Origin of the sequence: Streptomyces calvus, from assembly GCF_006782915.1 — a bacterium.
GTDB lineage: Bacteria > Actinomycetota > Actinomycetes > Streptomycetales > Streptomycetaceae > Streptomyces > Streptomyces calvus.
Genome location: NZ_VCNP01000053.1, coordinates 1 through 49,644 on the forward strand (window position 1 = coordinate 1; position 49,644 = coordinate 49,644).

Annotated in this window: 46 protein-coding genes and 1 tRNA gene; 30 read left to right on the forward strand and 17 right to left on the reverse strand. The window is 72.9% G+C overall.

Annotated elements, in window-relative coordinates; translation table 11 throughout:
* The 4 genes from ybaK to FGW31_RS25970 form a co-directional block, all read right to left on the reverse strand.
* Positions 1 to 492: Cys-tRNA(Pro) deacylase (gene ybaK / locus FGW31_RS25955; RefSeq protein WP_142195945.1), on the reverse strand; the 492-nt coding region annotated here is incomplete at its 3' end.
* A gap of 28 nt (positions 493 to 520) precedes the next feature.
* Positions 521 to 1,261, reverse strand: a complete 741-nt coding sequence (locus tag FGW31_RS25960; protein ID WP_142195946.1) for an LON peptidase substrate-binding domain-containing protein — start codon at positions 1,259 to 1,261, stop codon at positions 521 to 523.
* A gap of 11 nt (positions 1,262 to 1,272) precedes the next feature.
* On the reverse strand, positions 1,273 to 2,358 hold the full coding sequence (locus FGW31_RS25965; protein WP_142195947.1) for a hypothetical protein: 1,086 nt from the start codon (positions 2,356 to 2,358) through the stop codon (positions 1,273 to 1,275).
* Between the two features lie 219 nt (positions 2,359 to 2,577).
* Positions 2,578 to 4,152 (reverse strand): oxidoreductase, encoded by a 1,575-nt coding sequence (locus tag FGW31_RS25970; RefSeq protein WP_142195948.1) that lies wholly within the window; start codon positions 4,150 to 4,152, stop codon positions 2,578 to 2,580.
* 194 nt (positions 4,153 to 4,346) lie between these two features.
* Here FGW31_RS25970 and hisD point away from each other — a divergent pair, with 194 nt between their 5' ends.
* From hisD to hisF, 8 genes are read left to right on the forward strand one after another with little or no spacing between them, the layout of a single operon-like run.
* Complete coding sequence (hisD, locus tag FGW31_RS25975; RefSeq protein ID WP_142195949.1) at positions 4,347 to 5,672, forward strand: histidinol dehydrogenase; 1,326 nt, start codon at positions 4,347 to 4,349, stop codon at positions 5,670 to 5,672.
* A complete protein-coding gene (locus tag FGW31_RS25980) occupies positions 5,669 to 6,784 on the forward strand; it encodes a histidinol-phosphate transaminase (RefSeq protein WP_142195950.1) in 1,116 nt (371 codons plus the stop codon). Before hisD ends, FGW31_RS25980 begins: the two co-directional genes overlap by 4 nt.
* On the forward strand, positions 6,781 to 7,383 hold the full coding sequence (gene hisB, locus FGW31_RS25985; protein WP_142195951.1) for an imidazoleglycerol-phosphate dehydratase HisB: 603 nt from the start codon (positions 6,781 to 6,783) through the stop codon (positions 7,381 to 7,383). The genes FGW31_RS25980 and hisB overlap by 4 nt, the downstream gene beginning before the upstream one ends.
* Before the next feature lie 2 nt (positions 7,384 to 7,385).
* Positions 7,386 to 7,544: a hypothetical protein gene (locus tag FGW31_RS35120; RefSeq protein WP_167530123.1), complete on the forward strand. Its 159-nt coding sequence runs from the start codon at positions 7,386 to 7,388 to the stop codon at positions 7,542 to 7,544.
* Between the two features lie 4 nt (positions 7,545 to 7,548).
* Positions 7,549 to 8,190, forward strand: a complete 642-nt coding sequence (gene hisH, locus FGW31_RS25990; protein ID WP_142195952.1) for an imidazole glycerol phosphate synthase subunit HisH — start codon at positions 7,549 to 7,551, stop codon at positions 8,188 to 8,190.
* Positions 8,191 to 8,194: 4 nt separating this feature from the next.
* Positions 8,195 to 8,920 carry a bifunctional 1-(5-phosphoribosyl)-5-((5-phosphoribosylamino)methylideneamino)imidazole-4-carboxamide isomerase/phosphoribosylanthranilate isomerase PriA gene (gene priA / locus FGW31_RS25995; RefSeq protein ID WP_142195953.1) on the forward strand — a complete coding sequence of 242 codons (726 nt, stop codon included), beginning with the start codon at positions 8,195 to 8,197 and terminating at the stop codon, positions 8,918 to 8,920.
* A complete protein-coding gene (locus FGW31_RS26000) occupies positions 8,917 to 9,321 on the forward strand; it encodes a Rid family hydrolase (protein ID WP_142195954.1) in 405 nt (134 codons plus the stop codon). Before priA ends, FGW31_RS26000 begins: the two co-directional genes overlap by 4 nt.
* Positions 9,318 to 10,073 carry an imidazole glycerol phosphate synthase subunit HisF gene (hisF, locus tag FGW31_RS26005; protein WP_142195955.1) on the forward strand — a complete coding sequence of 252 codons (756 nt, stop codon included), beginning with the start codon at positions 9,318 to 9,320 and terminating at the stop codon, positions 10,071 to 10,073. Before FGW31_RS26000 ends, hisF begins: the two co-directional genes overlap by 4 nt.
* A 3-nt stretch (positions 10,074 to 10,076) precedes the next feature.
* On the opposite strand, the gene FGW31_RS26010 is transcribed toward hisF, so the two are convergent.
* Both FGW31_RS26010 and FGW31_RS26015 read right to left on the reverse strand, forming a co-directional pair.
* Positions 10,077 to 10,475 (reverse strand): VOC family protein, encoded by a 399-nt coding sequence (locus FGW31_RS26010; protein WP_142195956.1) that lies wholly within the window; start codon positions 10,473 to 10,475, stop codon positions 10,077 to 10,079.
* Positions 10,476 to 10,498: 23 nt separating this feature from the next.
* Positions 10,499 to 11,134: a TIGR03085 family metal-binding protein gene (locus FGW31_RS26015; RefSeq protein ID WP_142195957.1), complete on the reverse strand. Its 636-nt coding sequence runs from the start codon at positions 11,132 to 11,134 to the stop codon at positions 10,499 to 10,501.
* Positions 11,135 to 11,270: 136 nt separating this feature from the next.
* On the opposite strand from FGW31_RS26015, the gene hisI reads away from it, so the two are divergent.
* From hisI to lgt, 11 genes are all read left to right on the forward strand, one after another.
* The gene (gene hisI / locus FGW31_RS26020; protein ID WP_142195958.1) at positions 11,271 to 11,690 is read left to right on the forward strand and encodes a phosphoribosyl-AMP cyclohydrolase; all 420 of its coding nucleotides are present in this window, start codon (positions 11,271 to 11,273) and stop codon (positions 11,688 to 11,690) included.
* An 11-nt stretch (positions 11,691 to 11,701) separates the two neighbouring features.
* Positions 11,702 to 13,195, forward strand: a complete 1,494-nt coding sequence (locus FGW31_RS26025) for an anthranilate synthase component I (protein ID WP_142195959.1) — start codon at positions 11,702 to 11,704, stop codon at positions 13,193 to 13,195.
* A gap of 41 nt (positions 13,196 to 13,236) precedes the next feature.
* Positions 13,237 to 13,878: a TIGR02234 family membrane protein gene (locus FGW31_RS26030; RefSeq protein ID WP_142195960.1), complete on the forward strand. Its 642-nt coding sequence runs from the start codon at positions 13,237 to 13,239 to the stop codon at positions 13,876 to 13,878.
* A gap of 154 nt (positions 13,879 to 14,032) precedes the next feature.
* On the forward strand, positions 14,033 to 14,284 hold the full coding sequence (locus tag FGW31_RS26035) for an HGxxPAAW family protein (RefSeq protein ID WP_142195961.1): 252 nt from the start codon (positions 14,033 to 14,035) through the stop codon (positions 14,282 to 14,284).
* A 79-nt stretch (positions 14,285 to 14,363) separates the two neighbouring features.
* On the forward strand, positions 14,364 to 14,798 hold the full coding sequence (locus FGW31_RS26040; RefSeq protein WP_142195962.1) for a DUF2752 domain-containing protein: 435 nt from the start codon (positions 14,364 to 14,366) through the stop codon (positions 14,796 to 14,798).
* 120 nt (positions 14,799 to 14,918) lie between these two features.
* Positions 14,919 to 15,728: an indole-3-glycerol phosphate synthase TrpC gene (gene trpC / locus FGW31_RS26045; RefSeq protein WP_142195963.1), complete on the forward strand. Its 810-nt coding sequence runs from the start codon at positions 14,919 to 14,921 to the stop codon at positions 15,726 to 15,728.
* A 21-nt stretch (positions 15,729 to 15,749) separates the two neighbouring features.
* On the forward strand, positions 15,750 to 15,980 hold the full coding sequence (gene trpM, locus FGW31_RS36260; protein WP_142195964.1) for a tryptophan biosynthesis modulator TrpM: 231 nt from the start codon (positions 15,750 to 15,752) through the stop codon (positions 15,978 to 15,980).
* A 64-nt stretch (positions 15,981 to 16,044) separates the two neighbouring features.
* Positions 16,045 to 17,331 carry a tryptophan synthase subunit beta gene (gene trpB / locus FGW31_RS26055; protein WP_142195965.1) on the forward strand — a complete coding sequence of 429 codons (1,287 nt, stop codon included), beginning with the start codon at positions 16,045 to 16,047 and terminating at the stop codon, positions 17,329 to 17,331.
* On the forward strand, positions 17,328 to 18,143 hold the full coding sequence (gene trpA, locus FGW31_RS26060; RefSeq protein ID WP_142195966.1) for a tryptophan synthase subunit alpha: 816 nt from the start codon (positions 17,328 to 17,330) through the stop codon (positions 18,141 to 18,143). Before trpB ends, trpA begins: the two co-directional genes overlap by 4 nt.
* Before the next feature lie 97 nt (positions 18,144 to 18,240).
* Complete coding sequence (locus FGW31_RS26065; protein WP_161175858.1) at positions 18,241 to 19,017, forward strand: DsbA family protein; 777 nt, start codon at positions 18,241 to 18,243, stop codon at positions 19,015 to 19,017.
* Between the two features lie 98 nt (positions 19,018 to 19,115).
* Positions 19,116 to 20,153, forward strand: a complete 1,038-nt coding sequence (lgt, locus tag FGW31_RS26070) for a prolipoprotein diacylglyceryl transferase (RefSeq protein ID WP_142195968.1) — start codon at positions 19,116 to 19,118, stop codon at positions 20,151 to 20,153.
* Between the two features lie 112 nt (positions 20,154 to 20,265).
* On the opposite strand, the gene FGW31_RS26075 is transcribed toward lgt, so the two are convergent.
* The 6 genes from FGW31_RS26075 to FGW31_RS26100 are packed head-to-tail and all read right to left on the reverse strand — an operon-like array spanning position 20,266 to position 27,303.
* On the reverse strand, positions 20,266 to 21,096 hold the full coding sequence (locus tag FGW31_RS26075; RefSeq protein WP_142195969.1) for an HpcH/HpaI aldolase/citrate lyase family protein: 831 nt from the start codon (positions 21,094 to 21,096) through the stop codon (positions 20,266 to 20,268).
* On the reverse strand, positions 21,093 to 22,298 hold the full coding sequence (locus FGW31_RS26080) for a CaiB/BaiF CoA transferase family protein (protein WP_142195970.1): 1,206 nt from the start codon (positions 22,296 to 22,298) through the stop codon (positions 21,093 to 21,095). The genes FGW31_RS26075 and FGW31_RS26080 overlap by 4 nt, the downstream gene beginning before the upstream one ends.
* Positions 22,295 to 23,662 (reverse strand): ADP-ribosylglycohydrolase family protein, encoded by a 1,368-nt coding sequence (locus FGW31_RS26085; RefSeq protein WP_142195971.1) that lies wholly within the window; start codon positions 23,660 to 23,662, stop codon positions 22,295 to 22,297. Before FGW31_RS26085 ends, FGW31_RS26080 begins: the two co-directional genes overlap by 4 nt.
* On the reverse strand, positions 23,650 to 24,831 hold the full coding sequence (locus FGW31_RS26090; RefSeq protein ID WP_142195972.1) for an ADP-ribosylglycohydrolase family protein: 1,182 nt from the start codon (positions 24,829 to 24,831) through the stop codon (positions 23,650 to 23,652). The genes FGW31_RS26085 and FGW31_RS26090 overlap by 13 nt, the downstream gene beginning before the upstream one ends.
* Before the next feature lie 7 nt (positions 24,832 to 24,838).
* A complete protein-coding gene (locus FGW31_RS26095) occupies positions 24,839 to 26,227 on the reverse strand; it encodes an ADP-ribosylglycohydrolase family protein (protein ID WP_233452579.1) in 1,389 nt (462 codons plus the stop codon).
* Positions 26,224 to 27,303 carry an ADP-ribosylglycohydrolase family protein gene (locus FGW31_RS26100; RefSeq protein ID WP_142195973.1) on the reverse strand — a complete coding sequence of 360 codons (1,080 nt, stop codon included), beginning with the start codon at positions 27,301 to 27,303 and terminating at the stop codon, positions 26,224 to 26,226. The genes FGW31_RS26095 and FGW31_RS26100 overlap by 4 nt, the downstream gene beginning before the upstream one ends.
* 259 nt (positions 27,304 to 27,562) lie before the next feature.
* On the opposite strand from FGW31_RS26100, the gene FGW31_RS26105 reads away from it, so the two are divergent.
* The 3 genes from FGW31_RS26105 (at position 27,563) to FGW31_RS26115 (ending at position 34,723) form a co-directional block, all read left to right on the forward strand.
* Positions 27,563 to 28,294, forward strand: coding sequence for a VIT1/CCC1 transporter family protein (locus tag FGW31_RS26105; protein WP_142195974.1), 732 nt, complete (start codon positions 27,563 to 27,565; stop codon positions 28,292 to 28,294).
* 371 nt (positions 28,295 to 28,665) lie between these two features.
* Complete coding sequence (gene gltB / locus FGW31_RS26110) at positions 28,666 to 33,267, forward strand: glutamate synthase large subunit (protein ID WP_142195989.1); 4,602 nt, start codon at positions 28,666 to 28,668, stop codon at positions 33,265 to 33,267.
* Complete coding sequence (locus FGW31_RS26115; protein WP_142195975.1) at positions 33,260 to 34,723, forward strand: glutamate synthase subunit beta; 1,464 nt, start codon at positions 33,260 to 33,262, stop codon at positions 34,721 to 34,723. The genes gltB and FGW31_RS26115 overlap by 8 nt, the downstream gene beginning before the upstream one ends.
* Positions 34,724 to 34,855: 132 nt before the next feature.
* On the opposite strand, the gene FGW31_RS26120 is transcribed toward FGW31_RS26115, so the two are convergent.
* Positions 34,856 to 35,755 (reverse strand): chitosanase, encoded by a 900-nt coding sequence (locus FGW31_RS26120; RefSeq protein ID WP_142195976.1) that lies wholly within the window; start codon positions 35,753 to 35,755, stop codon positions 34,856 to 34,858.
* Complete coding sequence (locus tag FGW31_RS26125; protein WP_142195977.1) at positions 35,752 to 36,678, reverse strand: rhomboid family intramembrane serine protease; 927 nt, start codon at positions 36,676 to 36,678, stop codon at positions 35,752 to 35,754. Before FGW31_RS26125 ends, FGW31_RS26120 begins: the two co-directional genes overlap by 4 nt.
* Positions 36,679 to 36,823: 145 nt before the next feature.
* Between FGW31_RS26125 and FGW31_RS26130 the strand changes: the two genes are divergently transcribed.
* Positions 36,824 to 37,543 carry a vWA domain-containing protein gene (locus FGW31_RS26130; RefSeq protein ID WP_142195978.1) on the forward strand — a complete coding sequence of 240 codons (720 nt, stop codon included), beginning with the start codon at positions 36,824 to 36,826 and terminating at the stop codon, positions 37,541 to 37,543.
* 20 nt (positions 37,544 to 37,563) lie between these two features.
* Here FGW31_RS26130 and FGW31_RS26135 read toward each other — a convergent pair whose 3' ends face one another.
* A complete protein-coding gene (locus FGW31_RS26135) occupies positions 37,564 to 38,460 on the reverse strand; it encodes a hypothetical protein (RefSeq protein ID WP_142195979.1) in 897 nt (298 codons plus the stop codon).
* 102 nt (positions 38,461 to 38,562) lie between these two features.
* Between FGW31_RS26135 and FGW31_RS26140 the strand changes: the two genes are divergently transcribed.
* The 5 genes from FGW31_RS26140 (at position 38,563) to FGW31_RS26160 (ending at position 45,194) form a co-directional block, all read left to right on the forward strand.
* Positions 38,563 to 38,904, forward strand: coding sequence for a chorismate mutase (locus FGW31_RS26140; RefSeq protein WP_142195980.1), 342 nt, complete (start codon positions 38,563 to 38,565; stop codon positions 38,902 to 38,904).
* A 147-nt stretch (positions 38,905 to 39,051) separates the two neighbouring features.
* On the forward strand, positions 39,052 to 39,597 hold the full coding sequence (locus FGW31_RS26145; protein WP_142195981.1) for a response regulator: 546 nt from the start codon (positions 39,052 to 39,054) through the stop codon (positions 39,595 to 39,597).
* 48 nt (positions 39,598 to 39,645) lie between these two features.
* Positions 39,646 to 42,240, forward strand: a complete 2,595-nt coding sequence (gene pepN / locus FGW31_RS26150) for an aminopeptidase N (protein WP_142195982.1) — start codon at positions 39,646 to 39,648, stop codon at positions 42,238 to 42,240.
* Between the two features lie 177 nt (positions 42,241 to 42,417).
* Positions 42,418 to 43,803 (forward strand): pyridoxal phosphate-dependent decarboxylase family protein, encoded by a 1,386-nt coding sequence (locus FGW31_RS26155; RefSeq protein ID WP_142195983.1) that lies wholly within the window; start codon positions 42,418 to 42,420, stop codon positions 43,801 to 43,803.
* On the forward strand, positions 43,800 to 45,194 hold the full coding sequence (locus FGW31_RS26160; protein WP_142195984.1) for a lysine N(6)-hydroxylase/L-ornithine N(5)-oxygenase family protein: 1,395 nt from the start codon (positions 43,800 to 43,802) through the stop codon (positions 45,192 to 45,194). Before FGW31_RS26155 ends, FGW31_RS26160 begins: the two co-directional genes overlap by 4 nt.
* 22 nt (positions 45,195 to 45,216) lie before the next feature.
* Here the strand turns inward: FGW31_RS26160 and FGW31_RS26165 are convergent, their stop codons facing one another.
* Positions 45,217 to 47,022, reverse strand: coding sequence for a bifunctional metallophosphatase/5'-nucleotidase (locus FGW31_RS26165; protein ID WP_142195985.1), 1,806 nt, complete (start codon positions 47,020 to 47,022; stop codon positions 45,217 to 45,219).
* 230 nt (positions 47,023 to 47,252) lie between these two features.
* Between FGW31_RS26165 and pyk the strand changes: the two genes are divergently transcribed.
* Positions 47,253 to 48,704 carry a pyruvate kinase gene (gene pyk / locus FGW31_RS26170; protein WP_142195986.1) on the forward strand — a complete coding sequence of 484 codons (1,452 nt, stop codon included), beginning with the start codon at positions 47,253 to 47,255 and terminating at the stop codon, positions 48,702 to 48,704.
* 87 nt (positions 48,705 to 48,791) lie between these two features.
* Here pyk and FGW31_RS26175 read toward each other — a convergent pair.
* Positions 48,792 to 48,864: transfer RNA gene (locus FGW31_RS26175), tRNA-Leu, on the reverse strand.
* A 105-nt stretch (positions 48,865 to 48,969) separates the two neighbouring features.
* Here FGW31_RS26175 and FGW31_RS26180 point away from each other — a divergent pair.
* On the forward strand, positions 48,970 to 49,626 hold the full coding sequence (locus FGW31_RS26180) for an ANTAR domain-containing response regulator (RefSeq protein WP_142195987.1): 657 nt from the start codon (positions 48,970 to 48,972) through the stop codon (positions 49,624 to 49,626).
* Positions 49,627 to 49,644: the final 18 nt, after the last annotated feature.

Here is a 49,644-nt window from a genome sequence, read left to right on the forward strand (position 1 = left end):
ACCGATCGGGGCCAGGACCGCCGAGGTCAGGTCGCTCAGGTCGGCGGGCGAGAGCTCGACCTCCAGGCCGCGGCGGCCGGCCGAGACACAGATCGTCTCGTGCCGCCCGGCCGAGTCGTCCAGGACCGTCGGCAGCTTCTTGCGCTGGCCGAGCGGCGAGATGCCGCCGCGGACATAGCCCGTGGTGCGCTCCGCCAGCGCCGGGTCGGCCATCGCGGCGCGCTTGCCGCCGACCGCCGCCGCGAGGGCCTTCAGGTCCAGCTGGCCCGCCACCGGGACCACCGCCACGGTCAGCGCGCCGTCGACGTCCGCCACCAGCGTCTTGAAGACCCGGTCAGGCGAGACGCCCATCGCCTCGGCCGCCTCCTCGCCGTACGACGGGTGGGAGGGGTCGTGGTCGTAGGAGTGGACGGTGAACGGCACTCCGGCCGCCGTCAGCGCCACCGTCGCCGGAGTTCCTCCCGGCTGCTGCTTCTTCGTCTTCTTCGCCATCCCGGCCTGTACCCCAGACAGTCGTGCGTCAGTTGAGACTCGTCGGGCCGCGCGTCAGCTCCGACGCCGGCAACGACGGCAGGTTACGGATGATGGCCGTCTCCGCGCGAAGGAGTTTCAGCTCGTCGCGGAGCCGGGACGCGGTGTCCGGCGCCTGGAGGAGACGCTGCTTCGTCGGCGTGTCCAGCATCATCGCGGCGGCGACCAGGTAGGAGACGACACCCGGCTCGTCCGGCAGTTCCGCGCCGGTCGCCAGCGACCGCTCGCGCGCTCCCGCCAGCCGCTTCTGGTACTGGCGGAAAGCCCGCAGCACCCCTTCGGCCAGCGCCCCCGCCTCCTCGCCGGGATCCTCCTCCAGCGGCTCCGCCTCGGCCGTCAGATACGGCCCCGAGGAGTCGACCGACAGCAGCCGCACCCGGGTCGTGCCGGTCGCCAGCACCTCGAAGGTGCCGTCGGCCCGCTCGCGGATCGTGGCCGCGTCGGCCACGCAGGCCACCTTGTGGAAGGCGCGCAGCGGGTCGGTGCCGAAGCCGGCCGCCGGTCCCCGCTCGGGCACGGCCGTCGGGTCGGGCATGCCGGGAGCGCTCGGCGCCACCTCGTGGCCGTCGCGGATCGCGACGACGGCGAACCGGCGCGGCTCGTCCTCCGGCGTCTTCAACAGCTCGCGCATCATGGCGCGATAGCGCTCCTCGAAGACGCTGAGCGGGAGCACGAGCCCCGGGAACAACACCGTGTTCAGGGGGAAGAGCGGAAGCCGGACGGTGGTCACGACGCAAAAGCCTAATGGTCGCCGCAGCCTACTCGCCCGCCCTGCCCACCTCGCGGACGGCCGGGAACCGGGACGAAGGGGCCCGCGGCGGCCCCGGAAGCACCCGCCGCGACCGCCGCGCGCACGGCCTGACGCACCTCGAGGAACCTGCCGAGCGGGTCCTCCGCGTCCAGGTCCCAGGGGAAGGACGTGGCGTACGGACCGGTCAGCCGCAACTGCTCCAGGGCGTCCGGCCAGCGTTCCAGGCGGACCAGGACGTAGGTCAGCAGGTTGCGCAGCCCGGCCGGCCAGGTGTGGCCGGTGGGCAGCAGCGCCGACAGCGCCACGGCACGGTCGGCCGCCGCCTCGATGCGCTCGCGCGGCACCTCGGGACCGCAGCCGTCGGTCAGATAGCCGAAGGCCGCCCGCAGCGGCAGCGCCTGGGTGAGCGAACCCGCCGGTGCGTCCTGGGCGGCCAGGTCCGCGAAGTCGAAGCACTCGCGGTGCGAGCCGTGCCAGGAGGCCGCCAGATAGCGCAGGGCCGCCACATGGCAGCCGTGGTGGTGCGGGGCGCGGCGCACCGCGGCCTCCCACAGCTCCTCGAAGTACGTGTGCCCGGCGCGTGCGCCGCGGGCGTGGTCCAGGGCGAGCCGCCAGGGCACCGGGTCGCGGCCGTCCGCGCGCGCGGCGGCCGTGATCAGCGGGCTCACCTCGCGCAGCAGCTCGGCCCGGGCCGGTGAGTCCCAGACCCGGTACACCGCCCGCTGGGCGTCCACCAGCAGCGCGTCGGGGTCGCGCGGGGCGCAGGCGAGCCAGGCGTCCAGCCACTCCGGGCGCGAGCGCGCGAAGGCGGCCAGCCGCCGCACGTACCGGTCGCGGTGCTCCCACGCGCCGGTGCGCCGGGTGGCGGCGAGCAGGTCGGCGGCGGCCGTGTGATCACCGTCCGCGGCGCCGACCAGCGCCGGTCCCAGCACGTCGTCGGGCGCGTCGAGGAGCACCTCGTCGTCGGCGGGCAGCTCGACGGGGACGTGCCGGACGTGCGAGGCGGTGCCCGTCGCCTTGCCTCGGACCCGGGGGGTACGGGTGAACCCGTGCAGCAGAGCCATGGTGTCGACCATTGAAAGTCCGCAGGTCACAGCGGCGCCAGAGGTCGCACGGAAGTCGCGGAAGGTTGTACGGGCGCGGGTCAAGGGACGGTAAAAGCGGACGGTTCCTCACGGTGCGCGGGTCCCTCTGGGCACGGTGGGCTCCGGCCGCCTCGACGGTCACTCATGGCAGGTCACCGCCCTGTGCCCACCCGCCTGCCCGCCCTCTGTCACGCGCCGCGCAGGGCCTGGCTAAGTGCGCCGCAGGGTCCGGGTCGCGCCCGCCGCCACCGTCGTCGCCAGGATCCATCCCAGCAGGATGAACGCCGCCGACAGCCACTGCCAGCCGCCGCGCAGCTGCCAGAAGCCCACCTGGCCCAGGTCGATCACCGGCAGCAGCAGGTCCAGGGCGAACAGCGGCGGATTCCACGCGGGATGCTCGTCGCTCTTGAGCGGCGGGAGGTCCGCGTGCGCGAAGGCCAGCGAGCCCAGCGCCCACAGCACCGCCATCCACACCGCGGCCCGGCCCGGCCGGTACCCGTAGGCGACCGTCCAGTCCTGGGCGTACCCCCACAGCTTGGCCGCAGGCGGCAGGCTCTCGCGGCGCCGGCGCTGCTTGGCGAGCAGCACCTCGCGGGCGTCCTCGTCCTCCCCGCCCTCGCGCAGCACGGCGGCCAGCCGCTCGTACGGCTCCGGGTTGTACTCGGCGCTGGCCGCGTCCACCCACCGCAGCCGCAGCGCCAGCGGGAACGGGCCGCGCGGCACGAGGTTCTCGTAGGTGAAGCCGCCCATGTGCAGCCGGCCCGGGCCCGGCCAGCTGTCCGCCCGGTCCATCAGGTTGACCACCCGCGCCCCCGACAGCACCACGCGGCCGCGGGCCGGCCGCTCCCCGAGGAAGCGCAGCTCCGGCGTCTGCACCCGGCGCAGCGACAGTTCCTGCTCGTCGGTGAAGGTGAACGAGGCCCCCTCGAAGTCGACCGCGTCCCCGAACCTCCCGTCGTCCAGCCGCACCCCGCCCTGGCACTCGAACCGCTGGATCCGCGTCCCGCGCGCCGGGGTCATCCCGCTGCGCGCCTGCGCGCCGAGGCCCGCCGGGGTCAGGTACAGCGAGCGCTCCACGGTCAACTGCGGGGCGTTCAGCGCGAGCCGGGTGTACGGGTTGACGAGCCGGGCGCCGCGCAGGCTCAGCGAGACGCCTATCTGGGCGCTGCGCAGGCTCAGTTCGCCGTGCGACTCCAGCATCTCCGCCTGTAAGTCCTGGCCGACGGTCAGCCCGTCGGCGGCTATCGAACGGCCGCTGCGGTCCCGGTGCACGATCGCCTGGTTCAGCAGCAGGTCCGTGCCGATCTTCGCGTCGGTGAGCCGTATGCCGCCGTGGAACCGGCAGCGCGGCAGGTGCAGATCGCCCTCGGTGGTCACCCGGGCCGCCTCCAGGCGCGGCACCGAGCAGTCCACCAGCCGCACGGTCGTGAAGCGGGCCTCCGGCAGCAGCACGTCCCGCTCGAAGCGGCAGCCGCGCATCTCCACGTACGGCTCCACCGTGCCGCCGGCGAGGTCCAGGGCGCCGCTGACGTGCACCCCGACCAGTTTCAGCGAGGAGACCCGGCCGGCCAGGGCCGGCGGGCCGTCCAGCAGGAGCCAGCACACGACGCGCGCCCTCACCGTCCGCTCCGGGCCCCACGGATGTCCTCCGTGCGGATCGTCGACGAGGGTGTCCCCGCTGCTCAGGTCGTACACGCTGCCGTTGCGGAAGGCCTGCCACATTCCGGCCTCCGCGGCGGTCAGCTCCTCCGGCGGCTCTCCGGCGCCCGGCACCCCCTCGGTCACGGAACTCCCCTCCTCCCTCACATACCCGTGGGTTCGTCCCTTCGTACAGCCGTTCATGCCCGTTCAGGTGACCCGTTGAACACGGAAAGTGAAGAGGATCTCGGAAATGTGCGCGGACCGTCACCGTGCGGAGTCCGTATCACTCACTGGAACGGCGAAACGGCCCACCGCGCGGGTCTGAGAGAATTGAGCACGTGATCTCCCGAATCGATCTGCGCGGCGACGCCCTCCCCGAGGGCCCCGCCCTGCGCGACCTGCTGCCCCGAGCCGACTTCGACGTCGCGGCCGCCCTGGAGAAGGTGCGGCCCATCTGCGAGGACGTGCATCATCGGGGCGACGCGGCGCTGATCGACTTCGCCGAGCGCTTCGACGGCGTGCGCCTGGAGTCCGTCCGGGTTCCGGCGCAGGCGCTCACCGACGCCCTGGAGCAGCTGGACCCGGCCGTGCGCGCGGCCCTGGAGGAGTCCATCCGCCGGGCCCGGCTCGTCCACCGCGAGCAGCGCCGCACCACCCACACCACCCAGGTCGTCCCCGGCGGCACCGTCACCGAGAAGTGGGTCCCGGTCGACCGCGTCGGCCTGTACGCGCCGGGCGGCCGGTCCGTGTACCCGTCCTCCGTGATCATGAACGCGGTGCCCGCCCAGGAAGCAGGCGTCCCGTCGATCGCGCTCGCCTCCCCGGCCCAGGCCGAGTTCGGCGGACTGCCGCACCCGACGATCCTCGCCGCGTGCGCGCTGCTCGGCGTGGACGAGGTGTACGCGGCCGGCGGCGCCACCGCCGTCGCGATGTTCGCGTACGGCACCGAGTCCTGCCCGCCCGCGAACATGGTCACCGGCCCCGGCAACATCTGGGTCGCCGCCGCCAAGCGCTACTTCACCGGCCGCATCGGCATCGACGCCGAGGCCGGCCCGACGGAGATCGCGATCCTCGCGGACTCCACCGCCGACCCGGTGCACATCGCCTCCGACCTGATCAGCCAGGCCGAGCACGACCCGCTGGCCGCCGCCGTCCTGGTCACCGACTCCACCGACCTCGCGGACGCGGTGGAGAAGGAACTGGAGCCGCAGGTCAGGGCCACCAAGCACATCGACGACCGGATCGTCCCCGCCCTCGAGGGCCGCCAGTCCGCCGTCGTCCTGGTCGACGGCCTCGACGAGGGCCTGCGCGTCGTCGACGCCTACGGCGCCGAGCACCTGGAGATCCAGACCGCCGACGCCGCCGCGGTCGCCGACCGGGTGCGCAACGCGGGCGCGGTCTTCGTCGGCCCCTGGTCGCCGGTGTCGCTCGGCGACTACGCGGCCGGCTCCAACCACGTCCTGCCCACCGGCGGCTGCGCCTGCCACTCCTCCGGCCTGTCCGTCCAGTCCTTCCTGCGCGGCATCCACATCGTGGACTACACCAGGGACGCGCTCGCCGAGGTCGCGCACCACGTGGTGACGCTGGCGGAGGCGGAGGACCTGCCCGCGCACGGCGCGGCGATCAAGGCGAGGTTCGACTGGAAGGTGCCGGAGAGCAAGTGAACATCCGGATCGACGATCTCCCCGTACGGGACGAGCTGCGCGGCAAGTCCCCCTACGGCGCGCCCCAACTGGACGTCCCCGTACGGCTGAACACCAACGAGAACCCCTACCCGCTGCCCGAGCCGCTCGTCGAGCGGATCGCGGAGCGGGTCCGCGAGGCCGCCCGGCACCTCAACCGCTACCCCGACCGCGACGCGGTCGAACTGCGCACCCGGCTGGCCGAGTACCTGACGAAGACCGCCGGCCACCCGGTCGGCGTCGAGAACGTCTGGGCCGCCAACGGCTCCAACGAGGTCATCCAGCAGCTGCTGCAGACCTTCGGCGGGCCCGGCCGCACCGCGATCGGCTTCGAGCCGTCGTACTCGATGCACGGGCTCATCGCGCGCGGCACCGGCACCGGCTGGATCTCCGGCCCCCGCAACGACGACTTCACCATCGACGTCGCCGCCGCCGAGCAGGCGATCGCCGAGCACCGCCCGGACGTCGTCTTCATCACCACCCCCAACAACCCCACCGGCAACGCGGTCCCGCAGGAGACGGTCCTCGCCCTGTACGAGGCCGCCCAGGCCGCCAAGCCGTCGATGGTCGTCGTGGACGAGGCGTACATCGAGTTCAGCCACGGCGACTCGCTGCTCCGGCTGCTCGACGGACGACCGCACCTGGTCGTCTCGCGCACCATGTCCAAGGCGTTCGGCGCGGCCGGCCTGCGCCTCGGCTACCTCGCCGCGCACCCCGCGGTCGTCGACGCCGTGCAGCTCGTCCGGCTGCCGTACCACCTGTCGGCCGTCACCCAGGCGACCGCGCTGGCCGCCCTGGAGCACACCGACACGCTGCTCGGCTACGTCGAGCAGCTCAAGGCCGAACGGGACCGGCTGGTCGCCGAACTGCGCGCCATCGGCTACGAGGTCACCGAGTCCGACGCCAACTTCGTCCAGTTCGGCCGGTTCGAGGACGCCCACGCCACCTGGCGCGCGATCCTCGACCGCGGCGTCCTGGTCCGGGACAACGGCGTCCCCGGATGGCTGCGGGTCACCGCCGGCACACCCGCCGAGAACGACGCGTTCCTCGACGCGGTCCGTGAACTCAAGAAGGAACAGGAGCAGAGCGCATGAGCCGCGTAGGACGCGTGGGAAGAATCGAACGCACGACGAAGGAAACGTCCGTCCTCGTCGAGATCGACCTCGACGGCACCGGGAAGACGGAGATCTCCACCGGCGTCGGCTTCTACGACCACATGCTCGACCAGCTCGGCCGGCACGGTCTGTTCGACCTCACCGTGAAGACCGAGGGCGACCTGCACATCGACTCCCACCACACCATCGAGGACACCGCCCTCGCCCTCGGCGCCGCCTTCAAGCAGGCACTCGGCGACAAGGTGGGCATCTACCGCTTCGGCAACTGCACGGTCCCGCTGGACGAGTCCCTCGCCCAGGTCACCGTCGACCTCTCCGGCCGCCCCTACCTCGTGCACACCGAGCCCGAGAAGATGGCGCCGATGATCGGCGAGTACGACACCACGATGACCCGGCACATCCTGGAGTCCTTCGTCGCCCAGGCCCAGATCGCGCTGCACGTGCACGTGCCCTACGGGCGCAACGCGCACCACATCGTGGAGTGCCAGTTCAAGGCACTGGCCCGCGCCCTGCGCTACGCGTCCGAGCGCGACCCCCGCGCGGCCGGCATCCTGCCCTCCACGAAGGGCGCGCTGTAGCCATGAACGGCCTGTCCACCGTCCTGATCGTCGTCGGCCTGTTCTTCGTCGGCGGCATCATCTCCTTCGTCAAGCAGAAGATGCCCACGAGCCTGATCGTGCTGCTCTCGATCGGCGCCGCGCTCTGCCTCGGCGCGGGCGTCCTGAGGCTGGAGGTGTGACCCCTTGAGCACCGCCAAGAAGGTCGTGGTCTTCGACTACGGCTTCGGCAACATCCGTTCCGCCGAGCGCGCCCTCGCCCGCGCCGGAGCCGACGTCGAGATCACCCGCGACTTCGACACCGCCATGAACGCCGACGGGCTGCTGGTGCCCGGCGTCGGCGCCTTCGCCGCCTGCATGCAGGGCCTGAAGCAGGCGCGCGGCGACTGGATCGTCGACCGGCGGCTCGCCGGCGGCCGCCCGGTGATGGGCATCTGCGTCGGCATGCAGATCCTGTTCGCGCGCGGCATCGAGCACGGCGTGGAGACCGAGGGCCTCGACGAGTGGCCCGGCTCGGTCGAGCCGCTCCAGGCCGACGTCGTGCCCCACATGGGCTGGAACACCGTGGACGTGCCGCCCGGCTCCGAACTGTTCGCCGGCCTCGACGCGGACGCGCGCTTCTACTTCGTGCACTCCTACGCCGTCCACGACTGGACCCTCGAGACGGCCAACCCGGCGATGCGCGCCCCGCTGGTCACCTGGTCCACCCACGGCAAGCCGTTCGTGGCGGCCGTGGAGAACGGCGCCCTGTGGGCGACCCAGTTCCACCCCGAGAAGTCCGGCGACGCCGGTGCCCAGCTCCTCACCAACTGGATCGGAACCCTGTAGAGACATGGCCACGCTCGAACTGCTCCCCGCCGTCGACGTCCGCGACGGCCAGGCCGTCCGCCTCGTGCACGGCGAGTCCGGTACGGAAACCTCGTACGGCTCCCCCCTGGAGGCCGCCCTCGCCTGGCAGCGCTCCGGCGCCGAGTGGCTGCACCTGGTCGACCTGGACGCCGCGTTCGGCACCGGGGACAACCGTGAGCTGATCGCCGAGGTCGCCGGCGCGATGGACATCAAGGTGGAACTGTCCGGCGGCATCCGCGACGACGCCACCCTCGCCGCCGCCCTCGCCACCGGCTGCACCCGCGTCAACCTCGGCACCGCCGCCCTGGAAACCCCCGAGTGGGTCGCCCGGATCATCGCCGAGCACGGCGACCGGATCGCCGTCGGCCTCGACGTGCGCGGCACCACCCTGCGCGGCCGCGGCTGGACCCGCGACGGCGGCGACCTCTACGAGACGCTGGACCGTCTCAACAAGGAGGGCTGCGCCCGCTACGTCGTCACCGACATCGCCAAGGACGGCACCCTCCAGGGCCCCAACCTGGAGCTGCTGAAGAACGTCTGCGCCGCCACCGACCGCCCCGTGGTCGCCTCCGGCGGCGTGTCCTCGCTGGACGACCTGCGCGCCCTCGCCGAGCTCGTGCCGCTCGGTGTCGAAGGCGCCATCGTCGGGAAGGCCCTGTACGCGAAGGCGTTCACCCTGGAAGAGGCCCTGGAGGCTGTGTCCCGATGACATCGGATGCCGTACGGCGCGTGCAGAGCGGAAACCCCTGGGAGGAGACCTTCGGTTTCGCGCGCGCCGTGGCGGCGGGCGACCGCGTCCTGGTGGCGGGCACCACCGCCTTCCGGGGCACCGTCCTGTACGGGGAGGGCGACCCGTACGAGCAGGCCAAGGTCGCCTTCACCATCGCCCTGGAGGCGATCGGGGAGTTCGGGCTCGGCGTCGAGTCCGTGATCCGCACCCGCGTCCACCTCGCCCACGCACGCGACGTCGACGCGGCCGGACGCGCCCACAAGGAACTCTTCGACCCGGTGCGCCCGGTCACCACCGTCCTGGTGGTCGACGGCTTCGTCGACTCGCGCGTACTGGTCTCAGTGGAACTGGAAGCATTCAGAGGAGCCGTGAATTCATGACCCTGGCGGTCCGAGTCATCCCCTGCCTGGACGTGGACAACGGCCGGGTCGTCAAGGGCGTCAACTTCCAGAACCTGCGCGATGCGGGCGACCCCGTCGAGATGGCCAAGGTGTACGACGCCGAGGGCGCCGACGAGCTGACGTTCCTGGACATCACCGCCTCGTCCGGCAACCGCGAGACGACGTACGACGTGGTGCGCCGCACCGCCGAGCAGGTGTTCATCCCGCTCACCGTCGGCGGCGGCGTGCGCACCGCCGAGGACGTCGACAAGCTGCTGCGGGCCGGTGCCGACAAGGTCGGCGTGAACACCGCCGCGATCGCCCGCCCGGAGCTGATCCGCGAGATCGCCGAACGCTTCGGCCGGCAGGTCCTGGTCCTCTCCGTCGACGCCCGCCGCACGGAGTCCGGTTCCTTCGAGGTCACCACGCACGGCGGCCGCCGCGGCACCGGCATCGACGCCGTCGAGTGGGCGCACCGGGCCGCCGAACTGGGCGCGGGCGAGATCCTGCTCAACTCCATGGACGCCGACGGCACCAAGGACGGCTACGACCTCGAGATGATCGGCGCCGTCCGCAAGCACGTCACCGTCCCGGTGATCGCCTCGGGCGGCGCCGGCAAGCTGGCCGACTTCCCGCCCGCGGTCGCGGCGGGCGCCGACGCGGTCCTCGCCGCCTCCGTGTTCCACTTCGGCGACCTGCGCATCGGCCAGGTCAAGGAGACCCTGCGGGAAGCCGGCCACCCGGTGCGGTGAGGCTCAGCCCGTCGGCTGGGCCAGCTGGATCAGGTTGCCGACCGTGTCGTCCAGCAGGGCGGTGAGGTACGGGCCCTGCTCCCGCGGGTCCTGCACGAAGTGGACGCCCTCCCCGCGGAGCCGTTCGTACTCCGCGCGGAGGTCGTCCACCGAGAACACCATGGCGGGCAGGCCCGCCTCACGGACCGACCGGCGGTAGGGCTCGGCGATGGGCCCCCGGCCCGGCTCCAGCAGCAGCTCCAGATCCGGCTGCGCGCCCTCGCGCGCGCCCACCGTGACGAACAGCGTGCCGCCGCCCAGATCCATCCGGGTGCGGGTCTCGAAACCGAGGACATCGGTGTAGAAGGCGTGCGCCTTCGCCACGTCGTCGACGTACACGCTGGTCATCGCCACTTTGATCACGAGCTGCGCCTTTCGGGTGCGGATCAGATGCCCAGCTGCCCGGACTCGCGCAGCTTCGCGATCGCGTTCTCGTCGCCGTCCAGCTCGACCTTCGCCGCGCTCTGCCGGCCGTAGGCGAACAGCACCAGCTCGGACGGCTCACCGGTCACCGTGACCACCGGGGTGCCGCGGTGTGCCACCGCCGTCTGCCCGTCCGGGCGGCGCAGCACCAGGCCCGTCGGGGCGCCGCGGCCCATCAGCCGCGCGGACCGCTCCAGCCGCGACCACAGGGCGTCCTGGAACACCCGGTCCAGCTCACGCGGCGTCCAGTCGGGCCGGGCCCGCCGCACGTCCTCGGTGTGGACGTAGAACTCGACGATGTTCGACAGCTCGTCGACCTGCTTGAGGGCGAACGGCGAGAAACGCGGCGGACCGGACCTGATCAGCCGGATCAGCTCCTCGTACGGCTTGGCGGTGAACTCCGCCATCACCCGTTCCAGACGCGACGCGAGCTGCTTGACCAGCATTCCGCCCGCCGCGTCCGGACGGCGCTCGCGCACCACCACGTGGGCGGCGAGGTCCCGGGCCGTCCAGCCCTCGCACAGGGTGGGGGCGTCGGGGCCGGCCGTCTCCAGGAGATCGGCCAGCAGAAGTCGTTCACGCTTGGCATGGGTCGACATGCCAGCCAGCCTACGGCCGGGCGCCGGGTCCGCCCACCCGTCGCCCGGCCGGCCCGCCCCGGCACACCGTCCACGCCGTTCCCAATCGGTGGACGCACGCGCGGGCACCACCGCCCGGCGCGGCACAATGGTGACCATGACCAGCACGTCCCGGCCCAGCAGCCTCGACCCGCAGATCGCCGCGCGGCTCAAGCGCACCCCCGACGGCCTCCTGCCCGCCATCGCCCAGCAGTACGACACCGGAGAGGTGCTGATGCTCGGCTGGATGGACGACGAGGCGCTGCACCGCACGCTGACCACGGGCCGCTGCACCTACTGGTCGCGCAGCCGGCGGGAGTACTGGGTCAAGGGCGACACCTCCGGCCACTTCCAGTGGGTGAAGTCGGTCGCCCTGGACTGCGACGCCGACACGGTGCTGGTCAAGGTCGACCAGGTGGGCGCCGCCTGCCACACCGGCGACCGCACCTGCTTCGACGCCGACGTGCTGCTGAAGGACGGCTCCGCCGACGCCTCCGCCGACGGCGCCGGTTCGGGCGCGCCCGCCTCGGATCAGTAGGGTCTGCCGCCATGGACCTCGAGACGTTCCGCAAGCTCGCCACCGACCGCCGGGTCATCCCGGTCACCCGCAAGCTCCTCGCCGACGGCGACACCCCGGTCGCGCTCTACCGCAAGCTCGCCGCCGAGCGGCCCGGCACCTTCCTGCTCGAGTCCGCGGAGAACGGGCGCTCCTGGTCCCGCTACAGCTTCGTCGGGGTCCGCAGCGCCGCCACCCTCACCGAGCGAGACGGACGCGCCCACTGGGAGGGCACACCGCCCGTCGGCGTCCCCACCGACGGCGACCCGCTCGCCGCGCTGCGCGCCACCCTCCGGACCCTGCACACCCCGCGCGACCTCGCCCACGACCTCGGCCTGCCGCCCTTCACCGGCGGCATGGTCGGCTACCTCGGCTACGACATCGTGCGCCGCCTGGAGAAGATCGGCCCCGGGGAGCGTGACGACCTGAAGCTCCCCGAGCTGACCATGCTCCTCACCAGCGACCTCGCCGTCATGGACCACTGGGAGGGCGCGGTCTGGCTGATCGCCAACGCGATCAACCACAACGACCTGGAGACCGGCGTCGACGAGGCCTACGCCGACGCCGTGGCCCGCCTGGACGCCATGCAGGCCGACCTCACCCGCGCGGTGGCCCAGCCGCCGGCCGTCCTGCCGCCCTCGGAACTGCCCGAGTACAGCGCCCTGTGGGGCGGTGCGGACTTCCAGGGGGCCGTGGCGGACATCAAGGAACGCATCCGCGCCGGCGAGGCCTTCCAGGTCGTGCCGTCCCAGCGGTTCGAGACCCCGTGCGCGGCGAGCGCGCTGGACGTCTACCGGGTGCTGCGGGCCACCAACCCGTCGCCGTACATGTACCTGTTCCGCTTCGACGGCTTCGACGTGGTCGGCTCCTCGCCCGAGGCGCTGGTGAAGGTCGAGGACGGCCGGGCCATGGTGCACCCCATCGCCGGCACCCGGCACCGCGGCGCCACCCCGCAGGAGGACCAGGCCCTCGCCGACGAACTGCTCGCCGACCCCAAGGAGCGCGCCGAGCACCTGATGCTCGTCGACCTCGGGCGCAACGACCTCGGCCGGGTCTGCGAACCGGGCTCCGTCGAGGTCGTCGACTTCATGTCCATCGAGCGGTACTCGCACGTCATGCACATCGTCTCCACGGTCACCGGGCAGGTCGCCGCCGGCCGCACCGCGTTCGACGTGCTCACCGCCTGCTTCCCGGCCGGCACGCTCTCCGGCGCGCCCAAGCCCCGCGCGATGCAGATCATCGACGAACTGGAACCGTCCCGGCGCGGTCTGTACGGCGGCTGCGTCGGCTACCTCGACTTCGCCGGTGACTCCGACACCGCGATCGCCATCCGCACGGCCCTGCTGCGCGACGGCACCGCCTACGTGCAGGCCGGCGCGGGCGTCGTCGCCGACTCCGACCCGGTCGCCGAGGACACCGAGTGCCGCAACAAGGCGGCGGCGGTGCTGCGCGCCGTGCACACCGCCAACCGGCTCGGAACGGCCTGAGATGAACCCCGGGTGACGGTTCGCCCGGGGTTCAGGCGATAGTGGATGACGTGACTGCCGTACCTACCCCCCGTTCCGAGGCCGCCGGCTCCGCCCGGACCGGCCGTCTCAGTCTCGCCGTCGCCCTGCTGTGCGGCGCCCTGGGCGCGGCCGTGGCCCTGCTCGCCACCCGGCAGCAGTGGTCGGAGGGCACCGCGACGGTGGCCGGCGGCGCCTTCCCCCTGACCGCCAGGGGCAGCGACGTCACCGGCGTCCCCGCCGCCCTGGCCGTCGTCGGGCTGGCCGCGCTCGTCGCCGTCTTCGCCGTCCGCCGGGCCGGCCGCCTGGCCGTCGCCGCGCTGCTCGCCCTCTCCGGCGCGGGCACCGTCGTGGCGGCGCTGCTCGGCGCGTCGGACAGCGCGGCGCTCGACGAGAAGGCCGCGGAGGCGTCCGGCGACACCTCCGCGACGGTGTCCGCGCTCAGCCACACGGCGTGGCCGTACGTGGCCGCCGCCGGCGGTGTGCTGCTGCTGGTGGCCGGGCTGCTGGCGCTGCGGTACGGGCGCCTGTGGCCGGGCATGTCCGGCCGGTACGAGCGGGGCGGCGCGCCCCGGCCGCAACGCCGGCCCGCGCCCGTCGACCCCGACCGTCCCGAGGACCTGTGGAAGGCGCTCGACCGGGGCGAGGACCCGACCGGAGCGTGACACCGCCCGGCGCGCCCCCGGGCACCTCCCGGCGTCCCCGACCGCCCGCGGCGCGCGGACGCGTCCGGCACCCCCGGTCTCACCGGACGGGTGCGTGCGGGACAATGGCATCGAGCGTCTGCTCAGACACGTACACAGCAACGAGGAGCAAGCAATGGCGGGCAGCAGCCACGGTCACACCCCGGCCGCCTGGACCGGTGTCATCATCGCCTTCATCGGTTTCTGCGTCGCGGGCGCGTTCATGGTGATGGACCAGCCCCTGGGCTTCTGGGCCGGCATGGGCATCACGCTCCTCGGTGGTGTCGTCGGCGTCATCATGCGCGCGATGGGCCTGGGCCAGCCGAAGAGCGCCCACCCCGTGCACCAGGTCACCGGCGACCGCGCGCCGGCCGGCGTCGAGGGCTGAGAACCGCGGAGCACGCACGGACAGGGGCGGTCGGCACGACGGTGCCGGGACCGCCCCTGACGCATGTTCTGCGGGCACAATGCACAGCGTGAACGCTCCCACTTCCAGCGCGCGCCGCGGTGCGGCGGCCCGGCTGGCCGTCCCCGCCGGTGTGCTCGCCGCCGTCGCCGGAGCCCTCGCCTACGTCGGGACCGTGGACCCCCACGAGCCCGGCCACTACCCGGTCTGCCCGCTGCTGCACCTCACCGGCCTGTACTGCCCGGGCTGCGGCGGGCTGCGCAGCGCGCACGCCCTCGTGCACGGCGATCTCCCGGCCGCCCTCCAGGCCAACGCGCCCGCCGTGCTGGGCTGTGCGGGTTTCGTCGTGCTGTGGACCGTCTGGGTGGTCCACGTGGCCCGTGGCAGGCCGCTGCGGATCGACCCGCCGCCGGTGCTCCTGTGGTCCCTCGGTGCGTTGCTGCTGGTCTTCACGGTTGTCCGGAACCTTCCGTTCGGTGGCTGGTTGCATCCTTGATCAACTGGCGAACGTCCAGGTAGTGGGATCCGCGCCGACCGGATGCGAGGCCGACGCCCGGCTGCGGATACCATCGCAGTGACCATCGAAAGACCGACCGTCAGGAAGGGGGCCGCTCGCGTGAGTGTGCTCGACGAGATCATCGACGGAGTCCGTGCCGACCTCGCGGAGCGGCAGGCACGCGTCAGCCTCGACGAGCTCAAGGAGCGTGCGGCCAAGGCCCCCGCCGCCAAGGACGGCGTGGCCGCCCTGCGCGGCGACGGCGTCAAGGTGATCTGCGAGGTCAAGCGCTCCAGCCCGTCCAAGGGCGCGCTCGCCGCGATCGCCGACCCCGCCGGACTCGCCGCCGACTACGAGGCGGGCGGCGCCGCCGTCATCTCCGTCCTCACCGAGCAGCGCCGCTTCGGCGGCTCGCTGGCCGACCTCGAGGCGGTCCGCGCGCGGGTGGACATCCCCGTGCTGCGCAAGGACTTCATCGTCACCTCGTACCAGCTCTGGGAGGCCCGGGCCTACGGTGCCGACCTCGCGCTGCTGATCGTCGCCGCCCTCGACCAGTCGGCCCTGGAGTCGCTGATCGAGCGCGCCGAGTCCATCGGCCTCACCCCGCTCGTCGAGGTGCACGACGAGGACGAGGTCGAGCGTGCGGTGGACGCCGGCGCCAAGATCATCGGCGTCAACGCGCGCAACCTCAAGACCCTCGAGGTCGACCGCGGCACCTTCGAGCGGGTCGCCCCGGAGATCCCCGACCACCTGGTCAAGGTCGCCGAGTCCGGCGTCCGCGGCCCGCACGACCTCATCGCCTACGCCAACGCCGGCGCCGACGCGGTCCTCGTCGGCGAGTCCCTGGTCACCGGACGCGACCCGAAGACGGCGGTCTCCGACCTGGTGGCGGCGGGCGAGCACCCGGCCCTGAGGCACGGCCGCGGCTGATCCACCGGTAGGCTGACCCCGATGACTGCTCCGCTGACCCTCCCGGCCAGGGACCCGTACGCCCGCCTCGCGCGCGGCTGCCGGCCCCGCGGATGCCGCGCGCCCGCGCGCCGCGTCCACGGCCGCAGGGTCCGCTACGTCATCGGTGACGAACCCGGGCAGGTCAACGGGCGGCGATGGCAGCGCGCCCCACAGGGGCGCGGGGCAGTACCGGACATGCGACTGCGTCGCGTGAGCGCGACCGGCCGGTGACCGGCTGACAACCCCGCCCCCACGGCGATTGGTCCCCACACGACTCTCACCGTGAGGTTTTCGCATGCCCAGCACCTTCTTCGTCCCCGACCCCGAGGGTCAAGTCCCCTCCGCCGAGGGCTACTTCGGCGCGTTCGGCGGCAAGTTCATCCCCGAGGCCCTGGTCGCGGCGGTCGACCAGGTCGCCGTCGAGTACGACAAGGCCAAGCAGGACCCCGAGTTCGCCCGCGAGCTCGACGACCTGCTGGCCGACTACACCGGCCGCCCGAGCGCCCTGACCGAGGTGCCCCGGTTCGCCGAGCACGCCGGCGGCGCCCGCGTCTTCCTCAAGCGGGAGGACCTCAACCACACCGGCTCGCACAAGATCAACAACGTGCTCGGCCAGGCCCTGCTCACCAAGCGCATGGGCAAGACCCGCGTCATCGCCGAGACCGGCGCCGGCCAGCACGGGGTCGCCACCGCCACCGCCTGCGCCCTGTTCGGCCTCGACTGCACCATCTACATGGGCGAGATCGACACCCGGCGCCAGGCCCTGAACGTCGCCCGCATGCGCATGCTCGGCGCCGAGGTCATCGCCGTGAAGTCCGGCAGCCGCACCCTCAAGGACGCCATCAACGAGGCGTTCCGCGACTGGGTCGCCAACGTCGACCACACGCACTACCTCTTCGGCACCGTCGCCGGCCCGCACCCGTTCCCGGCCATGGTGCGCGACTTCCACCGCGTCATCGGCGTCGAGGCCCGCCGCCAGCTCCTCGAGCGCGCCGGACGGCTGCCCGACGCCGCCGTCGCCTGCGTCGGCGGCGGCTCCAACGCCATCGGCCTGTTCCACGCCTTCATCCCCGACGAGGGCGTCCGCCTGATCGGCTGCGAGCCCGCCGGCCACGGCGTCGAGACCGGCGAGCACGCGGCCACGCTCACCGCCGGCGAGCCCGGCATCCTGCACGGTTCGCGTTCCTACGTCCTCCAGGACGACGAGGGCCAGATCACCGAGCCGTACTCCATCTCGGCCGGCCTGGACTACCCGGGCATCGGACCGGAGCACGCCTACCTCAAGGACAGCGGCCGCGGCGAGTACCGCGCGGTCACCGACGACGCCGCCATGCAGGCCCTGCGCCTGCTGTCGCGCACCGAGGGCATCATCCCGGCCATCGAGTCCGCGCACGCCCTGGCCGGCGCCCTGGAGGTCGGCAAGGAACTGGGCAAGGACGGGCTGATCGTCGTCAACCTGTCGGGCCGCGGCGACAAGGACATGGACACCGCCGCCCGCTACTTCGGCCTGTACGACACGGACGCCGAGGTCGCCGCCGACGAGGCCGGCAGCACCGCCGAGATCGAGGGGGACGCCAAGTGAGCGGGAACATCCAACTGCTGAACGACACCCTCGCCGCGGCGAAGGCCGAGGGGCGTGCCGCCCTGATCGCCTACCTGCCGGCCGGGTTCCCGACCGTCGACGGCGGCATCGCAGCCGTCAAGGCGGCCCTGGACGGCGGCGCCGACGTCGTCGAGGTGGGTCTGCCGCACAGCGACCCGGTGCTCGACGGACCGGTCATCCAGACCGCCGACGACATCGCCCTGCGCGGCGGCGTCCGCATCGCCGACGTGATGCGCACGGTCCGCGAGGCGCACGCGGCCACCGGCAGGCCGATCCTCGTGATGACCTACTGGAACCCCATCGACCGCTACGGCGTGGAGCGGTTCACCGCCGAACTCGCCGAGGCCGGCGGCGCCGGGTGCATCCTGCCCGACCTGCCCGTGCAGGAGTCGGCGCTGTGGCGCGAGCACGCCGACAAGCACGGCCTCGCCACGGTGTTCGTGGTCGCGCCCAGCAGCAAGGACGAGCGGCTCGCCGAGATCACCGCGGTGGGCAGCGGCTTCGTCTACGCCGCCTCCCTGATGGGCGTCACCGGCACCCGCGAGTCGGTCAGTTCGCAGGCCGAGGACCTGGTGCGGCGCACCCGCGCCACCACCGCCACGCCGGTCTGCGTCGGACTCGGCGTCTCCACCCCGGCGCAGGCCGCCGAGGTCGCCGGGTTCGCCGACGGAGTGATCGTCGGCTCCGCCTTCGTCAAGCGGATGCTGGACGCCGACGACGACACCGCCGCCGTCGAGGCCGTCCGCACGCTCGCCGGCGAACTGGCCCGGGGCGTGCGCGGACAGGTGTGACCGGCCGGGTGTCCGCAGGTAGTCATACGGGTCCCTCGTAAGGGTGGACCTGGGACCGGGGAGGCGCTCAGCGCCTCCCCGGTTCGTTCTGCGGGGTGTGAGCGAGAAGAACCGTGAGGGAAAGCGCACCGCCCGTGAGCGGCTGGCGGTCGAGCGCGAGAAGCAGAAGTCCGCGGAGAAGCGGCGCCGTGGCCTGATCGTGGGCGCGAGCGTGGTCGGCGTCCTGGGGCTGGCGGCGGTGATCGGCGTCGTCGCCGCCAACGCGGACAAGGAGGACCGGAGCGACGCCGCCGGGCCGGTCGTGGCGCCCTCGGGAGCGCTGGGCAAGGACGGCACGGCCATCCCGGTCGGGAAGCAGGACGCCAAGGCCACGCTCACCGTGTGGGAGGACTTCCGCTGCCCGGCCTGCAAGGTCTTCGAGCAGGAGTACAGCCCCACGATTCACGAGCTGACCGAGGCCGGGCAGCTCAAGGTGGAGTACCACCTGGTCACCCTGATCGACGGCGGCATGGGCGGCACCGGCTCCCGCAACGCGGCCAACGCCGCCGCCTGCGCCCAGGACGCCGGGCACTTCGCCGACTACCACGACGTGCTGTTCCGCAACCAGCCGATGGAGAGCGACGACGCCTTCGCCGACAACGGCAAGCTGATCGAGCTGGCCGGCAAGGTCGACGGCCTCGACACGCCCGCGTTCCGTTCCTGTGTCGAGGACGGCAAGCACAACGGCTGGGTCGCCAAGTCCCACGAGGCGTTCATGAAGGGCGGCTTCAACGGCACGCCGACGGTTCTGTTCGACGGCAGGAACATCTACCAGGACCGGTCGATGACCCCCGAGAAGTTCAAGCAGATGGTCCAGCAGGCCGACAAGGGCTAGCGACGCTCCAGCGACTCCGCGCTCTCCGGTCCTGTTATGGAGCCGTAGCCGGGCTGCCTGCCGTGCGGGCGGTCCGGCACGGTAGCGTCGACCCTGCCATGGAACTTGCCTACATTCCCAGCCCGTCGAGCGGGGTGCTGTACCTCGGCCCCGTTCCGCTGCGCGGCTACGCGTTCTGCATCATCATCGGTGTCTTCGTCGCCGTCTGGCTCGGCAACAAGCGCTGGATCGCCCGGGGCGGACGGCCCGGCACGGTGGCCGACATCGCTGTCTGGGCCGTGCCGTTCGGCCTGGTCGGCGGCAGGCTCTACCACGTGATCACGGACTACCAGCTGTACTTCAGCGAGGGCCGTGACTGGGTGGACGCCTTCAAGATCTGGGAGGGCGGCCTCGGCATCTGGGGCGCGATCGCCTTCGGCGCGCTCGGCGCGTGGATCGGCTGCCGCCGCCGTGGTGTCCCGATGCCCGCCTACGCCGACGCCGTCGCGCCGGGCATCGCCCTCGCGCAGGCGATCGGCCGCTGGGGCAACTGGTTCAACCAGGAGCTGTACGGGCGGGCCACCGATCTGCCGTGGGCGGTGGAGATCACCTCCTCCTCCGACGGACGGGTCCCGGGCACCTACCACCCGACGTTCCTGTACGAGTCGCTGTGGTGCGTCGGTGTGGCGCTGCTGGTGATCTGGGCGGACCGCCGCTTCCGGCTCGGCCACGGACGGGCGTTCGCGCTGTACGTCGCCGCGTATTGCGTGGGCCGGTTCTGGATCGAGTACATGCGCGTCGACGAGGCGCACCACATCCTCGGTCTGCGCCTGAACAACTGGACCTCGATCCTGGTGTTCCTGCTCGCGGTGCTGTACATCGTGCTGTCGGCGCGCAAGCGGCCCGGGCGTGAGGACGTGGTGGAGCCGGGTGCCGCCTCCGACGGTGAGCCGGTGTCCGGCGACGGCGCCGGTGGGGCCGCGGCCGAGGGCGAGGCCGTGGTGAAGGACGAGGCGGAGCCGGCGGACGCCGGGAACGACGCGGCCGAGTCGTCGGACGCGAAGAAGGACGCGGCCGAGCCTGCGGACGCCGAGAAGGACGCCGACGCGGCGGAGGAGCAGTCCAAGGACGGCGCCGGGTCGGCCGGGAAGAGCTGACGCCGACCGTCCGTCGTACGTCGCGGAGGGCGCCCGGAGACGATCCGGGCGCCCTCCGCGTGTCCGGGCCCCAAGCGGTGCGCGCGGAGCGGCGCCGTGCGGGCGGCGGGTTTCAGTCCCGCCGGGCCAGGGCGAGGGTGCGGTGGGCCGCCGTCACCACCGCCGCGTCGACGAAGGTGCCGTCGGGCAGGGCCTGGGCGCCCTGGTGTGCGGCCGCCGCCTTGAGGACGGTCTCCGCCTGTTCGATCTCCTCCTCCGTGGGCAGGTAGGCCCGCTCGATGACCGGCAGCTGCCGTGGATGGATCGCGGCGCGGCCGAGGAAGCCCAGGGAGCGGCCGCGCAGGCAGGAGGCCCGCAGGCCGTCCAGGTCCCGGGTGTCCGGGTGGACGGACTGCGCGGGCGGGGCCAGGCCCGCCGCCCGCGCGGCGACGACCACCCGGGAGCGGCACCAGTCCAGGCCCGCGTCGTCCCGTACGCCCAGGTCGGCCCGTAGGTCCGCCTCGCCGATGGCGATGCCGCGCAGGGACGGGTGGGCGCGGGCCACGGCGTGCGCGCGTTCGATGCCGAGGGCCGTCTCCAGGAGTGCGTACAGCGGGAGCGTTCCGCCGTGCGCGGACACGGCGCGGCGGGCGACGCGCACCACGTCGGCCGGCGAGGACACCTTGGGCAGCCGCAGCCCGGACAGGCCGGGGGCTGTGGTGAGGGCCGCGAGGTCCGAGCGGCCCCACGGGCCGGACAGGGCGTTGACGCGGACGTGCACCGGGACCGGCTGCGGTGTGCGCAGCAGTTCGGCGGTGGCCTCGCGGGCGTAGCCCTTGCGGTCGGGGGCGACCGCGTCCTCCAGGTCGATCACCACCACGTCGGCCCCGGCGACGAGTGCCTTCGCCACCACGGAGGGACGGTCGCCGGGCGCGTACAGCCAGGTCAGCGGGTGGGCCGTCACAGGGCGCCCTCCGCGCGCAGCGCCGCGAGGTCGTCCGGGGTGAGGCCGAGCCCGGTCAGCACCTCCTCGGTGTCCGCGCCGTGCGGACGGCCCGCCCAGCGGATCGCGCCCGGCGTGGCCGAGAGCCGGAACAGGACGTTCTGCATGCGCAGCGGGCCCAGCTCGGGATCGTCGACGGTGGTGATCGTGCCCAGCGCCTGGTACTGCGGGTCCGCCATGACGTCCCGGACGTCCTGGACGGGCGCGACGGCCGCCTCCGCCTTCTCGAAGGCCGCCAGCACGTCGGTGCGGGTGTGCCGGGCGATCCAGCCGCCGACCGCCTCGTCCAGGACGTCCGCGTGCCGGGCCCGGCCCGCGCCGGTGGCGAACCACGGCTCCTCGGTCAGCTCGGGCCGGCCCACCAGGTGCATGACCCGCTCGGCGATCGACTGGGCCGAGGTGGAGACGGCGACCCAGGTGCCGTCGGCGGTGAGGTAGGTGCCGCGCGGGGCGTTGTTCTGGGAGCGGTTGCCGGTGCGGGGCTGGACGTGACCGAGCTGGTCGTACCAGGTCGGCTGGGGTCCGAGCGCGGTGAGGATCGGCTCGATCAGCGCCATGTCGACGACCTGGCCCTCACCGGTGCGGTCCCGGCCCGCCAGCGCCGCCATCACCGCGTACGCCGTGGTCAGACCGGCGATGGAGTCCGCCAGTCCGAACGGCGGCAGGGTCGGCGGCGCGTCCGGTTCGCCGGTGATCGCGGCGAAGCCGCTCATCGCCTCGGCGAGCGTGCCGAACCCGGGCCGGTGCGCGTACGGGCCGAACTGGCCGAAGCCGGTGACCCGGGCCAGGACCAGGCGGGGGTTGACGGCGGACAGCTCCGGCCAGCCCAGGTCCCACTTCTCCAGGGTGCCGGGGCGGAAGTTCTCGATGACCACGTCGGTGTTCTCGACCAGGCGCAGCAGGGTGGCCCGGCCGCCCGGCTTGGACAGGTCGAGGGAGATGGTGCGCTTGTTGCGGCCGAGCACCTTCCACCACAGGCCGATGCCGTCCTTCGACGGGCCGTGGCCGCGGGAGGGGTCCGGTTTCCTCGGGTGCTCGACCTTCACGACCTCCGCGCCGAAGTCGCCGAGCAGGGTCGCGGCGAGCGGGCCGGCGAAGAGGGTGGCGAGGTCCAGGACGCGCAGGCCGGTCAGCGGCGGGTCGGTGGGGGAGGGGCGGCTCATGGGCGGGAGGCCTCCAGACGGGTCAGACGGGCCAGGGTGTCGAAGCCGGTGCCGTGGAAGTCGCCGACGGAGGTGGCCAGCCGGTTCTTCAGCGGCGCCGTCCAGCGTTCGGGCAGCGCGTCGGGCGAACCGGCGAGCAGGGCGGCGACGGAACCGGCGGTCGCTCCGTTGGAGTCGGTGTCCCAGCCGCCGGAGACGGCACGGCAGACGGAGCCGGCGAAGTCGCCGTCGGCGTGGGTGAGGGCGGCGGCGATCAGCGCGGTGTTGGGGACGGCGTGCACCCAGTGGTGGGTGGCGGCGTACCGGTCGTGCAGCAGGTCGACGACGGTGGCGAAGTCGCCGTGCTCCCGGGCCAGTCGGACCGCGTGGGTGACGGCGCGGGCGAGCCGGGAGCGGGGCGGGACGACGGTGAGGCCGGTGCGCAGACAGGAGTGCACGTCGCGGTCTCCGCCGGCGGCGGCCGCGATGACGGCGGCGGTGAACATCGCCGCGTACACGCCGTTCGCGGTGTGGGTGAGGGTGGCGTCGCGGTGGGCCGCCGCGGCCGCGGCGGCCGGGTCGCCCGGGTTGGTCCAGCCGTGCACGTCGGCGCGGATCAGCGCGCCGATCCACTCGCGGAACGGGTTGTGGTGGCGGGCGGTCAGCGGGGGTTCGAGGCCGGCCAGGAGGTTGCGGTAGGCGATCCGCTCGGCGGTGAAGGTGCGGCCGGCGGGGAGTTCGTCGAGCCAGACGCGGGCCACGTCGGTGGTGGTGAAGGACCGGCCGTGGCGCTGGAGGACGAGGAGGCCGAGCAGCGGGTAGTTGAGGTCGTCGTCCTCGGGCATGCCGTCGATGTTCTCGGCCAGCGAGGTGGCCGCGGAACGGCGGTTCCACGGGTGGCGGGCGAGCAGGTCGGCGGGGACGCCGCGGGCGGTGAAGTACGTGGTCAGGGGCCAGTTGCCGGCCGCCCGCGCGAGGCTGCGGATGCCGTCGAGGGGCAGCTTCTCGACCGGTTTGCCCAGCAGGCAGCCGACGGCCCGGCCCAGCCAGGCCGCCTCCAGGCGTGCGGTGTCCGGCGGGGCCGGGCGGTGCGCGGGCGGCTCCGGCCAGTCGGGGCACAGCGCCCGGACGGCGGCGAGGCCGGTCGGTTCGTCGTCCGTCAGCGCGCTCGGCAGCTCGGACAGTTCGTCCAGCAGGTCGGTGGCCAGCAGACGCAGGTAGCGGGAGGCCGGCCGGGCGGACGCGCCCGCGGTGAGCGGGGCGTCGGGGCCGCCGGCCGCGCGCCAGCGGGCGGCGACCGCCGACGGTTCGCGGCCGTCCAGGACCGCCTGGCGCAGCTCGTGTCCGATGAGGTCCTCCGGCTGGACCCAGGTCAGTCGGAGCATGGCGTGCCGTCCAGCCGTGCGAACGCCTCCTCGTGGGCGCGGCGGCGCCGCACGTCACGGGCGAACACCTCGCGGGTCACGGCGGTCAGTGCGGCCGCCGGTTCCCACAGGTCGAGCCGGCTGGCCTCCGCCACGGTCTTGGCCCAGTCGTCCGGGACCGGCGACCCGAGGGCGCCGGTCACGGCACCGGCCATGGTGGCGATGGAGTCGCAGTCACGGCCGTAGTTCACCGCGCCCAGCACGGCGTGCCGGAAGTCGCCGCCGGCCACCACCACCATGCCCAGCGCGACGGGGAGTTCCTCGATGGCGTGCAGCCGGGACGGACGGCGGGCGCCCAGGGACGGCGAACGGTAGTCGGGGCCCACGGTGTCGAACGGCGCCACCGCCTCCCGCAGCGGACGCAGCGCCGACTCGACGTCGGTGTGCCGCGCCGCCTCCTCGCAGACCCGCTCGATCGCCGCCCGCGTGCCGTCCTTCGCCAGGGACAGACACGCGGCGACCACCGAGTCCGCCGTCGCGTCCGGCGCGCACGCCGCCGCCACGGCCGCGGCGAAGACCCCGGCCGCCTCCCTGCCGTACGACGACTGGTGGGCGCCCGCCACGTCCAGCGCCTCGGCGTAGGCGGCGGCCGGGTGGGCGGCGTTGACCAGGCCGACCGGGGCCATGTACATCGCCGCACCGCAGTTGACGATGTTGCCGGTGCCCGCCTCGCGCGGGTCGACGTGACCGTAGTGCAGCCGCGCCACCAGCCACTTCTCCGCGAGGAAGATCCGCTGCAGGGGCAGTGCCTCCGCCTCCAGCTCGGGGATCCAGCGCGGGTTCGTCATCAGGTCGGGTACCAGGTGGTCGGCGACCGCGTAGGCGTCCAGGTGGTCGCGGACCGTCGCGTAGACCCGGACCAGTGCGTGCGTCATCAGGGTGTCGTCGGTGACGTGGCCGTCGCCCTTGTGGTACGGGGCGATGGGGCGGGCGGTGCGCCAGTCGTCGCCGTTCCACGGGCCGACGACGCCGTGCACGCGGCCGCCGTGGCGCTCGACGATCTGCTCCGGGGAGTAGCCCTCGACCGGTCCGCCGAGGGCGTCGCCGACGGCGGCCCCCACCAGGGCGCCGGTGATCCGCTCGTCCAGCGGAACATCCCGGCCGGTGTTTTGTACCTCTTCACGCTTCATGCCCGAATCATCCTCCCGGTGGCGGTGGTTGTGCGGCTTCCAGGAGTCCGGCGAGTTCCACCAGGTCGGTGCCGGTGAGCCGGGGCAGGACGCAGCCGGGGAGCGTGCGGCAGCTCTCCCGCCAGGACTCCGGGATCGCCGCCGCACCGCCCAGCGCGCCGGTGAGGGCGCCGACGAGCGCCGGGGCGGAGTCCGCCACCCGGGACAGACAGGCCGCCGCGGGCACCGCCTCCGCGATCCGGCCGCCGGCGGCGGTTGCCAGGGCCAGGGCGACCGGCACGGTCTCGGCGGCCGCGATGCCGTAGCTGTAGACGTGGTCGACGATCTGGTGCTCCAGCGGCGGCACGAGGGCGAAGGCGCTGCCGGCGTCCGCGGCGAGCCGCAGGGCGTGCCGGGCGTTGCGGCCGATCTCGGTGTCCTCGGGCAGCTCGTCGCAGGCGGCGGCCACGCAGGCGTACGGGTCCGCCCCGGCCAGCGCCAGGGCGACGGCGGCGGCCATGGCGCGGGCGCCGTGCACACCGTCGCCGTCCTGGGTGTAGCGGGCGTCGAACTCGGCGAGGTCGGCGGCGGCCCGGGGGTCGCCGGGGTGGGCCACGGCCAGGACGCAGGCCCGTACGCAGGCGGCGTCGTCGAAGTAGTGCGGATTGTCGTGACCGGTGGCGGGCGGGCGCAGTCCGGTGGCGAGGTTGCCCAGACCGGCCCGCACGGAGATGCGGGCGCGCAGCGGGAGGACGGCCGACTCGGTCTCGGGGGCGCGCTCGGTGGCCGCGGCGATCTCGGCGGCCACCGAGTTCCAGGTCAGGTCCAGGGCGGCACGGGTGCGGCGCTCCCGGCTCAGGTCGCCGAGCGCGGCGTCGTCACCGGCCCGCAGCAGCGCCTCGGCCGCGAACGCCGCCCACTCGGCGTCGTCGGAGGGGCCGAGGCACAGGGGTTCGGGGGGCTGGTTGAGGGCGATGGGGACGGGGAGGGTGGTCGTCGCGTTCTGCTCGGCGAAGGTGTCCAGTTCGCGGGTGAGGCGGCGGGTCCACTCGGGCATGCGGACGGCGCGGTGACGGGCGGCGGGCCAGCCGGCGGCGTCGCCCGCGGCCAGGCCGAGGAGGAGGCCCTCGATCTTCGTCCGCGGGGGTGCGGTGCGGGGTGCGGCGTCGGCCGTGCCGTGGGTCCGGGGCGGCGCGGGGTCGGCTCGGGCCTCGGCTGCGTCGTGGGCCGGGAACGGCGCGGGGCCGGCTTCGGCCGGGGCGGCGCCCGCGGCCCGGGAGCTTCCGTCCGCGCCGCCGTCGGGTGCGGGACGGTCGGGTGCGGGTGGTGCCGGTGCGGGTGGTTCCTGCGCGGGAGGTTCCTGCGCGGGTCGACGGCCGTCGGCGGGCGCGGGTGATGCCTCGGAGGGGGAGATCATGCCGGTGTCTCCGTCTCGTTGTCCGGTGCCAGGACGTAGCTGTCGGATGCCGGGCCGCGCGGCTCCCGCGCCCCGGTGTCCTCCGGCGGTGTCAGCAGGTCCGCGACGTCGAGGACGTGGTGGCCCGCCATCGCCGGCAGGCAGCTGCCGCGGGCCGGGGTGATGGCGTCCGCCCAGGGCCCCGGGATCGCGTCCACGCCCTGGGTCGCGCCCGCGAGCGCGCCCGCCACCGCCGCCGTGGTGTCGGCGTCGCGGCCCATGTTGACGGCCGTCAGCACCGCCTGTTCGAAGTCGCCGTCGGCCGCCGCGTACGCGCCGAAGGCGAGGGCGACCGCCTCGGGGGCCAGGTCGGTCCACGGGTAGCCGCCGATCACCACGGCGGCGCGGACCGCGCGTTCGCCGAGGTGGGCCGCGGTGACCGCGCGGCGCAGGGAGCGCGCCGTCCAGGAGTCGTCCGGCACCACCGCCAGCGCCGCGGCCACGACCGTGACCACCGGCGCCCCGGCCATCGCCGCCGCGACACCGGCCGCGACGGCCCGGCCGCCGTGGATGCCCTCGCCGTCGTGGCTGACCGAACCGTCGATCGCCGCCAGCCGGGCCGCCTCGTCGGGGCGGCCCGCCGCGAAGACCCCGTGCGGTGCCGCCCGCATCGCCAGCCCGTCGCTCCAGGCGTGCCGGTGCTGGGCGGAGATCGGCGCGGCCAGCCCCCGGCGCAGGTTCTCCAGCGTGCCGCGCTCGCTGAAGCCCGCGCCCCGGAACGGGCCCTCGGCGCGGTCGGCGATCAGCTCGTGCCAGGCCGCCTCGACGTGCGCAGGGGTGAGCGCGGAGCCGTGCCGGGCCAGCAGCAGCCCGGAGAAGATCGCGTACTCGGTGTCGTCCGTGCCGGCCGGGCGGTCGGCCACGTAGCCGGTGATGCGGCCCCAGCGCGCGCGGATCTCGGAGGGCTTCAGGTTCTCGGCCGGGGCGCCCATCGCATCGCCGACGGCGAGGCCGAGCAGCGCGCCGCGCGCGCGTGCGCGGAGCCCGAGGGCGTCCCCGGGCGCCGGGACCGAGGGGATGCAGGCGGTGGATGCCATACGCGGCTCTCCTCTCAGGTGCGCCCCGAGAGGCGCGGAGCCCTTTGCGGAACTGTCCCCGGTGCGGTGTCCGGCGCAGCCTCACCGGCCCCAGCGTCACCCGGTCGACATCTGTGCAGCCATCCACGCAAACGAGCAGAACACGCAAAACCGCAGGTAAGCCCAGCCTTTCCTTGCTGGCGGAGGGGAATGCAGAGGCGTACCTTGGCTGTTGTCGAAAAATGGAACCTGTCCAAAGAAGAGGTCTGGGGGAGTACGCATGGCCATCATCGAGACCGAGGCGACGCTGCACGAGGCGCACCGCGACAACCACACCCACCGGGACGTGAACGGCGGCTGGCTGCGCCCCGCCGTCTTCGGAGCCATGGACGGACTGGTCTCCAACCTCGCCCTGATGACCGGTGTCGCCGGCGGGTCGGTCAGCCAGCAGACCGTCGTCCTCAGCGGCCTGGCCGGTCTGGCCGCCGGCGCCTTCTCGATGGCGGCCGGCGAGTACACCTCCGTCGCCTCCCAGCGGGAGCTGGTCGAGGCCGAACTCGACGTCGAGCGCCGTGAGCTGCGCCGGCACCCCAAGGACGAGGAGGCCGAGCTCGCCGCGCTCTACGAGGCCCGCGGCGTCGAGGCCCACCTGGCCCGCGAGGTCGCCCGGCAGCTGTCGCGCGACCCCGAGCAGGCCCTGGAGATCCACGCCCGCGAGGAACTCGGCATCGACCCCGGCGACCTGCCGTCGCCGACCGTGGCGGCCGTGTCCAGCTTCGGCTCCTTCGCGCTGGGCGCCCTGCTGCCCGTACTGCCGTACCTGCTCGGCGCGAGCAGTCTGTGGCCGGCCGTGCTGCTGGCGCTGCTCGGGCTGTTCCTGTGCGGCGCGGTGGTGGCCAAGGTGACGGCGCGCAGCTGGTGGTACAGCGGCCTGCGGCAGCTCGCGCTCGGTGGCGCGGCGGCCGGTGTGACGTACGCCCTGGGCACGCTGTTCGGAACGGCCGTAGGATGAGAGGGCTTGCACGTATGCAATGAGCCGTATAAATAATCGTTACTTGCTGGTTTCGACCGCATGGCGACCGGGCATGAGCCCCAAGCGCTGTCGGCAACGACGCCGGCGGCGTGCCCGCGGGACAGGCGAAGGAGCCAAATCCCGCCATCGGACCGCCGGACATCGATCTGTCCGGCACGGTCCCCACACCTTCCACCGACCGGCGCGAGACCCCCGTCGCGACCCAAGCGGTGTCCGCATGTTGGAACGGATTATCCCGGTTCCCGAGAACCGATCCATCATGTAACCTGCACGAAATTTCGCACTTACGCAGAGGGCCAACGTCGTCCCTCGGCACCAGCACATGCCACATGACGACGACGGGAGAGCCGATGCGTACGCCGCGCCAGCCGTCCCAGCATTCCTCGAACGACGGCCTGAACTGGTCGTTCATGGATGCTCGCCCTGCTGCGCAGGGTATGTACGACCCCCGCAACGAGCACGACGCCTGCGGCGTCGGCTTCGTCGCCACCCTGACCGGCGAGGCGTCCCACACCCTGGTCGAGCAGGCCCTCACCGTCCTGCGCAACCTCGAACACCGCGGCGCCACCGGCTCCGAGCCCGACTCCGGCGACGGCGCCGGCATCCTCTCCCAGGTCCCCGACGCCTTCTTCCGCGAGGTGGCCGGATTCGAACTGCCCGAGGCGGGCGGCTACGCCGTCGGTATCGCCTTCCTCCCGGAGGACGGCACCGACGAGGCCGTCGCCCGGATCGAGGAGATCGCCGCCGCCGAGGACCTGACCGTCCTCGGCTGGCGCGAGGTGCCGGTCGCGCCCGAACTGCTCGGCGCCACCGCCCGCTCGACCATGCCGGTCTTCCGGCAGATCTTCGTCGCCGCCGGCGACAACCGGGGCATCGACCTCGACCGCAGGGCGTTCGTGCTGCGCAAGCGCGCCGAGCGCGAGGCCGGCGTCTACTTCCCGTCGCTGTCCGCGCGGACCATCGTCTACAAGGGCATGCTGACCACCGGCCAGCTCGAGCCGTTCTTCCCGGACCTGTCCGACCGCCGCTTCGGCTCCGCGATCGCGCTGGTGCACTCCCGGTTCTCCACGAACACCTTCCCGTCGTGGCCGCTCGCGCACCCCTACCGGTTCGTCGCGCACAACGGTGAGATCAACACCGTCAAGGGCAACCGCAACTGGATGCGCGCCCGCGAGTCCCAGCTGGTCTCCGACCTGTTCGGCGCCGACCCGAAGGCCATCGAGCGCATCTTCCCGGTCTGCACGCCCGACGCCTCGGACTCCGCCTCGTTCGACGAGGTCCTGGAGCTGCTGCACCTGGGCGGACGCTCGCTGCCGCACTCCGTGCTGATGATGATCCCGGAGGCGTGGGAGAACCACGACTCCATGGACCCGGCCCGGCGCGCCTTCTACCAGTACCACTCCACGATGATGGAGCCCTGGGACGGCCCCGCCTGCGTCACCTTCACCGACGGCACCCAGGTCGGCGCCGTGCTCGACCGCAACGGCCTGCGCCCCGGCCGCTACTGGGTCACCGACGACGGCCTGGTCGTCCTCGGCTCCGAGGTCGGCGTCCTCGACATCGACCCGGCGAAGGTCGTCCGCAAGGGCCGCCTCCAGCCAGGCCGCATGTTCCTCGTGGACACCGCCGAGCACCGCATCATCGAGGACGACGAGATCAAGGCGCAGCTCGCCGCCGAGCACCCGTACGCGGAGTGGCTGGAGGCCGGCGAGATCGAGCTGTCCGACCTGCCCGAGCGCGAGCACATCGTGCACACCCACGCCTCGGTGACCCGCCGCCAGCAGACCTTCGGCTACACCGAGGAGGAACTGCGCGTCCTGCTCGCGCCGATGGCCAAGTCCGGCGCCGAGCCGATCGGCTCGATGGGCACCGACTCGCCGATCGCCGCGCTCAGCGAGCGCCCGCGTCTGCTCTTCGACTACTTCACCCAGCTGTTCGCGCAGGTCACCAACCCGCCGCTGGACGCGATCCGCGAGGAACTGGTCACCTCCCTGCGCTCCCCGCTGGGCCCCTCGGGCAACCTGCTGGAGCCGACCGCGGCCTCCTGCCGCAGCGTCGTCCTGCCCTTCCCGGTGATCGACAACGACGAGCTGGCCAAGCTCATCCACATCAACGCCGACGGCGACATGCCCGGCTTCAAGGCCGCGACCCTCTCCGGCCTGTACCGGGTGTCCGGCGGCGGCGACGCGCTCGCCGCCCGCATCGACGACATCTGTGCCGAGGCCGACGCCGCCATCGGCAACGGCGCCCGCCTGATCGTCCTGTCGGACCGGCACTCCGACGCCGAGCACGCGCCGATCCCGTCGCTGCTGCTCACCGCAGCCGTCCACCACCACCTCATCCGCACCAAGCAGCGCACCCAGGTGGGCCTGCTGGTCGAGGCCGGCGACGTCCGCGAGGTCCACCACGTCGCGCTGCTCATCGGCTACGGCGCCGCGGCCGTCAACCCGTACCTGGCGATGGAGTCCGTCGAGGACCTGGTCCGCGCGGGCACCTTCCTGCCGGGCATCGAGCCCGAGCAGGCCATCCGGAACCTGATCTACGCCCTCGGCAAGGGCGTGCTGAAGGTCATGTCCAAGATGGGCATCTCCACCGTCGCCTCCTACCGCGGCGCCCAGGTCTTCGAGGCCGTCGGCCTCGACGAGGCCTTCGTGGAGAAGTACTTCAACGGCACCGCCACCAAGATCGGCGGCGTCGGCATCGACGTCGTCGCCCAGGAGGTCGCCGCCCGCCACGCCAAGGCGTACCCGGCGTCGGGCATCGCGCCCGCGCACCGCGCCCTGGAGATCGGCGGCGAGTACCAGTGGCGCCGCGAGGGCGAGCCGCACCTGTTCGACCCGGAGACGGTCTTCCGCCTCCAGCACTCCACGCGCTCCGGCAAGTACGACATCTTCAAGAAGTACACCGAGCGCGTGAACGAGCAGTCCGAGCGCCTGATGACGCTGCGCGGCCTGTTCGGCTTCAAGAGCGACCGGCAGCCGATCCCGGTCGACGAGGTCGAGCCGGTCTCCGAGATCGTCAAGCGGTTCTCCACCGGCGCCATGTCGTACGGCTCCATCTCCCAGGAGGCGCACGAGACCCTCGCCATCGCCATGAACCAGCTGGGCGGCAAGTCCAACACCGGTGAGGGCGGCGAGGACCCGGAGCGCCTGTACGACCCGGCGCGCCGCTCCTCCATCAAGCAGGTCGCCTCCGGCCGCTTCGGTGTGACCAGCGAGTACCTGGTCAACTCCGACGACATCCAGATCAAGATGGCCCAGGGCGCCAAGCCCGGCGAGGGCGGCCAGCTGCCCGGCCACAAGGTCTACCCGTGGGTCGCCAAGACCCGGCACTCGACGCCGGGCGTCGGCCTCATCTCGCCGCCGCCGCACCACGACATCTACTCCATCGAGGACCTCGCCCAGCTGATCCACGACCTGAAGAACGCCAACCCCCAGGCGCGCATTCACGTCAAGCTGGTCTCCGAGGTCGGCGTCGGCACCGTCGCCGCGGGTGTCTCCAAGGCGCACGCGGACGTCGTGCTGATCTCCGGTCACGACGGCGGCACCGGTGCCTCGCCGCTCACCTCGCTGAAGCACGCGGGCGGTCCCTGGGAGCTGGGTCTCGCCGAGACCCAGCAGACGCTGCTGCTCAACGGACTGCGCGACCGCATCGTCGTGCAGACCGACGGCCAGCTGAAGACCGGCCGCGACGTGGTCGTCGCCGCGCTGCTCGGCGCCGAGGAGTTCGGCTTCGCGACCGCTCCGCTGGTCGTCTCCGGCTGCGTCATGATGCGCGTCTGCCACCTGGACACCTGCCCGGTCGGCATCGCCACCCAGAACCCGGTGCTGCGCGACCGGTTCAACGGCAAGGCCGAGTACGTGGTGAACTTCTTCCGGTTCATCGCGCAGGAGGTCCGCGAGCTCCTCGCCGAGCTGGGCTTCCGCTCCATCGAGGAGGCCGTCGGCCACGCCGAGGTGCTCGACGTGACCCGCGCGGTGAACCACTGGAAGGCGCAGGGCCTGGAGCTGGCCCCGCTGTTCCACGTGCCCGAGCTGCCCGAGGGCGCCGTCCGCCACCAGGCCGTCGCCCAGGACCACGGCCTGGAGAAGGCGCTCGACAACGAGCTGATCAAGCTCGCCGCCGACGCGCTCGCCGCGTCCTCGGCGGAGGACGCCCAGCCGGTGCGCGCCCGGGTCGCCATCCGCAACATCAACCGCACCGTCGGCACGATGCTCGGCCACGAGGTGACCAAGAAGTTCGGCGGTGCCGGTCTGCCCGACGACACCATCGACATCACCTTCACCGGCTCCGCCGGCCAGTCCTTCGGTGCCTTCGTCCCGCGCGGCATCACGCTGCGCCTGGAGGGCGACGCCAACGACTACGTCGGCAAGGGCCTGTCCGGCGGCCGCATCGTCGTCCGCCCGGACCGCGGCGCCGACCACCTGGCCGAGTACTCGACCATCGCCGGCAACACGATCGCGTACGGCGCGACCGGCGGCGAGCTGTTCCTGCGCGGCCGCACGGGCGAGCGGTTCTGCGTCCGCAACTCCGGCGCGCTGGTCGTCTCCGAAGGCGTGGGCGACCACGGCTGCGAGTACATGACCGGCGGTCGGGCGGTCGTCCTCGGCGAGACCGGACGCAACTTCGCGGCCGGCATGTCGGGCGGCACCGCCTACGTCATCGACCTCGACCGGAACAACGTCAACGCCGGCAACCTGGACGCCGTCGAGGCGCTGGACGAGGCCGACAAGCAGTGGCTGCACGGCGTGGTCCGCCGGCACCAGGAGGAGACGGGCTCCACCGTCGCCGAGAAGCTGCTCGCCGACTGGGACACGGCCGTGGAGCGCTTCAGCAAGATCATCCCCAGTACGTACAAGGCAGTGCTCGCCGCCAAGGACGCCGCCGAGCGAGCCGGTCTCTCCGAGACCGAGACCCACGAGAAGATGATGGAGGCGGCGATCAATGGCTGACCCGAAGGGCTTCCTGAACCACGGGCGCGAGGTCGCCACGTCCCGCCCGGTCGAGGAGCGCGTCAAGGACTGGAACGAGGTCTACGTCCCCGGCTCCCTGCTGCCCATCATCAGCAAGCAGGCCAGCCGCTGCATGGACTGCGGCATCCCGTTCTGCCACAACGGCTGCCCGCTCGGGAACCTCATCCCCGAGTGGAACGACTACGCCTACCGCGAGGACTGGTCGGCCGCGCAGGAGCGCCTGCACGCCACCAACAACTTCCCGGAGTTCACGGGCCGCCTGTGCCCCGCCCCGTGCGAGTCGGCGTGCGTGCTGGGCATCAACCAGCCGCCGGTCACCATCAAGAACGTCGAGGTCTCGATCATCGACAAGGCGTGGGAGACCGGTGACGTCGCCCCGCAGATCCCCGAGCGCCTGTCCGGCAAGACGGTCGCCGTCGTCGGCTCGGGCCCGGCCGGTCTGGCCGCCGCCCAGCAGCTGACCCGGGCCGGCCACACGGTCGCGGTGTACGAGCGCGCCGACCGCATCGGCGGCCTGCTGCGCTACGGCATCCCCGAGTTCAAGATGGAGAAGCGGCACATCAACCGCCGTATCGAGCAGATGCGCGCGGAGGGCACCAAGTTCCGCACCGGCGTGGAGATCGGCCGTGACATGCCGGCGACCGCGCTGCGCAAGCGGTACGACGCCGTGGTCCTGGCCGTCGGCGCGACGACCGCGCGCGACCTGCCGGTGCCGGGTCGCGAACTCAAGGGCATCCACCAGGCCATGGAGTACCTGCCGCTGGCCAACAAGGTGCAGGAGGGCGACTACGTCGCACCGCCGATCACCGCCGAGGGCAAGCACGTCGTCGTGATCGGCGGCGGTGACACCGGCGCCGACTGCGTGGGCACCGCCCACCGCCAGGGCGCGGCCTCCGTCACGCAGCTGGAGATCATGCCCCGCCCGAACGACGAGCGGAACCCCCTCTCCCAGCCGTGGCCGACCTTCCCGATGCTCTACAAGGTCACCAGCGCCCACGAGGAGGGCGGCGAGCGGGTCTACTCCGTCTCCACCACCCACTTCGAGGGCGACGAGGACGGCAACGTCCAGTGGCTGCACCTGACCGAGGTCGAGTTCGTCGACGGCAGGCTGACCCCGAAGCCGGGCACCGAGCGCAAGATCCCGGCCCAGCTGGTCACGCTCGCCATGGGCTTCACCGGCACCGACCGGGAGAACGGACTGGTCGAGCAGTTCGGCCTGGAACTGGACGAGCGCGGTAACATCGCTCGCGACGCCGACTTCCAGACCAACGTGCCGGGCGTGTTCGTCGCCGGTGACGCCGGCCGCGGACAGTCGCTGATCGTGTGGGCGATCGCCGAGGGCCGCTCGGCCGCCCGCGGCTGCGACCGCTTCCTCACCGGAGCGAGCGAGCTGCCGGCGCCGATCCGTCCGACGGACCGCGCACTGGCGGTCTGACGGCCGGCACGGCTCGGCTCACAAGGTGACCTGACGGTCCCTCATATGCGTCCCGTACAAAGGCGTACGGAACACCTGGTGGCGCCTGCCCGCCTGTCCCCGACCGGACGACTGGGCAGGCGCCGCCGCATGTCACGGCAGCCGGTGGCGCTCCCCGTACATCTCCCACACCAGCGGTGTGTCCAGGTCCAGGTTCCCGGCCCGCAGGAAGCGCCGCTGCGCGGTGTCGACGCGGGAGGTGTCGCCGTCCGGACGGCGGGACAGCATGGTCGCGCGGTGAACGTCGAGGAAGGCGTCCAGGTAGGTCTCCTCGGCGCCGCCCTCGGCGGGGGTGTCCGCCCGTTCCATGGCGCGTTCGCGCAGGCCGTAGAAGCCGTCCGGGTCGGTGTCGGGACCGTGGAGGACCATCGCGTCGAAGTAGACGAGCTGGCCCAGCGTGCCGAGGCCGTCCAGCTTGGCGAGGCGGACCGCGGGATCGAAGTAGACGCGGTCGCGCTCCGCCTCCTGCGCCGCGCGGAACGCCGGCACCCGCGCCTCGACCGCCCACGCGGCCGTGAACCCGGGGTCCAGCCCCTCGTGCGAGTCGGAGCCGTCGACCGTGCGCAGGGCGGGCAGGTACGGCGCCAGCGCGTTGCCGGGACGGTCCTCGGTGTAGCGGCCGACCAGGGTGAGCAGGTCGTGGGTGCCGGTGCAGAAGCCGATGATGCCGGCCGTGTAGCCGCAGCCGTCGCCGCGGTCCTCGACGACGCCGTAGGTGCTGCGCCAGTCGGTGGTGGAGTGCTCGGCGCTCGCCACCACCGCCAGGGCCAGTTCCTTCTTCCGCGGGTCGGCCAGACCCGGCGGCAGGGCGGCGATCAGCGCGTCGTCCTGCTCGCGTTCCCGCTCCGCGCGGTCCTTGGCCTCCTCGGGCGCCGACCGGGCGGTGGCGGTGGACGGCGCGGCCGGCGGGCCGTCCGGGTCCTGCGGAAGCGCCAGGTACACGCCGGCGGCGACCAGGGGAAGGAGGGAGAGGAACACCGCGGAACGTCTCACTGGGGCAAGCCTCCACCCGTCAGCCCGGACACCTTGACCACGGCGGCCGCCGTCAGCACGGCCACCAGGAGCAGGCAGGCGCCCACCTGGACCACGGCCCGGCGCCCGTCCCGGGGAGCGTACGCGAACGCCAGCGACACCGCGCCGCCCGCCAGCAGCCCGCCGAGGTGGCCCTCCCAGGAGGTGACGAGCGCGGAGAGCACCAGCCACAGCAGCAGCCCGGTCATGAACCGGTTGACCTGGCCCATGTGCAGCCCGACCCGCCGGGCCAAGACGTAGTACGCGGCGCCGACCCCGAAGATCGCGCCGGACGCGCCGACGACGGCGTCCTGCGGCGCGATCAGCAGCACCAGCACCGAACCGCCCAGCGCCGACAGCAGGTACAGGACGAGGAAGTGCACCCGGCCCAGCATCGGCTCCACCAGCCGGCCCAGGTTCCACAGCGCCACCATGTTCATCACGACGTGGAAGACGCCGAACGTCCCCTCCGTCGGCGGCAGATGCAGGAACGCGCCGGTCAGCAGCCGGTACCACTCGCCGCCCACCAGCCCTTCCGGCGTGTAGCCGGCCGGGTACGGGTCGGCCCACAGGTAGTGGCCTCCGTCCGGCCCGGTCAGCCCAGCGCCGACCATCGCGAACCGGTCCACGATCTCCGGCCGCACCAACTCCGCCACGTACACGAGCACGTTGACGACGATCAGCACGTACGTCACCACGGGCACCGCCGACACCCGGCCGCCCACCACCGTGCGGGCCTGCCGCACCGACCGCGCGCCCTCCCGCACGCACTCGGGGCACTGGTGGCCGACGGCCGCCTCCCGCATGCAGTCCGGGCAGATGTACCGCTCGCAGCGCGTGCAGCGGACGTGACACTCCACCTTGGGATGGCGGTAGCAGGTGGTGACGGTGGACTCGGAATCCACGGGCCGGCTCCTCGGGAGGGACGGGTACGGAAAGAGAGCCGGTGGGGACGGCGGCGAACAAAATAGCGAACGCCGGTGACGGGCGGCGGAGGCGGGGTGAGGGTGCCGTACGCTCGGGCCAGTGACGTGACCGAGGGGGAGCCGCATGGCCGCGATCAGCCTGAGCAAGATCGAACAAACCGCGCCCGCGCTGGTCAGCCTGTACAAGACGGCCGGGGTGTCGCTGGCCGGGCACGGGCTGGACGGGCTGCGCGCCGCGGTCTACCTGGTGGTCGACTACTCCGGCTCGATGAAGCCGTACTACAAGGACGGCAGCGTCCAGGCGCTCGCCGACCGGGTGCTGGGACTGTCCGCGCACCTCGACGACGACGGCACCGTCCCGGTGGTGTTCTTCTCCACCGACGTCGACGCCGTCACCGAGATCGCCCTCACCGACCACCAGGGGCGCGTGGAGCGGATCGTGGCGGGCCTCGGCCACATGGGGAAGACCAGCTACCACCTGGCGATGGACGCGGTCATCGACCACTACCTGGACAGCGGATCGACCGAGCCCGCGCTGGTGGTCTTCCAGACCGACGGCGGGCCGATCAACAAGCTCGCCGCGGAGAAGTACCTGTGCAAGGCCGCCCGGCTGCCGCTGTTCTGGCAGTTCATCGGCTTCGGCGACCCGCACAGCAAGCAGTTCGACTACCTGCGCCGGCTCGACGACCTCGCCGTCCCGGCCAAGCGGCCCGTCGACAACGCGGGCTTCTTCCACGCCGGCGAGGACCCGCGTGGCGTCGCGGACAGCGAACTGTACGACCGCCTGGTGCGGGAGTTCCCCACCTGGCTGGCGGCGGCGCGCGCGAAGGGCATCGTGCGGTAGCGCGCCGACCCTCCCGTGTCCTAGGTGTCGCACTCCAGCACCGTCCGGCACAGCCCGCACCGCGCCCGCACCCGCCCGCGCACCGGCACCCGGATCCGCTGGTGGCAGGTCGGGCACGGGAACGACACCCGCAGCGGGCCCCGCTCGTCCGGCGCGAAGCTGTACGGCACGTCGCCCCGCGCGGCCGGCGGCCGGTGGTCCTGCGCGTGCCGGCGGTCGCGCGCGTAGCGCCTGCGGCCCGCCCAGCCGGCCGCCGTCAGCGGCGGCTGCTGCTCGTCCCGGCGGGCCAGCGCCCGGCCCTCGACGTACGCCGTGTACGCCTGCGCGCTGGTGAACCACACCGACGGGTCCTCCCCGAACACCAGCGACCGCTTCGCCAGCACGTACCCGAACTCCTCCGGCGTGAGGTAGCCCAGCTTCTGCGACGACGCCCCGTCCTCCCGGAACGCGTCCAGCAGCAGCCAGCCCGCCCCCAGGTACGTCGCCGTCGTGTCCGTCAGGATCTCGTTGTCCCGGGTCCCCGGGAACGACAGGTCCAGCCGGTGCAGGTACACGTGCGCCACCTCGTGCGCCAGGGCCGCACCGATGTCCCGCCGATGCGTACGGAACCGGTCGTTCAACTCGACGAAGTACTCCGGCCCGGCCGCCAGTTCCACATGCGCCGCATGCTCCATCTCACGGAACCCGACGATCAGCCGCGCGTCCGGCAGCCGGTAGTGCCGCACCAGCTCGCGGGCCACCCGCTGCGCCCCCAGATGAAGATCGTCCGTGTCGCAGAACGCCACGTCGGCCGGCGCCACGCTCACCGAGAACGTGCGGACCGTGTCGTACGACAGACGCCGGTACAGCGCCGTGACGGCGGCCCGCACCGTCGGAAGGTGCGGGTACCCGTGCTCGACCGGTCCGCCGTTCGCCACGACTCACCCCCGCACGCCCAGGACCCCCTTCCACTGTACGGGCCCGCCCGCGCCACCACCCCGGCCCGTGCACCGCCCGCCCGCGCCGTAGGCTGACCCCCCATGACCACCAGCAACACCGCCCCCGGTGACGTCGACCCCGCCGTCCGCGAGGAGCTCGAACGGCTGCGCGACAGCATCGACAACATCGACGCGGCCGTCGTCCACATGCTCGCCGAACGCTTCAAGTGCACCCAGCAGGTCGGCCGCCTCAAGGCCACGCACCGGCTGCCGCCCGCCGACCCGAACCGCGAGGCCCGCCAGATCGCCCGGCTGCGCGCCCTCGCCGAGAACGCCAAACTCGACCCGGCCTTCGCGGAGAAGTTCCTGAACTTCATCATCGCCGAGGTGATCCGGCACCACGAACGCATCGCGGACGACACCGTCAACGGCGCCACGCCCTGAGCGAACGCGGCCACGGCGTCCTCCGCGGGGGAGTGACACGACGGCCCGCGCGGTGCATGCTGCGCTGTGCACTCCTTGTCAGCCGTCGGGCACCGCCCGTCAGCACCCGGACAGCCATCCGGTCCCTTACGAGGAGGGACGTGCGCCATGCCGCCGAACGCCAGGATCCTCATCGTCGACGACCACGAGGACGCCCTGTACGCCCTGGAGAGCGCCCTGGCCCCGCTGGGCCACCTGCTGGGCCGGGCCACCAGCGGCGACGAAGCCCTCAAACAACTGCTGCGCGGAAACGTCGGCCTGCTGCTCCTCGACGTCCACATGCCGGGCACCGGCGGCCTCGACGTCGTGCGCTACATGCGGCGCCTGGAGCAGACCCAGCACATCCCGGTCGTCCTGCTCACCGGCTTCGCCCGCGACCGGCAGCTCGGCGCCGCCGCCTACGCCCTCGGCGTCGCCGACCTCGTCACCAAACCCGTCGACCCCTGGGCGCTGCGCACCAAGGTCCGCCACCTCTACGACAGCCACCAGCGCCACCTCGCCCTGGAACGCGAGATCCGCGCCCTGCGCGCCCGGCTCGACGAACAGCACCCCGGCCACCCCGCACGTCCCGCCCTGCCCCACACCCACGCACGCGCGGAGCCCGCCGAGCCCGCGGGGGCGCACACCGGGGAGCTCGAACGGGACCGGACATAGCGCGCGTACCCGATCCGCCCCTGTGCCACGGCAACCGCATCGGGCAGCATGGCCTGCATGTCCGTACTGACGCGCGACGAAGCGCAGAACCGAGCACAGCTCCTCGACGTCCACCGCTACACGATCGAACTCGATCTGACCACCGGGGACGAGACCTTCGACTCCCGCACCGTGATCAGGTTCAGCGCCCGCACGGACGCGGACACCTTCGTCGAGATCAAGCCCGCCGAGCTGCGCTCCGTCACCCTGGACGGACAGCCCCTGGACGCCGACACCCTCGACGGCAACCGGCTGCCGCTGAAGAACCTCGCCGCCGGCGAGCACGAACTGCGCGTCGACGCCCGGATGCGCTACTCCCGCACCGGTGAGGGCATGCACCGCTTCACCGACCCCACCGACGGCGAGACCTACGTCTACACGCAGCTGTTCCTGGACGACGTGCAACGCGTCTTCGCCGCCTTCGACCAGCCCGACCTCAAGGCCGTCTTCGACCTCACCGTCACGGCCCCGGAGAACTGGACCGTCCTCGCCAACGGCGTCACCGAGCACCTCGGCGGCGGCCGCTGGCAGGCCGCCGCCACCCCGCTGATCTCCACCTACCTCGTCGCCGTCGCCGCCGGCCCCTGGCACTCGGTGCGCACCGAGCACCGCGGCCTGCCCTTCGGCATCCACTGCCGCCGCTCGCTCGCCCCGTACCTCGACGCGGACGCCGACGAACTCCTCGACATCACGCGCGCCTGCTTCGACCGCTACCACGAGAAGTTCGAGGAGCCCTACCCCTTCGACTCCTACGACCAGGCCTTCGTCCCCGAGTTCAACGCGGGCGCCATGGAGAACCCCGGACTGGTCACCTTCCGCGACGAGTTCGTCTACCGCTCCGCCGTCACCGACACCGAGCGCCAGACCCGCGCCATGGTCGTCGCCCACGAGATGGCCCACATGTGGTTCGGCGACCTCGTCACCCTCGCCTGGTGGGACGACATCTGGCTCAACGAGTCCTTCGCCGAGTACATGGGCTACCAGACGCTCACCGAGGCCACCCGCTTCACCGACACCTGGACCGACTTCGGCGTCACCCGCAAGCCCTGGGGCTACGACGCCGACCAGCGGCCCTCCACCCACCCCGTCGCCCCCGAGAACGTCGAGGACACCGCCTCCGCCCTGCTCAACTTCGACGGCATCTCCTACGCCAAGGGCGCCTCCGCGCTGCGGCAGCTCGTCGCCTGGCTCGGCGAGAAGGACTTCCTCGCCGGCATCAACACCCACTTCCGGCGGCACCGGTTCGCCAACGCCGGCCTCGCCGACTTCATCGACTCCCTCGCCTCCGCCACCGAACGCGACGTCCACGCCTGGGCCGACGCCTGGCTGCGCACCACCGGCGTCGACACCCTCACCCCCGAACCGAGGAACGGCGACAACGGCTGGTTCCACCTCGGCATCGCGCACCGGGGCGACCCCGGCCTCCGGTCCGGGCCCGACCCCGACCAGGACCGCGAGGGCCTGACGCACCGCGGGACCCTCCGCCCGGACGGCCGCAAGCGCCCGCACCGCATCACCGTCGGCCTGTACGACCGGGACCTGCACGACGCCCACCGGCTGACCCTGCGGCAGCGCCTGGAGGCCGACCTGCCCGCCACCGAGGCCGGCGCCCTCAGCACCGCCGGAACCCGCCCCGCCCTCGTCGTCCTCAACGACCAGGACCTCACCTACGCCAAAATCCGCTTCGACCCCGAGTCCCTGAACACCCTGCGCACCCACCTGTCCGGGCTGCCCGACCCGCTCACCCGCGCCGTGGTGTGGAACGCGCTCAGGGACGCCGTCCGCGACGGCGACCTGCCCGCCGCCGACTTCCTGGACATCGCCCGCACGCACCTCCCGCACGAGACCGACCTCGCCCTCGTCCAGGGCGTCCTCGCGTTCGCCTCCACCCACATCGCCGACCGCTACCTCACGCCCGAGAAGCGGCCCGCCGCGCTCGCCACCCTCACCGCCCTGTGCCGCGACCTCATCCGCCGCACCGAGGACGGCGACAACCCCGGCCTGCGCCTGATCGCCGTACGGCACTGCATCGACGTCGCCGCCCACCCCGACACCGTCGCCGCCTGGCTCGCCGACGGCATCGTCCCCGGCGGACCCGAACTCGACCCCGAACTGCGCTGGCGCGTCCTGGCCCGCCTCGCCGTGCTCGGCGCCACCGACGAGGCCGCCATCGCCGAGGAACTGCGCCGCGACCCGAGCGCCACCGGCCAGGAGGGCGCCGCCCGCTGCCGCGCCTCCCTGCCCGACGAGGACGCCAAGAGCCGTGCCTGGCAGGCCATGTTCGGCGCCGACGACCGGGCCGACCTGTCGAACTACCTGTTCACCGCCACCGCGCAGGGCTTCTGGCAGCCCGAACAGGCCGACCTGGTACGCCCGTACGTGGCGCGCTACTACCAGGACGCGGTCGCCGTCGCCGCCCGCCGCGGCCCCGCCATCGCCGAGGCCGCCGGCCGCTGGGCCTTCCCCGCCCACGCCGTCGACGCGGAGAACCTGGAACTCGGCGAGACGTGCCTGCGCGAGGCCGACCCGATCCCGGCCCTGCGCCGCAAGCTCGTCGACCAACTCGACGACCTGGCCCGCGCCCTGCGCGTCCAGCGGGCATAGGCCCTCGGGGGGGGCCGCCCGGCCGGCCCGGCGGGCGGCGCCCCGACGCACACCCCATTCACCGGACGTACCCCCTTTCGGGTGCGATCGGCGGGCTTTCCGGACATCGCCTGCGATGCGCGTACAAGGTGGGATCCTTCCCCGCGCATCCGGCGCCGCGTCCCGGAGGACCGTCCCATGAGCACGCCGCACCTCGCCTCGGGCTCCCAAGGCCCCACCGCACTGCGGCCGTTGCTCGACACCGTCCTCGACGCCCTGCACACCGGCGGCCGCACCCGCGGCGCACCCCTGCCGCACGGCGGGCCCGGCGCCGTCGCCGCGCGGATCCGGGACGCGGTGGGCGACGTCCTGCCCGACCGGGGCGACCCCGACGCCCTGCGCATCCTCGTCCACGCCTTCGCCGCGGGCGCCGCCGACCCCGCCCACCCTCACTGCGCCGCCCACCCTCACTGCGCCGCCCACCTGCACTGCCCGCCCCTCGCCGTCGCGGCCGCCGCCGACCTCGCCGCCACGGCCCTCAACCCCTCCCTGGACTCCTGGGACCAGGCCCCCGCCGCCTCCGCCCTGGAAGACCTGGTCACCCGCGCCCTCGCCCGCGAGACCGGCCACGCCGACGCCCTCGTCACCACCGGCGGCACCGAGTCCAACCAACTCGCCCTGCTGCTGGCCCGCGAGGCCCACGGCGGCGCCCTGCGCCTCGTCCACGGCGCCAACGCCCACCACTCGCTGCCCCGCGCCGCCTGGCTGCTCGGCCTGCCCGAACCCGTCGTCGTACCCGCACCCGCCGGCACCCTCGACCCCGGCGCCCTCGGCGACGTCCTCGCCCGGCTGCCGGGACCGCTCCTGGTCGCCGCGACCGCCGGCACCACGGACACCGGCCGCATCGACCCCCTGCCCGAGATCGCCGCCCGCTGCGCCGCCCACGGCGCCCGCCTGCACGTCGACGCCGCCTACGGCGGGCCGCTCCTCTTCAGCGACCGCCACCGGCCCCTGCTCACCGGCCTCGACGCCGCCCACACCGTCACCCTCGACCTGCACAAACTCGGCTGGCAGCCGGTCCCCGCCGGCCTGCTCACCGTCCGCGACCCAGGCGACCTCACCGCGCTGCGGCACCGCGCCGACTACCTCAACGCCGACGACGACACCGCGGCGGGGCTCCCCGACCTGCTCGGCCGCTCGCTGCGCACCACCCGCCGCGCCGACGTCCTCAAACTCGCCGTCACCCTGAAGAGCCTCGGCCGCGCCGGACTGGGCGGCCTCGTCGACCGGGTCTGCGACCTGGCCCAGGAGTTCGCCGGGCTCGTCCACGACGACCCGCGCCTCGACCTCCACGCCCGGCCCGTGATCAGCACGGTCCTCTTCCGGCCCGCCGGCGCCGGCGAGGCGGCCGTCGCCGCGCTGCGCCGCCGCCTCCTCACCACCGGCCGCGCCGTCCTGGGCCGCGCCCGCGCCGACGGCCGCCTCTGGCTGAAGGTCACCCTGCTCAACCCCGCCACCCGCCGCGAGGACCTGGCGGGCCTCCTCACCCTCGTCCACCAGGCCCACGCGGAAGGACCCCGATGACCCCCACGTCCCACGACGCCTCCCGCGACCTCGTCGGCGTCGGCATCGGCCCGTTCAACCTCTCCCTCGCCGCCCTCGCCCACCCCCTCCCGCTCGACACCGCCTTCTACGACCGGCGGGCCCGCTTCGACTGGCACCCGGGACTGCTCCTGGACGACGCCACCGTCCAGGTCCCCTTCCTCGCCGACCTCGTCACCCTCGCCGACCCCACCAGCCCCTGGACCTTCCTCAACCACCTCAGAGCGCGCGAGCGCCTCTACCCCTTCTACTTCGCCGAGCAGTTCCACATCCGCCGCACCGAGTACGACGCCTACTGCCGCTGGGTCGCCGAACACCTGCCCGCGCTCCACTTCGGACACCGCGTCGACACCGTCCGCTGGAACCCCGACGACGCCCTCTTCGAGGTCGACGTCGCCCCGGCCGACGCCCCCGCCGGGTCCGGCCGCCGCGTGCGCGCCCGCAACGTCGTCCTCGGCGTCGGCACCGAACCCTGGGTGCCCGAACCGCTCCGGCCCCTGGCCGACGCCCCCGACCTGCCCGTCGTCCACGCCGACGACTACCTCCGCCACCGCGACACCCTGCTCGCCGCGGGCCACGTCACCGTCGTCGGCACCGGACAGTCCGGCGCCGAGGTCTTCCTCGACCTGCTCCGCCACCGGCCCGCCGGCCGGGAACGCCTGCACTGGCTCGGCCGCACCGAGGCCTTCGCCCCGATGGAGTACTCCAAGCTCGGCCTGGAACACTTCACGCCCGACCACACCCGCTACTTCCACGCCCTGCCCGAACCCGTCCGCGACCGGCTCGTCCCCGCCCAGTGGCAGCTCCACAAGGCCATCGACGCCGCCACCCTCGCCGCCGTCCACGACGAGCTGTACCGGCGCACCCTGCACGGCGGCTGGCCCGACGCGGTCCTCACCCCCGCCGTCCACGTCCGCGCGGCCGTCCGCACCGCACCCGCCCGGATCGAACTCCACCTCGAACACACCCGGCAGCGCACCCGCACCCGCCTCACCACCGACGCCGTCGTCCTCGCCACCGGCCACCGCGCCCGCCCGCTGGACCGCCTCCTGGCCCCGCTCGACCCGCATCTGCGGCGCGACCGCGCCGGCCGGCCCCGCGTCGACGAGCACTTCCGGCTGGTCCTGGACCATGCCGTCACCGGCTCCGTGTACGTGCAGAACGCCGAACTCCACACCCACGGCGTCGGAACGCCGGACCTCGGACTCGCCGCCTGGCGCAGCGCCGTGATCCTCAACCACCTCACCGGCGAGCGGCCCTACCCGCAGCCGGCCCGCACCGCCTTCACCACCTTCGGACTGCACCCCACGACGCGGCAGGTCCCGCCCGCCCGGCAAGCCGCACGGCTCACCCCACTGGCGGACGGGACCTGACGGCTCCCGCGACGGCGGACGCTCAGAACACCGGGGTGCCCTCCCGCGTCAGCCTCCAGTCGGCCGACGCGAAGTCCTTCGGGTCCAGCACGCCCTTCGCGGTCACCCACTCCGCGATCCGGGTGCGGATCTCCGTCGACTCCGCCCACAGCTCCTTCGCCGACGCCACGTGCGGGAACGCGCCGCCGCCGTTGGCCCGGTAGTTGTTCACCGCGAACACGAACTGCTGCGCGTCGTCCAGCGGGGCACCGCCGAAGGTGATGTTCTGGATCCGCGACCCGGCCGGCCGGGCGATGTCGATGTCGTAGGCCAGGCCCGAGACGTAGTCGTAGTTGTAGTCCGGGCGGTTGCCCGCGTTCGTCAGCTTCGCCACGTCCACCGGGGTGCCCGCCGCCGTCTGCACGAAGTACTCCGCCGAGTACTCCAGGTACGCCCGCACCTGCGCGCCCGTCATCAGCTTGGCGACCAGCGTGTTGTCGTACACGTACAGGCTCGACAGGTCGCGGATCGTCACCTCGCCGGCCGGGATCCGGGCCGTCCGGGAGAACGGCGAGGCCTGCGACAGCACCGGCAGCGAGGCGTACTCGGTGCCGGCGAGGGCCGCCTTCACCACGTCCTCCTGCACCTTGGCGATCAGGTCGATGATCGGCGCGTCCTTGTAGCGAGCCTCCGTCGTGGTCAGCGTCTCGGTCGCCGTGCCCACCACCTGGTTGACGTACGCCACGACCTGGGCGTGCTCGTCGGAGAGCAGCTTGGTGACGGCGGGGTCGTCCTCGACCGTCGCCGCGTCGCGCAGCGACGCCTTCACCGACTCGACCGTCCAGCGGCCCCGTGCGAAGACCAGCTCGATGTCGAACAGCGTCAGCCGTTCGGCGTAGCACAGCGGTTCGGACAGGACGACGTCCCGGCCGGTCTCCTCGTTGGTGACCCGCAGCTCCTCGATCTCCTGGTGCGCGTGACCGACGAGGATCGCGTCGATGCCCGGTACCTGCCGTGCCACGTTCGCGGCCGCGTTCTCCACGTGCGGCAGCTGGTCACCGTAGGACGAGGTGCCGGAGGAACCGGAGTGCGCCGACACCACGACCACGTCCGCGCCCATCGACCGCAGCTTCGGCACCCACTTGGCCGCCTGCTCCTCCAGGCCCGGGAACGTCAGCTTCCCCTGCACGTAGGCCTTGTCCCAGATCGCGATGCCCGGGTTGGTCAGGCCCAGCACCGCCACCTTCACCGGCGGCGCGCCCTTCACCCGGAACGTCTTCATGAAGTACGGCGGGAAGGCGGGCTTCAGCGTCCTGGCGTCCAGGGCGTTGGCGCCGAGCAGCGGGAAGTCGCACTGCTCCTCGAACCTGCGCAGCGTCTCGATGCCGTAGTTGAACTCGTGGTTGCCGAGCGCCACCGCGTCGTAGCCGATGGCGTTCATCGCCTGCGCCATCGGATGCACCGGACCGCCCTCGGCGGTGATCGGGTCGACCTTCGCGTAGTAGTACGTCAGCGGTGTGCCCTGGATGGTGTCGCCCGCGTCCAGCAGCAGCGTGTTGTGCCGGCCCTTCTCCTCGCGGACCTGGTTCACCAGCGTCGACACGCGCGCCAGGCCCTGCGCGTTGCCGGCCGCGTCGGTGTACTCGGCGTTCTTGAAGTAGTCCCAGTTGAAGACGTGCCCGTGCAGATCGGTCGTGCCCATCACGGTCAGCGCGTACCGCTTCACCGGCTTGCCTCCCCGTCCCGCCTCGGCGGCCTGCGCCGCGGGCGCCGCCGCCGTGCCCGCGAGCGCCACACCCGCCCCGGTCACAGCGGATCTCTTCAGGAACTTCCGGCGGTCGAACGCCATGTCGGGCTCTCCTCGGGCAACGGACGACAACGCGCGTAGATGCGCCCGCTGATTCTGGCCTGAACATGCCGATCCGACCAGACCCTCCACGTTGCGATCCGGTGTCCGGCAGGCGGCCGCGACGGCCTCGTATGCTCATCGGAGCGGCCCCGCGCACACTTCAACACTTGTCAATTACCTTTCACCGACCGGCCAAGTCGCTACCGGCCGGTAAGCCCTAGGCTCGAACCATGCGCCGAGCGAAAATCGTCTGCACACTGGGCCCCGCCACCGACACATACGACCAGATCAAGGCCTTGGTCGATGCCGGGATGGACGTCGCCCGCTTCAACCTCAGCCACGGCGGTCACGCCGAGCACGAGGAGCGCTACCGACGGGTGCGCAAGGCCGCCGACGAGACGGGCCGCAGCGTCGGTCTCCTCGCCGACCTTCAAGGCCCGAAAATCCGCCTCGGCCGCTTCGTCGAAGGCCCCGTACTCCTTGAACGCGGCGACACGTTCACCATCACCGTCGAGGACGGCGTCGAGGGCGACCGCCACACCTGCGGCACCACCTACGCGGGCCTCGCCGGCGACGTCACCCCCGGTGAGCGCATCCTGGTCGACGACGGCAAGGTCACCCTGGAGGTCACCGCCGTCGACGGCCCCCGCGTCCACACCACCGTCGTCGAGGGCGGCATGGTCTCCGACCACAAGGGGCTCAACCTCCCCGGTGTCGCGGTCTCCGTCCCGGCCCTGTCCAAGAAGGACGAGGACGACCTGCGCTGGGCGCTGCGCACCGGCTTCGACGTGATCGCGCTGTCCTTCGTGCGCAGCGGCCGCGACATCAGGGACGTCCACCGCATCATGGACGAGGAGGGCCGCCGCCTTCCCGTCATCGCCAAGGTGGAGAAGCCGCAGGCGGTCGAGAACATCGACGACATCGTGGCCGCCTTCGACGGCATCATGGTCGCCCGCGGCGACCTCGGTGTGGAGATGCCCCTGGAGCAGGTGCCCATCGTCCAGAAGCGCGCCATCAAGCTCGCCAAGCGCAACGCCAAGCCGGTCATCGTGGCCACGCAGATGCTCGACTCGATGATCGACAACGCCCGCCCCACCCGCGCGGAGGCCTCCGACGTGGCCAACGCCGTCATCGACGGCACCGACGCCGTGATGCTCTCCGGCGAGACCAGTGTCGGCAAGCACGCCGTGGAGACGGTGTGCACCATGGCCCGGATCGTGGCGGCGGCCGAGGAGGACATCCTCGCCAAGGGCCTGCCGCCGCTGACCGAGCGCAACAAGCCCCGCACCCAGGGCGGCGCCGTGGCCCGCGCGGCGGCGGAGATGGGCGACTTCCTGGGCGCCAGGTTCCTGGTCGCCTTCACCCAGTCCGGCGACACCGCCCGCCGGCTCTCCCGCTACCGCAGCCCCATCCCGCTGCTCGCCTTCACCCCGGACCCGGCCACCCGCTCCCAGCTCAGCCTGTCCTGGGGGGTGGAGACCTTCCTCGGCCCGCACGTCGACTCCACGGACGCGATGGTCCGGCAGGTGGACGAGTTGCTGCTGGAGTACGCCCGCTGCGAGCGGGGCGACACCGTGGTGATCACGGCGGGCTCGCCTCCGGGGGTCTCCGGCTCCACCAACCTCGTCCGCGTCCACCGCATCGGGGAGGACGACGGTCCTCGGCCGGGGGCCGGTGCCTGATCGTCCGCGGCACACAGCAAAAAGCGGATGTTCACCGTAAAGGTGGACATCCGCTGTCAAACGGTGACCTTGGATTCAAAGGAAAAGTACCCCGGGTCGGATTCGAACCGACGCTGGATGGTGTTTGAGACCATTGCCTCTACCGCTGGGCTACCGGGGCGCCCTGCAAAACGAAGGTCGACGGTCACCCGCCGTGCCCCCACCTTACCGCAGCTGGGTACGCTCTTGTCAGCAGTACCGGTCTGCCCCGCACCAAGGAGCCCACGTGAGCGCCCCCGAGTCGCCCCAGCCCGTAGACGTGCCCGACGACGACAAGTCGCACGTCCCTCCGATGACGACCCGCGTCGTGATCGCCGAGGACGAGGCCCTGATCCGGCTCGACCTCAAAGAGATGCTCGAGGAGGAGGGGTACTCCGTCGTCGGCGAGGCCGGAGACGGTGAGCAGGCCGTCGAACTGGCCCGCGAGCACCGCCCCGACCTGGTGATCCTCGACGTGAAGATGCCCAAGCTGGACGGCATCTCCGCGGCGGAGAAGATCGCCGAGGAGAGCATCGCCCCGGTGCTGATGCTGACCGCGTTCTCCCAGCGCGACCTGGTGGAGCGGGCCCGCGACGCGGGCGCGATGGCCTACCTGGTCAAGCCGTTCAGCAAGAGCGACGTGGTGCCGGCCATCGAGATGGCCGTCTCGCGGTTCACGGAGCTGAAGGAACTGGAGCGCGAGGTCGCCGACCTCAGCCAGCGGCTGGAGACGCGCAAGCTGGTCGACCGCGCCAAGTCGGTGCTGCAGACGCAGTACGGACTGACGGAGCCGGCGGCCTTCCGCTGGATCCAGAAGACGTCGATGGACCGGCGGATGTCGATGCAGCAGGTGGCGCAGGCGGGCATCGACGACGCCGAGGAGAAGAAGGCGTCGAAGGGCTGACCCGCCGGCCCGCGTACG

What these genes read in the sequence shown, in the direction of transcription:
- FGW31_RS25965 (WP_142195947.1), bottom strand. Translation starts at nt 2,358, where the DNA reads ATGGTCGACACCATGGCTCTGCTGCACGGGTTCACCCGTACCCCCCGG.
- hisB (WP_142195951.1), top strand. Translation starts at nt 6,781, where the DNA reads ATGAGCCGCGTAGGACGCGTGGGAAGAATCGAACGCACGACGAAGGAA.
- FGW31_RS35120 (WP_167530123.1), top strand. Translation starts at nt 7,386, where the DNA reads ATGAACGGCCTGTCCACCGTCCTGATCGTCGTCGGCCTGTTCTTCGTC.
- priA (WP_142195953.1), top strand. Translation starts at nt 8,195, where the DNA reads ATGGCCACGCTCGAACTGCTCCCCGCCGTCGACGTCCGCGACGGCCAG.
- FGW31_RS26000 (WP_142195954.1), top strand. Translation starts at nt 8,917, where the DNA reads ATGACATCGGATGCCGTACGGCGCGTGCAGAGCGGAAACCCCTGGGAG.
- hisF (WP_142195955.1), top strand. Translation starts at nt 9,318, where the DNA reads ATGACCCTGGCGGTCCGAGTCATCCCCTGCCTGGACGTGGACAACGGC.
- FGW31_RS26015 (WP_142195957.1), bottom strand. Translation starts at nt 11,134, where the DNA reads ATGTCGACCCATGCCAAGCGTGAACGACTTCTGCTGGCCGATCTCCTG.
- hisI (WP_142195958.1), top strand. Translation starts at nt 11,271, where the DNA reads ATGACCAGCACGTCCCGGCCCAGCAGCCTCGACCCGCAGATCGCCGCG.
- FGW31_RS26025 (WP_142195959.1), top strand. Translation starts at nt 11,702, where the DNA reads ATGGACCTCGAGACGTTCCGCAAGCTCGCCACCGACCGCCGGGTCATC.
- FGW31_RS26035 (WP_142195961.1), top strand. Translation starts at nt 14,033, where the DNA reads ATGGCGGGCAGCAGCCACGGTCACACCCCGGCCGCCTGGACCGGTGTC.
- FGW31_RS26040 (WP_142195962.1), top strand. Translation starts at nt 14,364, where the DNA reads ATGCACAGCGTGAACGCTCCCACTTCCAGCGCGCGCCGCGGTGCGGCG.
- trpM (WP_142195964.1), top strand. Translation starts at nt 15,750, where the DNA reads ATGACTGCTCCGCTGACCCTCCCGGCCAGGGACCCGTACGCCCGCCTC.
- trpB (WP_142195965.1), top strand. Translation starts at nt 16,045, where the DNA reads ATGCCCAGCACCTTCTTCGTCCCCGACCCCGAGGGTCAAGTCCCCTCC.
- lgt (WP_142195968.1), top strand. Translation starts at nt 19,116, where the DNA reads ATGGAACTTGCCTACATTCCCAGCCCGTCGAGCGGGGTGCTGTACCTC.
- FGW31_RS26080 (WP_142195970.1), bottom strand. Translation starts at nt 22,298, where the DNA reads ATGAGCCGCCCCTCCCCCACCGACCCGCCGCTGACCGGCCTGCGCGTC.
- FGW31_RS26085 (WP_142195971.1), bottom strand. Translation starts at nt 23,662, where the DNA reads ATGCTCCGACTGACCTGGGTCCAGCCGGAGGACCTCATCGGACACGAG.
- FGW31_RS26090 (WP_142195972.1), bottom strand. Translation starts at nt 24,831, where the DNA reads ATGAAGCGTGAAGAGGTACAAAACACCGGCCGGGATGTTCCGCTGGAC.
- FGW31_RS26095 (WP_233452579.1), bottom strand. Translation starts at nt 26,227, where the DNA reads ATGATCTCCCCCTCCGAGGCATCACCCGCGCCCGCCGACGGCCGTCGA.
- FGW31_RS26100 (WP_142195973.1), bottom strand. Translation starts at nt 27,303, where the DNA reads ATGGCATCCACCGCCTGCATCCCCTCGGTCCCGGCGCCCGGGGACGCC.
- FGW31_RS26105 (WP_142195974.1), top strand. Translation starts at nt 27,563, where the DNA reads ATGGCCATCATCGAGACCGAGGCGACGCTGCACGAGGCGCACCGCGAC.
- gltB (WP_142195989.1), top strand. Translation starts at nt 28,666, where the DNA reads ATGCGTACGCCGCGCCAGCCGTCCCAGCATTCCTCGAACGACGGCCTG.
- FGW31_RS26115 (WP_142195975.1), top strand. Translation starts at nt 33,260, where the DNA reads ATGGCTGACCCGAAGGGCTTCCTGAACCACGGGCGCGAGGTCGCCACG.
- FGW31_RS26130 (WP_142195978.1), top strand. Translation starts at nt 36,824, where the DNA reads ATGGCCGCGATCAGCCTGAGCAAGATCGAACAAACCGCGCCCGCGCTG.
- FGW31_RS26140 (WP_142195980.1), top strand. Translation starts at nt 38,563, where the DNA reads ATGACCACCAGCAACACCGCCCCCGGTGACGTCGACCCCGCCGTCCGC.
- FGW31_RS26145 (WP_142195981.1), top strand. Translation starts at nt 39,052, where the DNA reads ATGCCGCCGAACGCCAGGATCCTCATCGTCGACGACCACGAGGACGCC.
- pepN (WP_142195982.1), top strand. Translation starts at nt 39,646, where the DNA reads ATGGCCTGCATGTCCGTACTGACGCGCGACGAAGCGCAGAACCGAGCA.
- FGW31_RS26155 (WP_142195983.1), top strand. Translation starts at nt 42,418, where the DNA reads ATGAGCACGCCGCACCTCGCCTCGGGCTCCCAAGGCCCCACCGCACTG.
- FGW31_RS26160 (WP_142195984.1), top strand. Translation starts at nt 43,800, where the DNA reads ATGACCCCCACGTCCCACGACGCCTCCCGCGACCTCGTCGGCGTCGGC.
- FGW31_RS26165 (WP_142195985.1), bottom strand. Translation starts at nt 47,022, where the DNA reads ATGGCGTTCGACCGCCGGAAGTTCCTGAAGAGATCCGCTGTGACCGGG.
- pyk (WP_142195986.1), top strand. Translation starts at nt 47,253, where the DNA reads ATGCGCCGAGCGAAAATCGTCTGCACACTGGGCCCCGCCACCGACACA.